At 71.9% G+C, this 44,216-nt stretch carries 37 protein-coding genes and 1 tRNA gene (1 of these 38 only partly in view); 21 read left to right on the top strand and 17 right to left on the bottom strand.

Annotated features, from left to right (window positions below; translation table 11 throughout):
• Positions 1–7: 7 nt before the first annotated feature.
• On the bottom strand, positions 8–1,516 hold the full coding sequence (locus PJ985_RS21185) for a SulP family inorganic anion transporter (protein ID WP_271685473.1): 1,509 nt from the start codon (positions 1,514–1,516) through the stop codon (positions 8–10).
• A 382-nt stretch (positions 1,517–1,898) separates the two neighbouring features.
• On the opposite strand from PJ985_RS21185, the gene PJ985_RS21180 reads away from it, so the two are divergent.
• Positions 1,899–2,279, top strand: a complete 381-nt coding sequence (locus tag PJ985_RS21180) for a MerR family transcriptional regulator (RefSeq protein WP_271685478.1) — start codon at positions 1,899–1,901, stop codon at positions 2,277–2,279.
• A gap of 67 nt (positions 2,280–2,346) precedes the next feature.
• Here the strand turns inward: PJ985_RS21180 and PJ985_RS21175 are convergent, their stop codons facing one another.
• From PJ985_RS21175 to PJ985_RS21165, 3 genes are all read right to left on the bottom strand, one after another.
• Positions 2,347–3,939, bottom strand: a complete 1,593-nt coding sequence (locus tag PJ985_RS21175) for a peptide chain release factor 3 (protein WP_271685472.1) — start codon at positions 3,937–3,939, stop codon at positions 2,347–2,349.
• Positions 3,940–4,206: 267 nt separating this feature from the next.
• Positions 4,207–4,854 (bottom strand): class I SAM-dependent methyltransferase, encoded by a 648-nt coding sequence (locus PJ985_RS21170; RefSeq protein WP_271685471.1) that lies wholly within the window; start codon positions 4,852–4,854, stop codon positions 4,207–4,209.
• Positions 4,855–4,990: 136 nt separating this feature from the next.
• Positions 4,991–5,536 carry a hypothetical protein gene (locus PJ985_RS21165; RefSeq protein ID WP_271685470.1) on the bottom strand — a complete coding sequence of 182 codons (546 nt, stop codon included), beginning with the start codon at positions 5,534–5,536 and terminating at the stop codon, positions 4,991–4,993.
• 532 nt (positions 5,537–6,068) lie between these two features.
• On the opposite strand from PJ985_RS21165, the gene PJ985_RS21160 reads away from it, so the two are divergent.
• Complete coding sequence (locus tag PJ985_RS21160) at positions 6,069–7,787, top strand: sigma-70 family RNA polymerase sigma factor (protein ID WP_271685469.1); 1,719 nt, start codon at positions 6,069–6,071, stop codon at positions 7,785–7,787.
• A 131-nt stretch (positions 7,788–7,918) separates the two neighbouring features.
• Complete coding sequence (locus PJ985_RS21155) at positions 7,919–9,193, top strand: FAD-binding protein (RefSeq protein WP_271685468.1); 1,275 nt, start codon at positions 7,919–7,921, stop codon at positions 9,191–9,193.
• Positions 9,194–9,253: 60 nt separating this feature from the next.
• On the opposite strand, the gene PJ985_RS21150 is transcribed toward PJ985_RS21155, so the two are convergent.
• Together PJ985_RS21150 and PJ985_RS21145 are read right to left on the bottom strand one after the other, a co-directional pair.
• The gene (locus tag PJ985_RS21150; protein ID WP_271685467.1) at positions 9,254–9,988 is read right to left on the bottom strand and encodes a VOC family protein; all 735 of its coding nucleotides are present in this window, start codon (positions 9,986–9,988) and stop codon (positions 9,254–9,256) included.
• 534 nt (positions 9,989–10,522) lie between these two features.
• Positions 10,523–11,140: a nucleoside/nucleotide kinase family protein gene (locus PJ985_RS21145; RefSeq protein ID WP_271685466.1), complete on the bottom strand. Its 618-nt coding sequence runs from the start codon at positions 11,138–11,140 to the stop codon at positions 10,523–10,525.
• Positions 11,141–11,255: 115 nt separating this feature from the next.
• Between PJ985_RS21145 and PJ985_RS21140 the strand changes: the two genes are divergently transcribed.
• Both PJ985_RS21140 and PJ985_RS21135 read left to right on the top strand, forming a co-directional pair.
• A complete protein-coding gene (locus tag PJ985_RS21140) occupies positions 11,256–12,464 on the top strand; it encodes a carboxylate-amine ligase (protein ID WP_271685465.1) in 1,209 nt (402 codons plus the stop codon).
• Positions 12,461–13,504, top strand: coding sequence for an iron-containing redox enzyme family protein (locus PJ985_RS21135; RefSeq protein ID WP_271685464.1), 1,044 nt, complete (start codon positions 12,461–12,463; stop codon positions 13,502–13,504). Before PJ985_RS21140 ends, PJ985_RS21135 begins: the two co-directional genes overlap by 4 nt.
• On the opposite strand, the gene PJ985_RS21130 is transcribed toward PJ985_RS21135, so the two are convergent.
• The 5 genes from PJ985_RS21130 to PJ985_RS21110 all read right to left on the bottom strand — a co-directional run bounded on the left by PJ985_RS21130 (position 13,479) and on the right by PJ985_RS21110 (position 18,084).
• Positions 13,479–13,826, bottom strand: a complete 348-nt coding sequence (locus PJ985_RS21130) for a CDGSH iron-sulfur domain-containing protein (RefSeq protein WP_443033551.1) — start codon at positions 13,824–13,826, stop codon at positions 13,479–13,481. The two genes, PJ985_RS21135 and PJ985_RS21130, sit on opposite strands and share 26 nt — an antisense overlap.
• Entirely contained in the window at positions 13,810–14,463 is a 654-nt protein-coding gene (locus tag PJ985_RS21125) for a HemK2/MTQ2 family protein methyltransferase (protein WP_271685463.1), read from the bottom strand. The genes PJ985_RS21130 and PJ985_RS21125 overlap by 17 nt, the downstream gene beginning before the upstream one ends.
• 388 nt (positions 14,464–14,851) lie before the next feature.
• Positions 14,852–15,700: a PmoA family protein gene (locus PJ985_RS21120; protein WP_271685462.1), complete on the bottom strand. Its 849-nt coding sequence runs from the start codon at positions 15,698–15,700 to the stop codon at positions 14,852–14,854.
• Positions 15,697–16,740: a Gfo/Idh/MocA family protein gene (locus PJ985_RS21115; protein WP_271685461.1), complete on the bottom strand. Its 1,044-nt coding sequence runs from the start codon at positions 16,738–16,740 to the stop codon at positions 15,697–15,699. The genes PJ985_RS21120 and PJ985_RS21115 overlap by 4 nt, the downstream gene beginning before the upstream one ends.
• A gap of 87 nt (positions 16,741–16,827) precedes the next feature.
• Entirely contained in the window at positions 16,828–18,084 is a 1,257-nt protein-coding gene (locus PJ985_RS21110; RefSeq protein WP_271685460.1) for a glycoside hydrolase family 30 protein, read from the bottom strand.
• Between the two features lie 426 nt (positions 18,085–18,510).
• Between PJ985_RS21110 and PJ985_RS21105 the strand changes: the two genes are divergently transcribed.
• The 5 genes from PJ985_RS21105 to PJ985_RS21085 are packed head-to-tail and all read left to right on the top strand — an operon-like array spanning position 18,511 to position 24,887.
• Entirely contained in the window at positions 18,511–20,490 is a 1,980-nt protein-coding gene (locus PJ985_RS21105) for an ABC transporter substrate-binding protein (protein WP_271685459.1), read from the top strand.
• A gap of 33 nt (positions 20,491–20,523) precedes the next feature.
• Complete coding sequence (locus PJ985_RS21100; protein WP_271685458.1) at positions 20,524–21,528, top strand: ABC transporter permease; 1,005 nt, start codon at positions 20,524–20,526, stop codon at positions 21,526–21,528.
• A gap of 43 nt (positions 21,529–21,571) precedes the next feature.
• Positions 21,572–22,696, top strand: a complete 1,125-nt coding sequence (locus tag PJ985_RS21095; protein WP_271685457.1) for an ABC transporter permease — start codon at positions 21,572–21,574, stop codon at positions 22,694–22,696.
• An 18-nt stretch (positions 22,697–22,714) separates the two neighbouring features.
• Positions 22,715–23,872 carry an ABC transporter ATP-binding protein gene (locus PJ985_RS21090; RefSeq protein ID WP_271685456.1) on the top strand — a complete coding sequence of 386 codons (1,158 nt, stop codon included), beginning with the start codon at positions 22,715–22,717 and terminating at the stop codon, positions 23,870–23,872.
• The gene (locus PJ985_RS21085) at positions 23,865–24,887 is read left to right on the top strand and encodes an ABC transporter ATP-binding protein (RefSeq protein WP_271685455.1); all 1,023 of its coding nucleotides are present in this window, start codon (positions 23,865–23,867) and stop codon (positions 24,885–24,887) included. Before PJ985_RS21090 ends, PJ985_RS21085 begins: the two co-directional genes overlap by 8 nt.
• A 60-nt stretch (positions 24,888–24,947) precedes the next feature.
• Here PJ985_RS21085 and PJ985_RS21080 read toward each other — a convergent pair whose 3' ends face one another.
• A complete protein-coding gene (locus tag PJ985_RS21080) occupies positions 24,948–25,961 on the bottom strand; it encodes a LacI family DNA-binding transcriptional regulator (protein ID WP_271685454.1) in 1,014 nt (337 codons plus the stop codon).
• 249 nt (positions 25,962–26,210) lie between these two features.
• Between PJ985_RS21080 and PJ985_RS21075 the strand changes: the two genes are divergently transcribed.
• On the top strand, positions 26,211–27,425 hold the full coding sequence (locus tag PJ985_RS21075) for a DUF4032 domain-containing protein (protein ID WP_271685453.1): 1,215 nt from the start codon (positions 26,211–26,213) through the stop codon (positions 27,423–27,425).
• Positions 27,426–27,458: 33 nt separating this feature from the next.
• Here the strand turns inward: PJ985_RS21075 and PJ985_RS21070 are convergent, their stop codons facing one another.
• Positions 27,459–27,956, bottom strand: coding sequence for a DUF5709 domain-containing protein (locus PJ985_RS21070; RefSeq protein WP_271685452.1), 498 nt, complete (start codon positions 27,954–27,956; stop codon positions 27,459–27,461).
• A 188-nt stretch (positions 27,957–28,144) separates the two neighbouring features.
• Between PJ985_RS21070 and PJ985_RS21065 the strand changes: the two genes are divergently transcribed.
• Complete coding sequence (locus tag PJ985_RS21065) at positions 28,145–28,573, top strand: YchJ family protein (protein WP_271685451.1); 429 nt, start codon at positions 28,145–28,147, stop codon at positions 28,571–28,573.
• Here the strand turns inward: PJ985_RS21065 and recQ are convergent, their stop codons facing one another.
• Positions 28,574–30,607, bottom strand: a complete 2,034-nt coding sequence (gene recQ, locus PJ985_RS21060) for a DNA helicase RecQ (protein ID WP_271685450.1) — start codon at positions 30,605–30,607, stop codon at positions 28,574–28,576.
• A 75-nt stretch (positions 30,608–30,682) separates the two neighbouring features.
• A complete protein-coding gene (selD, locus tag PJ985_RS21055) occupies positions 30,683–31,708 on the bottom strand; it encodes a selenide, water dikinase SelD (protein ID WP_271685449.1) in 1,026 nt (341 codons plus the stop codon).
• A 73-nt stretch (positions 31,709–31,781) separates the two neighbouring features.
• Between selD and PJ985_RS21050 the strand changes: the two genes are divergently transcribed.
• From PJ985_RS21050 to PJ985_RS21010, 9 genes are all read left to right on the top strand, one after another.
• A tRNA-Sec gene (locus PJ985_RS21050) sits at positions 31,782–31,876 on the top strand.
• Between the two features lie 61 nt (positions 31,877–31,937).
• Positions 31,938–33,317: an L-seryl-tRNA(Sec) selenium transferase gene (gene selA, locus PJ985_RS21045; RefSeq protein WP_271685448.1), complete on the top strand. Its 1,380-nt coding sequence runs from the start codon at positions 31,938–31,940 to the stop codon at positions 33,315–33,317.
• Positions 33,308–35,140, top strand: a complete 1,833-nt coding sequence (gene selB, locus PJ985_RS21040) for a selenocysteine-specific translation elongation factor (RefSeq protein WP_271685447.1) — start codon at positions 33,308–33,310, stop codon at positions 35,138–35,140. Before selA ends, selB begins: the two co-directional genes overlap by 10 nt.
• A gap of 26 nt (positions 35,141–35,166) precedes the next feature.
• The gene (fdh, locus tag PJ985_RS21035; protein WP_271685476.1) at positions 35,167–38,475 is read left to right on the top strand and encodes a formate dehydrogenase; all 3,309 of its coding nucleotides are present in this window, start codon (positions 35,167–35,169) and stop codon (positions 38,473–38,475) included.
• Positions 38,472–39,434 carry a 4Fe-4S dicluster domain-containing protein gene (locus PJ985_RS21030; RefSeq protein WP_271685446.1) on the top strand — a complete coding sequence of 321 codons (963 nt, stop codon included), beginning with the start codon at positions 38,472–38,474 and terminating at the stop codon, positions 39,432–39,434. The genes fdh and PJ985_RS21030 overlap by 4 nt, the downstream gene beginning before the upstream one ends.
• 104 nt (positions 39,435–39,538) lie before the next feature.
• Positions 39,539–40,471 carry an NrfD/PsrC family molybdoenzyme membrane anchor subunit gene (gene nrfD / locus PJ985_RS21025; RefSeq protein ID WP_271685445.1) on the top strand — a complete coding sequence of 311 codons (933 nt, stop codon included), beginning with the start codon at positions 39,539–39,541 and terminating at the stop codon, positions 40,469–40,471.
• A gap of 176 nt (positions 40,472–40,647) precedes the next feature.
• Positions 40,648–41,175 (top strand): snapalysin family zinc-dependent metalloprotease, encoded by a 528-nt coding sequence (locus PJ985_RS21020; RefSeq protein WP_271685475.1) that lies wholly within the window; start codon positions 40,648–40,650, stop codon positions 41,173–41,175.
• A 30-nt stretch (positions 41,176–41,205) separates the two neighbouring features.
• Entirely contained in the window at positions 41,206–41,586 is a 381-nt protein-coding gene (locus PJ985_RS21015) for a PPOX class F420-dependent oxidoreductase (protein ID WP_271685444.1), read from the top strand.
• Positions 41,587–41,612: 26 nt separating this feature from the next.
• Positions 41,613–42,116 (top strand): metallophosphoesterase family protein, encoded by a 504-nt coding sequence (locus tag PJ985_RS21010; protein ID WP_271685443.1) that lies wholly within the window; start codon positions 41,613–41,615, stop codon positions 42,114–42,116.
• A 138-nt stretch (positions 42,117–42,254) separates the two neighbouring features.
• Here PJ985_RS21010 and PJ985_RS21005 read toward each other — a convergent pair whose 3' ends face one another.
• Together PJ985_RS21005 and PJ985_RS21000 are read right to left on the bottom strand one after the other, a co-directional pair.
• A complete protein-coding gene (locus tag PJ985_RS21005; RefSeq protein WP_271685442.1) occupies positions 42,255–43,700 on the bottom strand; it encodes a glycoside hydrolase family 6 protein in 1,446 nt (481 codons plus the stop codon).
• 300 nt (positions 43,701–44,000) lie between these two features.
• Positions 44,001–44,216, bottom strand: the 3' end of a protein-coding gene (locus tag PJ985_RS21000; protein WP_271685441.1) for an MBL fold metallo-hydrolase. 393 nt of this gene lie beyond the right edge of the window; the window shows 216 of its 609 coding nt (coding positions 394–609); its start codon lies beyond the right edge, outside the window; it ends in the stop codon at positions 44,001–44,003.

Raw genomic sequence — 44,216 nt, 5'->3', positions numbered from 1 at the left:
GGCCGGGTCAAGTTGACTGGCTGGTGAGTTGGCCGCCGAGTCGTTCGCGGATGGCGGCGCTGTGGGTGTTGAGGCCGATGATGGTGACGCGTTTGCCGCGGGCGGCGTACTTGGTTTCGACGGCGTCGAGGGCGGCGACGGAGGAGGCGTCCCAGATGTGGGCGCTGGAGAGGTCGATGATGACGTCGTCGGGGTCGTCCTTGTAGTGGAACTGATAGACGAGGTCGTTGGAGGAGGCGAAGAAGAGTTCGCCGGTGACGGAGTAGACGACCTGGTTGCCGTCGGGGTCGATGACACCGGAGACGTTCGCGAGGTGGGCGACGCGGCGGGCGAAGGCGATGCAGGCGGTGATGACGCCGGCGATGACGCCGATGGCCAGGTTGTGGGAGAGGACGGTGACGGCCACGGTCACGGTCATGACCACGGTTTCGCTGATCGGCATCCGCTGCAGGGTGCGGGGGTTGACCGAGTGCCAGTCGAAGGTGGCGAAGGCGACCAGGATCATCACGGCGACCAGGGCGGCCATCGGGATCTGGGAGACCACGGGTCCGAAGGCGATGCACAGCACCATGAGGAAGACCCCGGACAGGAAGGTCGACAGCCTGGTGCGGGCTCCGGAGGTCTTCACATTGATCATGGTCTGGCCGATCATGGCGCAGCCGCCCATGCCGCCGAAGAAGCCGGTGACGACGTTGGCGACGCCCTGGCCCAGGGACTCGCGGGTCTTGTTGGAGTGGGTGTCGGTGATGTCGTCGACGAGCTTGGCGGTCATCAGCGATTCCATGAGCCCGACCAGGGCGAACGCGAAGGCGTAGGGGGCGATGATGCCCAGTGCCTCCATGGTGAGGGGCACATCGGGCAGGCCGGGCACCGGCAGGGCCGAGGGCAGCTCGCCCTTGTCGCCGACGGTGGGCACCACCAGGGCGGCGGCGATGGTGATCACGGTGAGGATCACGATCGACACCAGCGGGGCGGGCACCGCCTTGGTGATCCGGGGGAAGAACACCATCATCGCCAGACCGGCGATCACCAGCAGATACACGGTGACGGGGACGTTCTGCAGTTCCGGCACCTGGGCCAGGAAGATCAGGATGGCCAGCGCGTTGACGAAACCGACCATCACGCTGCGCGGGACGAACCGCATCAGCTTCGCCGCGCCCATGGCGCCCATGGCGATCTGCATCAGGCCGCCCAGGATGACGGCGCCGATCAGGTAGCCCAGGCCGTGCTGGTGGTTGAGGGGCGCGATGACCAGTGCTATGGCACCGGTGGCCGCGGAGATCATCGCCTTGCGCCCACCGACGACGGAGATGACGACCGCCATGGTGAAGGAGGCGAACAGGCCGACGCTGGGATCGACGCCGGCGATGATGGAGAAGGAGATCGCCTCGGGAATCAGCGCCAGCGCCACGACCAGACCCGCGAGGACCTCGGTACGGAAGACCTTCGGCGACAGCCAGTCAGGACGGGACAGACGCAGACGCGGCCGGGAGGCCGTCGGGGTTTCGGCGGACATGCATCCGATCTCTGTTCGGGCGCGCAGCACGGCTGCGCGCGTCGTGCGCGACGTGCGAGGAAAAGGAGGCCCGGCAGGAGCCGCCGATGTGCAACGGCGGCCGGTGACGGGGTGGACAGCCTGCGGCGGCTGTCAGTCGGGCATCATTGCCCGGAAGTCTGCGGGCGTCGGTTCCGCAGCGGCCCGTGGGGTGGGCGCTGCGGGTTCACCCGAGATCCAACTCTACCCTGACGTGAGAGGTGGGTAGGGTCCTGTTCTGTGAATACGAGGCAAAATTGGCCTCACGGCCTGTGATTCATCTCACGGGATACGCTTGACCTTGAGAAATGTGAAGACGACCTGACACCTAAGGGGTGTGCCTGTAGTGGCAGACGAGCGGCAGATGCAGATCGGGCAGGTCGCCGAGCGGACCGGACTGTCACTGCGCACCATCCGGCACTACGAGGAGATGGGCCTGGTCAGCCCATCGGCCCGGAGCAAGGGCGGATTCCGCCTCTACACCGATGCGGACGTCGACCGCCTGATGGTGGTGCGCCGGATGAAGCCGCTGGACTTCTCGCTGGACGAAATGCGGGAGTTGCTGGCGATCACCGACCGGCTCACTGCGGAGGATGCCGGAACGGAGGAGCAGGAGCAGCTCCGGGAGCAGCTGAGCGGTTTCCACCGGATTGCCGAGGCCCGCTGCGAGAAGCTGCGGGCGCAGCTGCGGTCGGCTGAGGACTTCGCTGCCACCCTGCGCCGCAGGCTCGACGGCGAGGGATGAATAACGGCGGCTGCGGCCGGGGCCCTGCCGGCACCGGCACGGTGCCGGCAGGGCCCCAGGAGGTTTCTCAGCCGGTGCCGTGGGCGGCGATCAGCGGCTCGAGGGGTGAATCGGGGAACTCGCGCTCGAAGGAATTGATGTGCCAGCGGCTGGGGAAGAGCGCCAGCACCACCTTGTCCTTCACCCGAAGCATCGACTCGCCGTGCACCAGCCGGGAGCGGTTCAGCGCCTCACCCCCCGCCGCGTCGGTGGCCCTGGCCACGCTGTAGCCCAGCGACTCCAGCCGCACGGGAGCCGAGAACTCGAATTCCATCCGGTGGCTCACCACGTCGAACTGCATGGGCCCCACCGCCGCGAGTACCGGTGCCTGTTCCCCGCGGATGTCGGAGACCAGCACCTGCACCACGCCTTCCTCGTCCAGCTGGGCGATGCCGCGCCGGAACTGTTTGGTCTTTCCGATATCCACCGGCCGCACCACCGCGAAGTGCTCGGGGGCGAACGTCGGCATGGGCGGAAACTCCACCCGCTTCCCGTCGTAGAGGGTGTCGCCGACCCGGAGGGCCGCCGCGTTGACCAGCCCCACCACATCTCCGGGATAGGCGGTGTCCACCGAGGAGCGGTCCTGTCCGAAGACGCTGTGGGCGTACTTGGTGGCGAAGGGCCGGCCGCTGGCGGCGCGGGTCACGGTCATGCCGCGCTCGAAGATGCCCGAGCACACCCGCACGAACGCGATCCGGTCCCGGTGGGACCGGTCCATATTGGCCTGCACCTTGAAAACCAGGCCGGAGAACGGTGCCTCGAGCGGACGGTGGCCACCGTCGGACTGCTCCCGGGGGCCGGGCGGCGGCGCGAGGTCGACCACCGCGTCCAGCAGCAGGCGCACGCCGATGTTGGACAGCGCGGCACCGAAGAAGACCGGCGTCGACTCACCCGCCAGGAACGTTTCGGGATCGTGCCGGGCACCGGTTTCCCCCAGCAGCTCCAGTTCGTCCGTGGCCCGCTGCCAGTCCTCGCCCTCCTCCTCGGCGGCTCGGTCGGCCGTGACGGCCTCCTCGATCGCTTCCTTCGCACCCCCGGGCGTGCGGGTGTAGCGCAGCATCCGGCCGGGCTCCCGGACGTCCACCAGGCCGCGGAGGTCGCTGGCGATGCCCACCGGCCAGGTCACCGGGGTGGGAAGGAGCCTGAACTCCTGCTCGATCTCGTCCAGCAGCTCCAGGGCCTCACGGCCGGGCCGGTCCCACTTGTTGATAAAGGTGATCACGGGGATGCCGCGGTGCCGGCACACGTCGAACAGCTTGCGGGTCTGCTCCTCCAGCCCCTTGGCCGCGTCGATCAGCATCACCGCGCAGTCCACCGCGGCCAGCACCCGGTAGGTGTCCTCCGAGAAGTCGGCGTGGCCGGGGGTGTCCAGCAGATTGAGCACCAGGTCCCGGTAGGTGAACTGGAGCACCGCGGAGGTCACCGAGATCCCGCGGGTCTTCTCCATCTCCATCCAGTCCGACGCCACTCCGCGCCGGTCACCTTTGCCGTGCACAGCCCCCGCCGAGGTGATGGCCCGGGCGTGCAGGGCCAGCGCCTCGGTCAGTGTCGACTTACCCGCGTCCGGGTGACTGATCACGGCGAACGTACGCCGCCGCGCCGCTTCCTCCGCCGCGTTCACCGCGCCCCCTCACATCGCACCGCTGTCTCCTGCCACACCTTGCACAAACCGGTCACCTGCTCCTCGTACTGCTGCGATCCCCCCTCGGCCGCACGACCATGTCACAGTGCGGCAGCGCAGCGGAACCGCGGCTGCGGCGCAGCCGCCGGAAGCCAGGAGGGAGCCGTCCCGCGGCGCGGCACCTCGGCGACGACCGTCCGGGAACCCATTCTCGCGCACCTCTCCGCCGTTCCCGCCCGGTCTGCGATTCCCCGTGAACCTCAGGTCTCAGGGGCGAACCGCCGTGCCGAGCACGTGGTCGGCGGCGGGAAGGAACAGCCCGCTGTCCGGGAAGCGGAACCGGTCGAGATCGTTGAGGACGAATCCGGCCGCGTCGACGGCAGCCGTGGTGTCCCGGCCGGTGTGGCAGCCGCCGCACAGCCGCGGCCAGAACGTCGCGTCCACGCAGCGCTGCACCCGCCGCTTGCCCTGGGTGCCCGCCTGCACGTGCTCGAAGAACCGGAGCTCTCCGCCGGCCCGCAGGACCCGGCGCATTTCGGTGAGCGCGGCCCGCTGATCCGTCACCGAGCACAGGACCAGGCAGGCCACCGCGGCGTCGAAAGCGCCGTCGGGAGCGGGTAGCGCTTCGGCCAGCCCACCCGTCACCGTCACCGGAACCGCGACGCGGTGGGCGGCCACCGCGGCGAGCGCGCGGAGCCGGGGTTCCGGCTCGACCGCCACCACCCGCGACACCTGTGGCGGGTAGTGCGGAAAGTTCAGGCCGTTTCCGGCGCCCACCTCGATCACCGTGCCGGACAGCCCAGCCAGCAGCCGACGGCGGTGCTTGTCGCCCCCCGCCCGTTCCAGGGCCGGCCCGGCCACCCGCGCGTAGAGGCGGGCGAACACCGGGTGGCCGCCCTTGGACCGCCGTGCCATGCCGTGCCCCCGTTCCTGTCGCTCTCGTACGCGTGGCTCCTGCCTCCCGGCTTCGCGCCGGGTGCGGCAAGGAAGCGCCCGAGCATGTCACGGAACGCCGGGCCGGGACGCCCCGGCGCTCCGCCCCGTTCCGCCGTCAGCCCGGGGCGAAGACCTGCATCGCGCGTGCGGTACGCAGCGCGTCCACGGTGTCGGCCTGCCTGTCCACCCGGTCCAGGAGCCAGTCGATCCGTTCGGGGTCCAGCCGCTCCTCGTGCGCCGCGACCCGCCGCAGAATCCGCCACAGCGACCTCTTGCCCTCCAGCCCCAGCCTGAGTGCCTCGAGCTCGACCACGGAACTCAGAGGAGAACGTCCGATGACCCGGCCGTTGAACTTCAGCCGGCTCAGCTTCTCCACGGCCCACCCCGCGTAGACCTTGGTGCGCCTGGCCGGCAGCTCGAGAGCTTCCATGATGTCCAGCAGATGGGCCCGGTCCTCCGCGATCTCGGAGGCGATCTGCTCGAGTTCCTTGCCGCCCTCCAGATGGCGCTGGGTGGCGACCACGCGCCGCGCGAGCTCCACACCTGTCGTGGATCCGGACAGGTGGTCGTTGAGATAGACACGGAGCAGCGCCAACGAATCGCGACCCTGCCGGGTCCCCGGGCCGGTCCGCACCTTGGTGTCACCGTCGCTGTGCGTCACTGATTCCTCCCATGTCCGGATTCCCGGGCAGCCTCACCCGGAAGCCAACGGGTACCCCCGGACACCCTGGCGAAAGCTCACCCGCTGATCGTGCGAATCGGGCACATTCCACCGGAGGGAGGGCCGTGTCGAGGTGGAAATGTGCCGCAAACGTGTCGCTGGCGGGCGCCCTCTGCCATCGGTCCGGAAGAAATGCGTCGCAGAGGGCTGTTCAATGGGCAGGTGACCGCGTAGACCGGAGCGAGTGCCGTACAGGATGCCTGCGCAGAAGGTCAGTTGGGCCCAGGACAGGCCCTGTACCGTGCATGGGCCGGGGCCGTTCCGGTGCGTGGCGAAGGGCCCGGGCATGGAGTGGGGCGTATCGGACTGATCCGCCCGGGTGACGGATCGGTGAGAGGCGAGCGGTGAACGCGGCACGAGGACGGGGACGCCGGACGGGGAGCGGGGGAACCAGGGAGGACCGTGGTGACGCCCGGTCGCTTCGGGTGCAGCGCGGGGGAAGCCCGTACGGGAGGCGGAGCCGGAGGTGTTCGTGACGGAGAATGCGGAACCGTTGTCCGACCTCGCCCTGATCACGCGCACACGTGACGGCGACGACAGCGGGTTCGAGGAGCTCTACCGGCGGCATGCGGAATCCGTACGGCGCTACGCCCGGCTGTGCTGCCGGGACGCGCAGACCGCGGAGGACCTGACCGCGGAGGTGTTCGCCCGCACGTTGCAGCGGCTCCGCTCAGGTGGTGGGCCGGAGGCGTCCGTGCGGGCCTACCTGCTGACGACCGTGCGCCGGGTGGCCGCTGCCTGGGGAGCGGGCGGACGGCGCGAGCAGCTGGTGGACGATTTCCCGGAAACCGCGGACCCGACGTCCGGCCCGGCCGAGTCCCCGTCCGAGGCGTCGGCGATGCGCAAGGCAGACAACGCCATGGTGGTACGGGCATATCACAGCCTGCCGGAACGCTGGCAGGCCGTCCTGTGGCACGTGGTGATCGAAGGGGAGCCGCCCCGGAAGGTCGCGCCCCTCCTCGGGCTGAGCTCCAACGCCACCGCGGTGCTCGCCCATCGCGCCCGGGAAGGGCTCAGGCAGGCCTACCTGCAGGCGCATGTGAGTGAGCGTCTGACGGATCAGGAGGAATGCCGGGGTTACGCCGGGCAGTTGGGGGAGTACACCCGTAAGACCCCGCGTTTGCGCGGATTCCGCCTGCTGCGACGACACTTGGGGGAGTGTGAACACTGCCGGGCCGCCCACCTGGAACTGGTGGACGTCAACGCGCGTCTGCGGGACCTGTTGCCGGTGGCCTTCCTGGGCTGGTTCGCCGCCCCCTACCTGACGGGAGCGGCGAAGGCCGGGGGAGCCGGGGCGAGCGGAGGGTACCTCGTCGGCACCGGCGCGGTCGCGGCCGAGGCCGCCCCGGCCGGCGCGGCGATCGCGGGGGCGGCCGGGGCGGGGGCGGCCGCAGCGTCCGGCGGCGTGTTCGGCAAGCTGGCCGTCACCGCCACCTTGGCCCTGGCGGCCGGGGTGGCGGTCAACGGCTCCCAATCGACTCTCGAGCGCGGCGTCCCGGGGGACCGCAGGGACACCGTCGTCGAGACCACCGACAGCCACCCGTCCGGGCTTCCGTCCGGGGAGAACGCCGAGGAGGCGCAGCGGGAGGGGCCCGGGGCGCACCCGGAGGAGGAGATACCCCAGGGCCGGGGGGACCGCCGCTCGGACTGTCCTCCGTTCCCCGCGGAGGCCTCGGCGGAGCGGGCTGCGGAGGACTGTCCCCCTGCCGGGAGCTCCGATTCCGGCAGGGCACCGGAACCACCCGAACAGGCGGGGAGCGGGACGCTTCCCGAGCAGGCCGAAGGGCGTCCCGAGGCCCCGGCTCCGATACAGCAGGACGCCGGGCAGGGCAATGCTCAGGGGACTGCTGCGCAGGGGGTGTCCGGTCCGGAAACCGCTGCGCAGGGCCGGCCCGCTCAGGGGGCGTCGTCCATCCCGGCGGGCGTTCCCGCCGCGCAGGGTGGGGCCGCGCAGGGTGGGGCCGCTGGGGGTCGGGCCGCTGGGGGTGGGGCCGCGCAGGGCTCCGCTGCGCAGGGCACCGCTGCGTCGCAGGGCTCCGCTGCGCAGGGCTCCGCTGCGCAGGGCTCCGCTGCGCAGGGCTCCGCTGCGCAGGGAAACCCGGGAGCGGCTACCGGTTCTCCGGGAGGGGGCAACCCCGGGCCGCCGTCCGGTGCGCCGGACGGCGGCGCCGGGGGCGAGCCAGGACGCTGAGCCGGACCTCCCACCGGCCTGTCGTCCGGGACGGCGTTCCGGTCAGGCAGACTGTCCGGGACGCTTCACCACGGCCCGGGGCGGAACGTGTCCCGCGTGCGCCCGGAACCCTCCGCAGATCAGGACCACAGATGCTCTCCACCGGGGCCCCGACGAACTGGGCCGGCAACATCGCCTTCGGACCCGCCCGTGTGCACGCTCCGGCCTCGGTCGCCGAGGTGCAGCGGACAGTGTCCGCCGCCGCACGGGTCCGGGTGCTGGGCACCGGCCACTCGTTCAACCGGATAGCCGACACCGCCGGGGACCTGATCCGGCTGGACGGCCTGCCCAAGAGGGTGGAGATCGACGCGACACGCGCCACGGTGACCGTCGCCGCCGGCATGCGCTACGCCGAGGTCGCCGAGCCGCTGCACGCCGCAGGCTACGCACTGGCAAATCTGGCGTCCCTGCCGCACATCTCTGTGGCGGGTGCCTGCGCCACCGGGACCCACGGCTCCGGTGACACCCAGCGCGGGCTGGCCGCCGCGGTCCGGGCGATGCAGCTGGTCGGCCCCGAGGGGGACCTCCACGAGGTGAGCCGGGACGCCGATCCCGAGCTGCTGAGCGGCTCGGTGGTCGCGCTCGGCGCGCTCGGCGCCGTTGTCGGTATGACCCTGGACATCGAGTCGGCGTTCGAGGTGGCTCAGCTGGTCTGGACCGGTCTCCTGCTGGACCGGGCGGCCGAGCACTTCGACCAGGTGTTCAGCGCCGCCTACAGCGTGAGCCTGTTCACCGACTGGCAGCACGAGGGCGTCGTGTGGCGGAAGCACCGCACCGACCGGGACCGCCACTCCTTCGCGCAGCCCGGGGAGTCGTGGCTGGGAGCCCGGGCCGCCGACCGGCCGCACCACCCGGTGCCCGGCATGCCGCCCGCGTACTGCACCGAACAGCTCGGTGTTCCGGGCCCCTGGCACGAACGCCTGCCGCACTTCCGGCCGGGCTTCACCCCCAGCCGTGGCGAGGAGCTCCAGTCCGAGCTGCTGCTTCCCCGCTCAGCCGCACCCGCGGCCTTCGCCGTCCTGCGACGGATGAGCGCCCGCATGGCTCCCGTCCTGCAGGTGTCCGAAGTGCGCACTGTCGCCGCCGACGATCTGTGGCTGAGCCCCGGATACGGCAGGGACTCCGTCGCCCTGCACTTCACCTGGGCCAGGGACCCGGCCGCGGTGCTCCCGGTGATCGCGGCGATGGAGGAGGAGCTGATGGTGCTCGGAGCGCGCCCGCACTGGGGAAAGCTGACCACGGTGGAGCCGGAACGGGTGACCGCCGGGTACGAGCGGGCCGCCGACTTCGCGCGCCTGCTGCGCGAACAGGACCCGGGCGGGAAGTTCCGCAACCCCTTCGTGGACCGGCTCTGGCCCGTCGGCTGACCGGCCGGCCGGGGAGCACGCCCCCCGGCGGTCGGGAGGAGACATGCGGCCCCGAGCGGGTCAGGGGATGTCCGCCACCACGGTGAAGCGGGCTCCGAAGGGGTCCTGCAGTTCAGCGACCCTGCCCAGCCAGGTGTCGTCCGGCGGCGCGATCACCCGCCCGCCCGCCCCGGTCGCCGATCCGGCGATGGCATCGGTGTCGGACACCCGGAAGTACACCTGCCAGAACGGCTGCCCCACGTCCCCTGCCCCCGGCACGTCGCCGGGCCGGGGACCGCGCAGTCCCGCGACGATGGACGACTCCGAGCGGACGAGGATCTCGTCGTTCTCGTAGGAGACGTCACAGGCCCCGGGCTCACCGGAGGCCCAGCCCAGCAGCCCTCCGTAGAACACCGCCGCGGTGAAGGGATCGGCGGTGTGCAGCTCCAGCCAGGCCGGCGCGCTGGCCCGTCCGATCTTCCAGCCCGGGGTCTCGGCTCCTTCCCAGAGGCCGAACACGGCACCGGTCAGGTCGGCGGCGAGCACCGCCCGACCGGGGCCGAACTTCAGCGGGCCCACCGCGAGCGTTCCCCCGCGTTCCTGCAGCCGGGACGCTGCCAGGTCCGCGCTGTCGACGTAGAAGTAGGGCGTCCAGGACACCGGCTGCCCCAGCCTGTGGGCAAGGGCTCCCAGGCCGGCCACCGGCGCCCCGTCGAGCATCGCCACCGAGAATTCCGGGCCGAGCGAACCCGGGCGGAAGGACCAGCCCAGTACGGAACCGTAGAAGTGCTGCGTCGCGTCCAGGTCGCGCGTCATCAGGTTGACCCAGCATGGTGCTCCGTGGACCGCAACCATGTGACCGGACCCTCGCTCTCGTCACCGGCTGAGCCGGTGACCGTCGCCCACCAGCTCTGTGATCACCACTGTGCCAGTCCGTACCCATGTGCACGGGTAGGCCCGCCCAGGTGCCCTTTCTGCTCTTTCGTGGCCACTTCTGCCCCGGAGAGGACCCGCGCCTGCCCGGGCGGGAGCGGAGGAGAACTCTCCGCCGTTCCCGCTCGCTGTGACACAGGTCTCAGCCCTGCTGCGGAACCCGGCGCTCCAGGGGCCCGTTGAGAGAGTCGGAGCAGGCGGTGAGCGAGCTGTGACTCCGGGCTGTGCCCGGGGTGCCCGGCCGGGAGCTGCCCGTCCTCCCCGTACCGGCCCCGGTCAGGTCTCCCCCGTCCTGGCCGGGGCCTTCTCCGCCGCCGTCCCCGGGCCCGCGCCCCCGGGAGCCGACTCGGCGCCCCCGCCGCCTTCTCCCGGACGCCCGTGGGCCGTCGGGCCGTCCGCCGCAGCGACCCGGGCGGGTCACAGCCCTGCGGCCAGGACCCGGTCGCAGCGGGAACGGCTGGCGGCCACCAGCGCGGCGTTGGGACGGTCGTTCATCTCCGCCCGGGCCCGGGCCGCAGCCGGGCCGAGGCCGGTGCCCGTGTGCCGGGCGAGCAGCCGGGCGTCCCGGAGGTCCTCGGGTGCGTCCACGTACCAGACCTCGGCCATCAGCGAGCGGGCCTCCCGCCAGCCGGGGGCGTCGAGAGCCAGATAGTTCCCCTCGGTGACCACCAGCCGGACAGCCGGGGCGACGTGATGCCGGGCGGCGACGGGTTCGTCGAGGCCGCGGTCGAAGTCCGGTACGTAGACCTCCCGGCCCGGCTCACTCGTGAGCCGGACCAGCAGCGCGGCGTACCCCCGGACGTCGAAGGTCGCTTCGGCTCCCTTCCGGGCCCGCAGACCCAGCCGGTCGAGCTGGACGTTGGAGAGGTGGAAACCGTCCAGGGGCACGTACGCGGCCAGGCCGTCGAGTGCGTCGACGAGAGCGCGGGCCAGCGTGGACTTGCCCGCTCCGGGAGGCCCGGCCAGCCCGAGGACCACGCGCTCCCCACGGCGCATCAGCATCCGGGCGTCGGAAACAAGGGCGGACAGGTCCATGCCCGAACTCTACGGAACGTCCCGGTGCGGGCCCCGGCTGCCCGGCGCACCACCGGCCCCGGCGGGCACCCGGCCGTACCGTTTCGGCATCCGCCGCGGGGGTACCCCGGCCGCTGTGTTCAGTGACGCACGGCCGGCGCCCGGAACCGCCACGTCAGGACTGACGATGGGGGTGGAGGAGGAGTTCCTCCTCCTCCACCCCCGCAGCGGGCTGCCCGCACCCGGCGCCACCGCCGTGCTGCGCCGGGCCCGCGAACAGGCCGGGCCCGCCGGCACCGGCCGGTTCCAGAGCGAGCTGTTCAGCACCCAGCTGGAGACCGCGACCGGTGTGTGCACCACGCTGGACGAGCTCGAGGCCCAGCTGACCGCTGCCCGGACACGGGCCGCGGCTGCCGCTGGGGCCGAGGGCCTCGCCCTGGTGGCGAGCGGCGGCCCCGCGGACACCGCCGGCCTTCCGGCCGTCAGTGACGAGGAGCGATTCGCGGCGATCACCGCGCTCTACGGCGGCGCGATGGCCGAGTACCAGATGTGCGGCTGTCACGTCCACGTCGGGGTACCGGACCGGGAGACCGCCGTGGCGGTGGTCAACCAGCTCGGCCGCTGGCTCCCGACGCTCCTCGCCCTCTCCGTCAACTCGCCCTTCCACCGGGGCCGTGACTCCGGCTACGGCAGCTGGCGGACACTGGAGCAGGCCCGCTTCCCGGGATCGGGCATCCCCCCGCACTTCGCCTCCGCTGCGGCCTACGACGCCACGGTGGACAGTCTGCAGGCATCCGGGGTGATCACCGACCCGGCGATGTCCTTCTGGCACGCCCGGCCCTCCCCGCACCTGCCGACCGTCGAGTTCCGCGCCGCGGACTCCGTGGGCACCGTGGGGGAGGCGGTGCTCCAGGCAGCGCTCGCACGGGCCCTGGTGCGCACCGCGCTCACCGAGCTCGCCGCCGGCCGGGAAGCGCCGCCCCTGGACGGTCAGGTGGCCGCCGCGGCGGTCTGGACGGCGGCCCGGGACGGTCTCACCGGCGTGGGGGTGGACCCGCTGACGCACGTGCGGATGCCCGCCCGGAGGCTGCTGCGCCTGCTGCTCAGCCATGTGGCCGACGCGCTGGAGGAGACCGGGGACACCCGCACGGTGCACGGGTTGCTCGGCACCGTCGCCCGCACCGGGACCGGGGCCGAGCGTCAGCGGGAATGGTGGCGCCGCGGCGGGCCGTGCGCGGTGGTGAAGCACCTCATCCGCCAGACCGATCCGGGCGGCGCGGCCGGCGCCCTCCCGGCCGCGCCGCCCGGTCAGCCGCTCGCCGCTCACAGGAGGAACAGCGCATGACAGCCGTGACTGCCGCGTCCACCGCACCGGGCCCCCCGGGGGCCGCCACGCTTCCGGAGCCCAGGGGACCGCTGAGCGCGGCGGTGTGCTCGGTGCTCGCCGGTGAGCTGTCCGCCACCGCCCTCCCGCCGGAAACGGCGGAGGGCGCCGACCCCTACGGCGAGGATCTCCAGCTGGCCCTCTACACCTGCTACGAGCTGCACTACCAGGGTTTTCGCGACGTCGATCCGGAATGGGAGTGGGACCTCGGGCTGCTGCGGCTGCGGGCCGGCATGGAACGCCGCTTCCTGGAGGCCCTGCGCGGGGACGTGCCCGGGGGGGACGACGTGACCGCCGAACTCGGGCAGCTGCTCACCGAGCCGGTGGACGGCGGTGGCCCCTCGCACCATCTGGCCGAGGGGGGCACGTGGTGGGAGATGCGCGAGTACCTGGCGCACCGTTCCGTGTACCACCTCAAGGAGGCCGACCCGCACGCATGGGTGATACCGCGACTGAGCGGGCAGGCCAAGGCTGCCCTGGTGGCGGTGGAGTTCGACGAGTTCGGCGGCGGCCGGGCCGAACGGGCACACTCCCGCCTGTTCGCCGACCTGCTCTCCGGAGCGGGACTCGACCCGGAGTATCTGACCTATCTGGACATCGTTCCGGCTCCGGCGCTGTCGCTGGTGAACCTCATGTCCCTGTGCGGGCTGCACCGCTCACTGCGCGGCGCGCTCGTCGGCCACTTCGCCGCGGCCGAAATCACCACCGCCCCCAGCGCCCGGCGCATGGCGAAGGCGCTGGAGCGGCTGGAGGCGCCGCCGCAGTGCGTGTTCTTCTACACCGAGCACATCGAGGCGGATGCCGTGCACGAGCAGGTGATGCGTCATGAGGTGCTCGGTGATCTGCTCCGTCGCGAACCCGGCCTCGCCCCCGACGTGGTGTTCGGGATCCAGGCCACCGAGCTGCTCGAGGCCCGGCTGGCCGACCGGCTGATGCACGCCTGGCAGCAGGGCGGAAGCAGCCTGCGCCGCCCGCTCAGCGGGCCGGCGGCCGGTCGCTGACCGTCCCCCCGGGCGGGGCGTCCGCCGTGCCGCTGGTCCCGTCGCCCGGCGCCCCGGTCTGCCGGGTGCGGCGCCGGTGGCTGGTGTCGCACCACGGGTGAAGGCGGCTGCGGCGGCAGGTGCAGAGCGCGACCATGAACCGTTCCGAGCGGACCGTCCGGCCGTCCTCCATCAGCACCTCCACGGGGCCCTGCACGAGAACCGGGCCCCCGGGCTCCAGCACGACGCGGCGGGCTTCGCCTCCGGCCGCAGGGCCGTCCTCGCGGGCGGCGTCCCCGGCCGGGGTGGGACGTCCGGCCCGCTCCTCACCCGGACCGGTCACCGCGGACCACCACCAGTTCCTCGGTGCGCTGCCCCGGGTCGATCAGACCCTGGGCCTCCAGCCAGTCCGCCCGCCCGCGGAGCACCGGGCCGAACGGCTGGAGGCGCCGCTGGGCCACCGACGCCTCCAGGCCCTGGCGGCGCAGCCGGTCCAGGGTGGCCTCCGTTCCGCACATCGCGGAGTGCACCAGGAGCATGGTGCCGCCCGGGGCCAGCAGCAGTCGCGCGCGGTCGCAGAGCGGGTCGAGCACCGCCCGTCCGTCCGGTCCGGCGTCCCAGGCCCGCGCCCTGCCACGGCGGGGCAGCTCAGGATCGGGGGAGGGGACATAGGGCGGGTTGGCCAGCACCACGTCGAAGGACCGGCCCAGCGCCTCGTCGACGCCGCCCCGGCGGGTACTGAGGGGCACCCGGCGCAGGAAGGCGTTGCAGCGGGTGGTGAGCACCGCCCAGGGGGAGGTGTCGTAGGCCCGTACCTCGTGCGCACCCATCCGCAGCGCCTCCAGGGCCAGCGCACCGCTGCCGGTGCACAGGTCCAGCACGCGTGCGCCAGGGGCCACCCCGGTCTCGGCGAGGGCGTCACTCAGAAGGGAGGTGTCACCCTGGGGTGCGTACACGCCCGGTGGTCTCAGCAGCAGCATGCGCTATGGGTCCCTCATCCGCCGCTGGTCAAACGTGGTGCCCGGGGGCCTTCACCGGTCCGGATGCGGGGTGACCACCGGTCTTGCCCGTCTGTCGGTGGGTATCCCGGGGCGACGGCACACCTGAGCGGGCAGGCAGCAGCGCGGCCATGGGAGGGACGGACGAGCCCCACGCCCGAACGGGATCCGAACGCTTCGCGGAGAGGGGCTCGGGCCGCCGGAGGTGATGTACCCGGCGACCCGAGTCGTTCCCGCCCCTCAGGAGCCCGCACCGACAGGCAGGACCGGCAGGTGGCGGTCATGTGCCGGGCGGGCGCCCGAAGGGCGGGCACCGGCCGTGGGGGGCCGCCGGGGGACAAGAAGTGAACCCCCGGCGGCGGCCGGTGGCTCAGGGGTGGTTCGCGATGTGCGCCTCCAGGCGTGCACGGTCCCAGGCGCCGTCCGCGACGACGAGCCGGTAGCTCCGCTCCAGGGTCTCCCCGGGGGCCAGCCGCACCGGTGTGAAGAACGCCAGCGAGGGGTTGACCGCGGCGAAGGGCTCGCTGCGCACGAACCAGCCGTCGGGGGAACTGCCGGCGGCGGGCCGGAACAGGAGGGTGGCGGAGCCGTCGACCTCGTCGTGCTTGCCGGTGAAGGCCAGCCACGACGCGGTGCGTCCCATCATCTCCGGGCCGCCCTGCTGGTCCGAGGCCAGCACGGTGCCGCCGGTGAAGGAACGCGGCCCGCGCCAGAAGAAGCCCGCGTAGCCGGCCATGTCCCGCCCGTTGGTGGTGGGGCTGCCGAACTCCAGTTCCTCGCCGCGCACGTTCCGCAGGGAACTGCGGAAGCCGAGAGTCCACCAGCCGTCACCGGGCTCCACGGTGAGCGTGCGGGTCTCATCGATCCAGTGCTCGCCGCCCTGCGTCCACCAGGTGAGCCGCTCGACGCCGGGTGAGAGCCATTCCTCGTGCCGCATCGTCCCGTTGTTGGGCAGATCCACGTACTCCTGGGTGGGATCGACGTACGTGCCGCCGCCCCAGAAGTTCTGGCCCGAGACCCAGGGCGCCGTCATCTGCACGCCCTTGTGCCAGGGGTGGTCGTGCGGGCGGTAGGCGCTGACAACGTCCCCGCGCAGCGTGCGCAGCGGGTGGATGTACGGCTTCGGGGCTTCGAAAACCGGTGTGTCGGGCCGGTAGACGTAGCGCATCACCTCCACCCCGTCGATGTCGGCGATCAGTTCGGTACCGGTGTCCTTCACAGCGTGAGGCCTCCGTTCATGCGGTCGTGGAAGGGGTGCTCGGAGGTCAGCTCGGAGCGCCGGACGGGCTGTCCGGTCAGCGCGGCGGCGTACAGGCCGGTGATCAGCTCAAGGGGGCGGCGGGCCTCCGTCCCGCTGACCGGCGGCCGCTCACCCCGCTCGTAGGCGTCCAGCAGGGCGCCGAGCTGGGCGGCGTGCGAGCTCGGGACGTCCTCCCCGGGCTGCCAGAGCGGGGAGGACGAGGTCCAGTCGGCGTTGCGGTAGCCGTACAGGTGGGACAGCTCCACGGTCGTGTCGGCGAAGTCGAACCGCAGGTAGCTCTCCTCCCGGGGGGAGAGCAGGCTGTTGACGACCGCCGCCATGGCTCCGTCGGCGAAGCGGACCATCGCCATGGAAACGTCTTCGGCCTCGACATCCCGGTCCAGGCGGCCGGCCATCGCCCGGATCTCGTCCCATTCGCCCAGCACCGACAGCAGGAGGTCGATCTGGTGGATGCCGTGGCCCATCGCCGGGCCGCCGCCCTCGGTGTCCCAGCGCCCCCGCCAGGGCACCTCGAAGTACTCCGGCGGCCGGTACCACATGGTGTGACACAGGGCCACCAGAGCGCGGCCCAGGGCACCCTTGTCCACGAGCTCCCGCAAGTGCCGGGCACCGGAGCCGAAACGGTGCTGGAAGACCACCGAGGCGTACGGTCCGCCCTCGCCCTCAGCCGCGGCGATGGCGTCGTACTCGGCCAGCGACAGGCACAGGGGCTTCTCGCACCACACCCACGCACCGGCCCGCAGGCAGGTGATCACCTGTTCGGCGTGCAGGAACGGGGGGGTGCAGACATGCACCAGGTCGGGCTGCTCGATGCGCAGCATCTCCTCCAGGTCGGTGTAGGAGGCGGGGACGCCGTGCTCGGAGCAGAACGCTTCGAGCCGGTCGGCGTCCACGTCGACCGCGGCCACCACCTGCGCCCGGTGCGCTTCGGCGGCCAGGGCGGGCAGGTGGCAGATTCCGGCGATGCCTCCGGTGCCGACGACGGCGACACGGATCATAAAGGGATGCTCCTTTTCGGGGGGCGGTTGCGGTGCTGTGGGCGGGAGCGGGCGGCGGGCCGCGCGCCCATGGGCCGGGGCGGTGGCCTAGGGCGGCGACACCAGGGTGGTGAGCGAGCGTGGAGCGAACCCGGCCTGGTCCCGCACTGCCTGACCGGGCGTCATGGCGCGCTCCTCGTCGGTGACGTACGCCTGCCCCTCGAACGGGAGCGTGGCGGTCACCGATTCGGTGGCGGAGTTGAGCACGACGACCGTCCGGCTGCCGTCGGCGTTGCGGAAGGCGGTGACCTTCAGCGCGGGATGGTCGCTGGAGGCGGCGGTCCGCACGGCACCGGGGCGGACGTGCCGGCTGTAGGAGGCCAGCGCCCACAGCCGCCGCGACACCCGGTAGGTGTCGCCCTCGATGCGTATCGGTGCCCTGGTCGGGCCGACCGAGGCGCCGAACCAGTAGAAGTAGCCGTTCACCTCGCCGAGCGTGAACGAGTCGTGGATCTGCTCGGCGACCGCGAAACCGTCGTAGCCGCTGCCGTCGTCCCAGCTCTCGTTCCATGTCTCGCCGTCCGGGGACCACTCCGACATCCAGGTGGGCCGGGACGTCGGGAGCGGTCCCCGGACGGGGGTGGCGTAGGGGTGGCCGGCATGCACGTCCACCAGTTCACGGGCCACCGCATGGGCTTCGATGGCCCGGGTGTACTCCTGGGCTCCGGACCAGCCGTAGGAGTCGCAGGCCACCAGCCGCAGTCCCTTGCTCCGGGCGTGCGGACCGATCACCGTGACGTAGTCGGCCGCCTCGGCCGGGGTGAAGCGCATGGACGCGTAGGAGATCGTCAGGTCCGGTTCGTTCGTGAAGGCCAGGTCGGTGACCGGAATCCCCGCCCTCCGGTAGTGGTCGGCATAGGCCAGCAGGTATCGGGCGTATGCCTCACGCCACTCCGGGAGCAGCGAGCCGCCGTCGGCGTCGCTCCCGTTGTCCTTCATGTAGCCCGGGGCGGACCATGCGTTGGCATAGAACCGCTCGATCCCGTAAGCCCGGGCCTCGTGGGCCAGCCACAGTTGCCCCCCGTCGTCGCCGTCCCACCGGTAGGCGGGAGGGGCGTCGGGGCCGCCCGGATTCTCCGGCTGATGGGATTTCATGTGGTCGTCCGAGTAGTCGGGTGAGGACCCGATTCCCAGCCGCAGCATGCTGAATCCCACGCCCTTGTCACGGCTCATCAGGAGATCGAGAACTTCACGGCGGGGCCCTTCCGGGAGTCCGCGCATGAGGCGCGCCCGCTGGAATGCCTCGCAGAATCCGAAGCCGTCGATCGACTGGAGACTCTCGTGCCCGAGGTCGATTCTGGTCACACGGCACCGCCCTGAAAGTCTTACGGAAAATCGTCGATAATTTTCGAACTGCAACCTAGGCCCCTTCAGGGGTCCGCGTCAACAGGTGGGTAAGCGCTTCCTGTCATGGGGGCACCGGCCGGACGTCAGTGAGTGTCAGGGAGCGAAGGTCCGGTCCGGTACAAATCGGCTGCGCATCGCACAGTGTGAGCGGCCGTCGGGTGCTGCCCTGTCAGGTTGGTTGCCTGTTGCGGTTGTCGCGGTGCCGCCAGGGCGCCACAAGGGCTCAGAAACTCTCTCGTGACGCAGGGGTTGACCCGCTATACGCGCCGTCGTAGCTTACCCCGGACCGAAATTGTTGGTGTTTCTTCGAAACTTTCAGCACTTCGGCAGGCGCTACCTGACCAGGCGAGAGGGGTCACCAGGATGACCGACACATCAGGTGGAATGACACGAAGAGTCCTGCTCCGCAACAGCGCCTTCCTGGCGCTCGTGACGACTTCGGCGAGCGGGTGCAGTCTGCTGTCCACCGATCCGGACCAGACGTCCGAAGGCGGCGGCGGAGGGGCGAAGGGCAAGGAAGCCCCGATGCTGGCCGAGCGGGTGAAGGCGGGCACGCTGCCCCCGGTCGAGGAACGGCTTCCGGCGGACCCGCTGGTCCTGGAGCCGACGGAGGGCATGGGCGCCTATGGAGGCACCTGGCGCTCCGCGGTCACGGGCGGTGCGGACGGGCCGTGGCTGCACCGGACCATCGGGTACGAGCCGCTGATGCGCTGGAGCAGGGACTGGACCACCCAGATACCCAACGTGGCGGAGTCGATCACGCCCAACGACGACGCCAGCGAGTACACCATCGCCCTGCGCCCCGGCATGCGGTGGTCCGACGGAGAGCCGCTGACCACCGCGGACGTCGAGTTCGGTTACCAGCACGTCACCCTCAACCGGGACTTGGTCCAGGGCCATCCCGAGACCCTGGCCCGCGGGGAGGACCCGGCGGAGCTCGAGATCGTCGACGAGCACACTTTCCTCATCCGCTTCACCGGGCCGAACGCCCTGTTCCTCCCCAACATGGCCCGCACCGTGGACGGTGACCGGCTGGTGGCCTACCCCCGGCACTACCTGGAGCAGTTCCACGCCGACTTCGCCGAGGACGCCGGCAGCAAGGCGCAGGCGGCGGGCTTCAACACCTGGGAGGAGTACTTCAACTCCCTGGGCAACGACTGGGGGGTGCTGTGGACCAACCCCGACCTGCCCAGCCTGAAGGCGTGGATCTGCACCGACCCGCTGGACCGGGGCAGCGTCGCCCGGTTCGAGCGCAATCCCTACTACTTCAAGACCGACCCCGAGGGCTCCCAGCTCCCGTACCTGGACGATGTCCGCTACGAGGTGGTCCCCGACCCGGAAACCATGCTCCTGCGGGCCCAGAACGGCGACTTCGATTTCCACAGCAGGCACTTCAACAGCCTGGAGAACCGCCCGGTACTGGCGGAGTCGCGGGAGAAGGGCGACTACCGCTTCATCGAGTTCGAGTCGACGTACAGCAACGAGATGGCCATCGCCCTCAACCTCAACCACGCGGACGAGGCCGTCCGCGAGGTCTACCAGCAGAAGGACTTCCGGGTCGCCCTGTCGCACGCCATCGACCGTCAGGAGCTCATCAACGCGGTCTGGCAGCGCCAGGGGGAGCCGTACCAGGTGGCACCCACACCGGAGTCGAGGTTCTACGACCAGGAGTTCGCCGAGCAGTACACGGAGCACGACCCCGAGCTGGCCGAAGACCTCCTGGACTCCCTGGGCTACGACAGCAGGGACAGCGACGGCTACCGGCTGCGCCCCGACGGCCAACGGATCTCCATCACCGTCGATGTTGCCGAGGACGCCCTGGTCACCGTCTGGGTGCAGGGCATGGAACAGGTCGCCCGGTACTGGGAGGCGGTCGGCATCCAGACCACCGTGAACCCCATGCCCCGGGAGAACTTCGAGGTACGGCTGGGCGACAACAAGCAGGACGCCAGCGTCTGGACGGGGGACGGCGGCCGGGGCGACGAGATCTCCTCGCCGCTGTGGTACTTCCCGCACTCCACGAACGCCGGTTCCGACTTCGCCCGGCACTGGGCGAACTGGTACCGCACCCGCGGCCAGGGACCCGACGCCGACACCGAGGAGCCGCCGGAGGTTCCTCGCCGGCAGATGGCGCTCTTCGACGAGCTGCTGTCCGAGCCCGACGAGGATGCCAGGGACGAGATCTTCCGCGAGATCCTCGCGCTCTCCAAGGAGCAGTTCTACGCCATCGGGACCGTCCGGGTGCCCGGCAGCTACGGCATCGTCAGCAACCGGCTGCAGAACGTCGGCGGTCCGCTGCCTGATTCCCCGACCTACAACACGCCCGCTCCGGCAGCCCCCGAGCAGTGGTACTTCGAAGGCTGACATGACAACGCGCACGTCAACGGGAGGCCGCCGTTGCTGAGCTATCTGGCACGGCGGCTCCTCTACACGATCCCCACCCTCCTCGCGGTGTCCGTGGTCATCTTCCTGATCATCAACCTGCCGCCCGGCGACTTCGTCACCTCCCTGGTGGCCTACCGCCGGCAACAGGGGCTGCAGGTCGGGGCAGAGGAGATAGCCCAGTACCGCGCCGCCTACGGACTGGACCAACCGATCTGGGTCCAGTACTGGTACTGGCTCTCCGGGATGCTCTTCCAGGGAGACCTGGGCATCTCCTTCGAGTACAACCGTCCGGTCACCGAACTGATCGGGGAGCGGCTGGCGGACACCGTCCTGCTCGCGACGGCCGCCCTGCTGTTCACGTGGGTGCTGGCCTTCCCCATCGGCATGTACGCCGCCGTCAAGCAGTACTCCGTCGGCGACTACGTGGCGACCACCATCGGATTCCTGGGCCTCGCCACCCCGAACTTCCTGCTCGCACTGGTCTTCATGTACCTGGGCTTCAAGTACTTCGACTACGTGCCCGCCGGGCTGTGCTCCGCGGAGTACTGCGACGCCGGATGGAACCTGGGCAAGCTCATCGACGCGCTCAAGCACCTCTGGCTGCCGGTCGTGGTCGTGGGCACCGCGGGCATGGCCGGCCTCATCCGCATCCTGCGCGCCAATCTGCTCGACGAACTGCGCAAGCCGTACGTGGTCGCGGCCAGGGCGCGCGGCGTCCCCGAACGCCGGCTGCTGGTGAAGTATCCGCTGCGGGTGGCGATGAACCCGTTCATCTCGACCGTCGGCTGGGTGCTGCCAGGGCTCTTCGCGGGCGACATCATCGTCGGCCAGCTCCTCGGCCTGCCCACCATCGGGCCGCTGCTGCTCAACGCCCTGCGGCAGCAGGACATGTACCTGGCCGGCTCGTTGATCATGGTGATCAGTGTGCTGACCGTGCTCGGCACGCTGGTGTCCGACCTCCTGCTCGCCTGGACCGACCCGAGGGTGCGCCTGAACCAGGGAGGGAACGCCACGTGACGACCAGCGAGCGCACCACCCGGTGCAAGACGGGGGAGACACCGTGACCCAGGTCCAACTGCCCGCGTCCGGTGAGCCGGACAGCGCGGAGGCCGGCAGCGGGCAGGCATCCGCCTCCCAGACCCGGCTGGTCTGGCGGAGCTTCCGCAGGCACAAGCTGGCCATGGCCGGCGCGGCGGCGACCCTGCTGTTCATCCTGGTCGTGGTCTTCGCCGAGTTCCTGGCTCCCTTCAGCACCGGGCGGCTGAACTCCGAGTACACCTACGCACCCCCGCAGACACCGCGCTTCAGTGTCTCCGACGGGCTCTACGTCTACGGGTACTCCTTCGAGCAGGACGAGGACCTCCGGATCCGCTACGAAGAGAACCGGGACGACAAGATCCCGCTGACCTTCTTCGCCAAGGGGGAGCCCTACAAGCTGCTCGGGGTCATCCCCAGTGAGCGTCATCTGATCGGCCCGAGCGACCCCGACGCGCCGATGTACCTCCTGGGCTCCGACCGGGTCGGGCGGGACCAGCTGTCCCGGCTGATCCATGCCACCCGGGTCTCCCTGTCGGTGGGGCTGGTCGGGGTGGCGTTCGCGTTCATGCTCGGCGTCGTGCTGGGCGGCATCTCCGGCTACTTCAGCGGCAGGGTGGACACGCTCATCCAGCGGTTCGTCGAGTTCGTGATGGCGGTGCCGACCCTGCCCCTCTGGCTGGGCATGACGGCCGCGATCCCGGTGGACATCGGGCCCGTCAAGAGATACTTCCTGATCAGTGTGATCCTCTCCCTCCTCGCCTGGACCAGTCTCGCCAGAGAAGTGCGCGGACGCTTCCTCATGCTGCGCCAGGAGGACTTCGTCACCTCGGCCTGGCTGGACGGAGCGAGCCGGAAACGGGTGATGTTCCGGCACATGCTTCCGTCGTTCACCAGCCATCTGATCGCGGCGCTGACCCTGTCCATCCCCGGCGTCATTCTGGCGGAGACCGCCCTGAGCTGGCTGGGCCTCGGCATGCGGCCACCGGTGGTCAGCCTGGGTGTCCTGCTGAACGACGCCACGTCGGTCCGGGTCATCGACCAGGCCCCCTGGCTGCTGCTGCCCGGTGCGCTCGTGGTGGTCGTGGTGCTGGCGCTCAACTTCGTCGGCGACGGACTGCGCGACGCCGCCGACCCCTATCGGACATGAGGAGCTGAGGTACCGGACATGCGGGACACCTCCCACGAAGAACAGGTGAGGGAGAGCGGCGGCCCGCCGCTCCTCGAAGTATCCGGCCTGCGCACGCACTTCACCACCAACGACGGAGTCGTCAAGGCGGTGGACGGCGTGGACCTGACCGTGCGCGCCGGCCGCACGGTCTGTGTGGTCGGCGAGTCGGGCTGCGGCAAGAGCGTCACCGCCCGCTCGGTCCTCGGGCTGGTGGACCGGCCCGGGGAGGTCGTCGGGGGCTCCGTCCTGTGGCGGGGCGGAGGGCGCGCGGAGCCGGTGGACCTGGCGAAGCTCGCACCGCACGGCGAGGCCGTCCGCCGGATCCGCGGGGCGGAGATCTCCATGGTCTTCCAGGAGCCGATGGCGTCGCTCTCACCGATGTACACCGTCGGTGACCAGCTGATGGAGACCATCAGGCTGCACATGCCGGTCAGCAAGGCCGAGGCACGCGAGCACGCGCTCGCGATGCTCCGCAAGGTGGGAATCCCCCAGCCGGAGCAGCGCATCGACTCCTACTCCTTCCAGCTGTCCGGCGGTATGTGCCAGCGCGTGATGATCGCCATCGCGCTCGCCTGCGGCCCCGACCTGCTGATCGCCGATGAGCCGACCACGGCTCTGGACGTGACGATCCAGGCGCGCATCCTCGACCTCCTCTCCGGCCTGCAGGAGAGCACCGGGATGTCGGTCGTGTTCATCACCCATGACCTGGGGGTGGTCGCCGAGATCGCCGACGAGGTGGTGGTGATGTACCTGGGGACGGTGGTCGAACGGGGCAGCGTCGACGAGATCTTCCACGACCCCAAGCATCCCTACACGCAGGCGCTGCTGGCCTCCGTACCCGCCATGGGGCACGGCCGGGGGCAGCGCCTGCACCAGATCCGGGGCCGCGTCCCGCACCCCTCGGAGCGGACCGCCGGCTGTCCCTTCAGCCCGCGGTGCGACAGCTCCGTCGCCGGGGTGTGCGACGTGTCCGAGCCACCGGAAGTGGCCTTCGGGGAAGGCCGCACCGTGCGGTGCGTACTGCACGGCAGCCACGGCCCCGGGGCAGACCTCCCGGAGGAACAGGCCCGGGAAGGGCTGCTGGCGGGCCAGGACACCGGCCACGACATGCCCCACGACGGGCCGGACGAGAGAGAGGTGGGATCCGGTGGCTGAGCAACCGGTACTGGACGTCCGCGGACTGCGCATGCAGTACCCCATCAGACGCGGCATGTTCGGCCGCACGGTCGGCCGGGTGCGGGCCGTCGACGGCGTCGACCTGTCCATCCGGCCGGGGGAGACCCTGGGACTGGTCGGCGAGTCCGGCTGCGGGAAGACCACCCTGGGCCGCTGCATCGTGCGCACCCTGACACCGACCTCCGGAGTGATCGACTACCGGGACGCAGCAGGCCGCACCGTGGACCTGGCAGCCCTGTCCACCCGTGACCTCCGCCCCTACCAGCAGGAGGTGCGGCTCGTCTTCCAGGACCCTTTCTCCTCGCTCAACCCCCGGATGACCCTGCTGGACATCATCGGCGACCCGCTGCGGAACAACCGGGTGGCGCAGGGCTCCGAACTGGAGCACCGGGTGGCCGAGATGCTTGACCTGGTCGGCCTGCCCCCGGGCTACATGCGCCGGTATCCGCACGCCTTCTCGGGAGGCGAACGGCAGCGGGTGAACATCGCCCGGGCGCTGATCATGCGGCCCCGCCTGGTCGTCGCCGACGAACCGGTCTCCGCCCTGGACGTATCGGTACGGGCCTCCATCCTCAACCTGCTGCGCGACCTGCAGGGGGAGCTTGACCTGACCTATCTGTTCATTTCGCACGACCTGTCGGTGGTGGAGAACATCTGCGACCGGGTCGCTGTCATGTACCTCGGCAGGATCGTGGAGATCGCGGAGACCGAGGAGCTGTACGGACGGCCCCGGCACCCCTACACCGAGGCGCTGCTGTCCGCCGTGCCCCGCCCCGATCCCCGGCTGCGCGGCGTGGGCCGGCGCCTGCGTCTCTCCGACGACCTGCCCGATCCGGCCGCCCCGCCCCCGGGCTGCACCTTCCACACCCGCTGCCACTACGTCAGAAAGGAGACCTGTGCCGTACCGGGAGGTGAACCGGAGCTGCTGAACATCTCCGGCACCCGCAGGTCGGCCTGCCACTTCGCCGGGGAACTGGACCTCGCGGGCGTCTAGCTTTCCCTTTTCGCCTCCGCTTCCGCCCGCACGGCCTCCCCGCCGAGCGGGCGGAAGCGGTCAGCCGCGCGGCGCGGCGGTGCTGTCCCGGACGACGAGCTCGGTGGCCAGTTCGACCCGGCTGGTCCCGGGCATCTCACCCCGGCCCAGGGCCAGCACGGTGCGGGTGGCGAGCGCGGCCATCTCCACCAGGGGCTGGCGGACGGTGGTCAGCGGCGGCCAGGCGGAGCGGGACAGCGGCAGATCGTCGAAGCCCACCACGCTGAGATCCTCCGGTACCCGCAGGCCGCGCTGCCGGGCCGCTTCGAACACGCCGAACGCCTGCAGATCGCTGCCCGCGAAGATGGCGGTCGGCGGGTCGTCCAGGGACAGCAGGGCGTGGCCGTGGTCGTGCCCGGAGTCCACCAGGAAGGTGCCGCGGCGGATGAGCTCGGGAGCCACCACCAGGCCCGTGGTCTCCAGGGCCGCGCGGTAGCCGTCGATGCGGGCCTGGCTGCAGAGCATGTCCGCCGGTCCGCTCACCATGCCGATCCGCCGGTGACCGAGCTCCAGCAGGTGGCGGGTGGCGGCCAGGCCGCCGTTCCAGTTCGTCGCGCCCACCGAGACCACCCCGGCCGCCGGCTCACCCTCGGGATCCACCACCACGAAGGGGAGCGACCGTGCGGCGAGCTGGGCCTGCACGGCACCCGACAACCGGGAGGCCACGATCACCACCCCGTCGGTGCGCCGGGCCGCGATCCGCTCCAGCCAGTCCCGGCCGGGGCCGGCGTGCGTGTGCAGCACGGAGATGACGACGCTGGCCCCCGCGTCGTGGGCAGCGCTCTCCGCGCCGCGGATGAGCTCCATGGCCCACGGGCTCTCGATCTCCGCGAACACGAGATCGATCAGGCCGGCCGGCTCGTCGTCCTGGCTGACCCGCCGCTGGTAGTTGTGTTTGTGCAGCATCTGCTCGACCCGTCGCCGGGTTTCGAGAGCCACTTCGGGACGACCGTTGATGACCTTGGAGACCGTCGGGATGGAAACCCCGGCCTCCTCGGCGATGAGGGCGATCGTCACCCGCCTCTTAGCTGCCATGGACGGGAGTTTAACCGAAAGGTTTCGGCCCGGATGCCTCGCGGCAGCATTGCGCCCCGGACTGTGTTCTCCACGCATCCGCGCACCTCTCCGAAGTGACACGGGCACCCTCCGTAGGACGAAAGCTTCGGTATTCAGCCGAAAATTTCAACCCATTCGGGCGGATGCGGGGGCGTTCCCGATCTTCCGCGCGGGGGCAGGACGGGGGGCAGCCGCTGGGCCGGGCAGCACCGGGCGCAGACTGGGCCCATGGAACTACAGATCACCGCGACGTCCCCGGAGCACCCGGCGACCCTCCTCGATCTGCCGTGGGACATCCCGCTGGTGGACTGGCCCGAGGAACACCTGGTCGCTCTCCCGCGCGGCATCTCCCGGCACGTCGTCCGCTTCGCTCGAGCGGGCGGCGAGGTGTTCGCCGTCAAGGAAGTCGCTGAATGGGCTGCCGTTCGGGAGTACGGGCTGCTGCGCGACCTCGACCGGCTCAGCGTGCCGGCCGTCGACCCGGTGGCAGTCGTCACCGGGCGGGCCGACTCCCGGGGCGAGCCGCTCGAACCGGTCCTGATCACCCGGCGGCTGAAAGGCTCGCAGCCGTACCGGTCGATGTTCGAGACGACGATGCGTCCCACCACGGTCAAGCGGTTGCTCGACGCACTCGCCGTGCTGCTGGTCCGCCTGCATCTGAGCGGTTTCGCCTGGGGTGACTGCTCGCTCTCCAACACCCTCTTCCGCCGCGACGCGGGCGCCTACGCGGCGTACCTGGTGGATGCCGAGACCGGCCAGATCCAGCCGACCCTCACGCGCGGGCAGCGTGAGTACGACCTCGAGGTCGCCCGGGTGAACATCGCCGGCGAGCTGATGGACCTGGAGGCCGGCGGCTCCCTGCACCCCTCCGTCAACCCGGTGCCCTTCGGTGAGGCAACGGTCGAACGGTACGGCGAGCTGTGGCACGAGCTGACCCGCACCTCCATCTATCCGCAGCAGAAGCGCCACTACATCGACCGGCGCATCCGGCGGCTGAACGATCTCGGCTTCGACGTCGCCGAGATGCAGATCCAGCGTTCCCCCGACGGCGACTCGGTCACCTTCCTCCCCAAGGTCGTCGACGCCGGTCACCACCAGCGTCAACTCCTGCGGCTCACCGGCCTGGACGCCGAGGAGAACCAGGCGCGCAGCCTGCTGAACGACCTCGAGCACTGGATGGCCACCCAGGACGACTACGCCCCGGGCGACCCCCTGGGGGCCCGCCCGGAGGTCCTGGCCCACCGCTGGGTCCGTGAGGTGTACCGGCCCGCGGTCCGGGCCCTGCCCAGGGAACTGATCGAGGCGGCCGACACCGCGCAGCTCTACCACGAATTGCTGGCACACCGCCTGCGCCTGTCCGAGCGGGCACACCACGACATAGGCATGGAGGCCACCATCGAGGACTACCTGCGCACCGCCCCCGCCCCGCCACCCGAGCCGTGAGCCCGGCCTCCGCGAAGGCCGGGCCCGTGGCTGTCACGGCCTGCGGCCCGGCGGGGGACCGGAGGTGAGGTCACTTTCGTCGTCCTCCGGGATCACGTGAACCGCTGCCTCCTCCGCCGACGCTGCCCCGCCGTCGATACCCACGTCCCGGGCGAACACGTCGTCGCCCCGGCCCGGAAACCCCTCGTCGGAGCCGACCAGCCGTCCCGACCGCTCGTCACCGGCTTCCTCGTCCACCGGCTCTCCGGCCATGCCCGGCTGGTCGCCGATCCCGTCGCCCTCGGTCTCCCCGACCTCGGGCATCTCCTCGGCCAGCCGCTGGTCGAGCGACTGGCCCTCCCGCTGCTCACGCGCCGTGGTGCCGTGACGGTTCACCGCGAGGGGCTTCTCGGGCGGTGAGTAGCCCTCGTCCAGCGTCCGGTCCATCCCCTGTCTGCCCAGCTCGTTCTCCAGGTCCGGGTCGTCGGGACGGTCCTGGCCGTCGGAGTCCATCGGCTGGTAGACCGCGTCACCCCTCGCCTCGTCGGACATGCTCGCCCACCTCCTTCGCGGTTACCGCAGGCCGCCCCGTTGTCGCCGGCGGCGCGGGCACCCGCGCCGGATGCGTCAGTGGCGCGCCCCGGGGGATTTCCCGCAGTTTCCTCCGTTTCGCTCACCGTACGGCTTCCCGGACCCGGCCGGGACAAACAACCGCCGGGGCGGGCGCGCACAATGTCGGGATGTCCCGTCGAAAGCCGCGCGCACGCGCACCGCGGAAGTTGCCCGACCCGAGCACCTGCATGTGCGGGCTCGCCGTCCCCTACGACGCCTGCTGCGGGCGGCTGCACCGGGGGCAGAGCACGGCCGCCACCCCGGAGCAACTGATGCGCTCCCGCTTCAGTGCCTTCGCCGTCCAGGACGAGGCCTACCTGCTCAGGAGCTGGCATCCCACGACCCGGCCGCCCGGCATCGACTTCGACCCCGCACTGCGCTGGCGGCGACTGGAGATCCTCGACAGCAGCGGCGGCAGCGCGTTCCACACCGAGGGGACAGTGGAGTTCCGGGCCCACTGGACCCGCCGCGGTCAGCCGGGCGCCCTGCACGAGAACAGCAGGTTCCTGCGTGCGGGCGCCGCCTGGCTGTACCTGGAGGGGAACGTCAGCGGCTGATCAGCCCTCCCCGGCCATCCACCGGGCGAACTCGGCATCCTGGCCGTCGTCCGGCCCGGGTCCGTCCTCCGGCCCGGGTCCTTCCCCTGGCTCGGGTCCTTCCCCCGGCTCCGGCACGGGCTCCGTTCCCGGTGTGGACCCCGCCGCCCCCGGGGCTGGGGCAGCCTCCGGCTCCGGGTGCGGCCCCGCTTCCCCGGCGAGCAGGTCGAGAATGCTCTGCCCGTACTTGGCGAGCTTGTTCTCACCCACCCCGTGCAGCGTGCCCAGCTCGGTCAGTGTCGCGGGCGTGGCGGTAGCGATCTCCCGCAGCGTCGCGTCGTGGAAGATGACATAGGCGGGCACGCCCTGCTCCGCCGCCGTCGCCGCGCGCCACGTCCGCAGCCGGTCGAACAGCGGAACCGCGGTCTCCGGAAGCTCTGCGGGGGCCGTCCGCCGTGCCCCGGAACCGGTCTTCGCACGCGCGGCCTTCACCGCCCGCTCGGGCTCCCGCCGCAGCGGCACCGGCAGCTCCCCCCGCAGCACCTCCGTGCTGCGGCCGGTGAGCACCAGAGTGCCGTACTCGCCCTCCACCGCCAGCAGCCCTTGGGCGAGCAACTGCCGCGCCACACCCCGCCATTCCAGCTCGCGCAGTTCCGCTCCGACGCCGAACACACTGAGCCCGTCGTGGTTGTGCTGGATGACCTTGGCGGACTTCTTGCCGACCAGGATGTCGATGATGTGGCCCGCGCCGAACTTCTGCCGCCGCTCCCGGTCCAGCCGCACCACGGTCGACAGCAGCTTCTGTGCGGCCACCGTGCCGTCCCACGTGGCCGGCGGTGTCAGACAGGTGTCGCAGTTTCCGCAGGCCGTGCCGGTCTGGCCGAAATAGGCCAGCAGCTGGGTCCTGCGGCATTCCACGGCCTCGCACAGGGCCAGCATCGCGTCCAGATGCGCGCCCAGCCGGCGCTGCTGCGCGGCATCCCCCGGCGAGCCGTCGATCAGTTTCCGCTGCTGCACCACGTCCTGGAGGCCGTAGGCCAGCCAGGCGGTGGAGGGCAGCCCGTCCCGCCCGGCGCGCCCCGTCTCCTGGTAGTAGCCCTCCACCGACTTGGGCAGGTCGAGATGGGCGACGAACCGCACGTCGGGTTTGTCGATGCCCATGCCGAAGGCGATGGTGGCCACCATCACCAGCCCGTCCTCGCGAAGGAACCGCGACTGGTGCCCGGCCCGGACCCGGCTGTCGAGCCCCGCGTGATACGGGAGCGCCGGAATGCCGTTGCGCACCAGGAACTCGGCAGTCTTCTCCACCGAGGAACGTGACAGGCAGTAGACGATGCCCGCATCCCCCGGGTGCTCCTCGCGCAGCAGCTCCAGCAGCTGCTTCTTCGGCTCCTGTTTGGGGACGATCCGGTACTGGATGTTCGGCCGGTCGAAGCTCGCCACGAAGTGCCGGGCGTCCTGCAGCCGAAGCCGGGAGGCGATCTCGGTGTGGGTCGCCTCGGTGGCAGTGGCCGTCAGCGCGATCCGCGGCACATCCGGCCAGCGCTCGTGCAGGGTGGACAGCATCAGATAGTCGGGCCGGAAGTCGTGGCCCCACTGGGCCACGCAGTGTGCCTCGTCGATCGCGAACAGCGCCAGGTCACCGCGCTCCAGCAGCCGCAGGGTCGCCTCCGAACGCAGCCGCTCCGGAGCCAGGTAGAGCAGATCCAGCTCCCCGGCGAGGAACTGCGCCTCCGTGACGCGCCGCTCGTCGAGGTCCTGCGAGGAGTTGAGGAATCCGGCGCGCACACCGAGTGTGCGCAGCGCCTCGACCTGGTCCTGCATCAGGGCGATCAGCGGGGAGACGACCACGCCGGTGCCCTTCCGGACCAGCGCGGGGATCTGGTAGCAGAGCGACTTGCCGCCTCCGGTGGGCATCAGGACCAGCGCGTCGCCCCCGTCCACCACGTGCTCCACGATGTCCTGCTGCTCACCGCGGAAAGTGCCGTAACCGAAGACTCGCTGCAGCACCTCCACGGCCTCGGTCGTCGCGGCACCGCTGTTCAGATCACCCATCGGGCCATCCTAGTGACGCGGCCGGACACCGCGGGACCGTTCCTCCGCGGCACCACGTTTCCGCGGGCCGGCAGGTCAGCGGATCAGCAGGGCATGCGGCCCGCGGGGGAGGATCCCGCCGATCACCGGGGCGCCGGGAACCTCGCCCGCCACCAGCAGACCACCGGAGGTCTGCGCGTCGGCCAGCAGCAGCGCCTCCTCCTCGGAAAGGCGCGACAGGTCGGCGTGCGGCCCCACCCACTCCAGGTTCCGTCGGGTGCCCCCGCTGATGTGGCCTTCCCGCAGCGCCTGCCGGGCCCCGTCCAGAACAGGCACGGCACCCGCGTCGATCGCCACCGTGACGCCGCCGGCCCGGGCGAGCTTCACAGCGTGGCCCAGCAGCCCGAAGCCCGTCACATCGGTCGCGCAGACAGCACCCGCGGCGACGGCGGCCTCCGCCGCCCCCCGGTTGAGCCGTGTCATCGCGTCCACGGCCTGCGGGAAGATCTCGCCCGTCGCCTTGTGCTTGCTGTTCAGCACCCCGATGCCCAGGGGCTTGGTCAGGGACAGGGGCACGCCGGGGATCCCGGCGTCGGCGCGCAGCATCCGGTCCGGGTCCACCAGTCCGGTGACCGCCATGCCGTACTTCGGCTCCGGATCGTCCACACTGTGGCCGCCCGCCACATGGCACCCGGCCGCCGCTGCCACCTCCGAGCCGCCACGCAACACCTCCCGGGCGAGCTCCAGGGGCAGCGCCCCCCGCGGCCAGGCCAGCAGATTGAGGGCCAGCAGCGGCTGCCCGCCCGTGGCGTAGACGTCCGAAAGGGCGTTGGCCGCCGCGATCCGACCCCAGTCGTAGGGATCGTCCACCATCGGGGTGAAGAAGTCGGTGGTGGCCAGGACCGCCAGACCGCGGTACGCGCCGCGGAGCCGGACGACGCCCGCGTCGTCACCCGGGTCGAGGCCGAGGAGCAGATCCCCGGCGGCGCCGGACACCGGAACCCCGGACCCCAGCCCCCGCAGCACCTCCTCCAGTTCGCCGGGCGGGAGCTTGCAGGCACAGCCACCGCCGTGCGCGTACTGGGTGAGCCGGACCGGTCCGGGCGAAGTGACGGTGTTCATGACGGGCATGATGCCCCGTCGTGGCGTATTCATCCTGTACAGACATGTTTGTCATGATGGGGCGCGAGCGCGGGGAGGCGTTTCCGGTCTGGTGACCGGCCCGGTCTTCAACACCGTGGAACGGCAGCAGCTGTCGTTGGCGGGTTCGATTCCCGTCCGCCTCCGCCATCCCGCCCGGTTCCGCTGCCCCGGCCGACGGGGCCGAAAGCCCAAGGACCGAAGAGGTGCCATGACGGATCCGCGCCGGCGCATCCCCCGTACCGACGCCGTGCTCGGTGAACCGCAGGTCGTCCACGCGGTCCGCACGCTGGGGCGCCCCCTTGTCAAGTCCGCCGTCAAGGAGGCCCAGCGGCGGTCCCGGGACGGCGAGATCGCCCCGGAGGAGGTGGTCGCTGCCGTGGTCGCCGGACTCCCGGAACGTGCGAGCAGCCTGCGGCCGGTGCTCAACGCCACCGGCGTTCTGGTGCACACCAACCTCGGCCGGGCACCGCTGTCCGCCGCCGCCCGGGACGCGGTGCTGGCCGCCACCGGCTGCACCGACGTCGAGCTCGACCTCGCCGAGGGCCGCCGGGGCCGCAGGGGGCGCGGGGCACTCGCCGCCCTCGCCGCGGCCGTCCCGGAGGCTGCCGCCGTGCACCTCGTCAACAACAACGCGGCCGCCCTGCTCCTCTGCGCACTTGCCCTGGCCGGCGGCCCCCGCCGGGAGATCGTCGTGAGCCGGGGCGAACTCGTCGAGATCGGGGACGGCTTCCGTATCCCCGAACTCCTGGCCGGCACCGGGGCGGTGCTGCGGGAGGTCGGCACCACCAATCGCACCGGAGTGCGGGACTACGCGGAGGCCATCGGCCCGCACACCGCCTTCCTGCTCCGGGTGCACCCCTCCAACTACCGGGTCACCGGCTTCACCGCGGCTCCCGGCCTGAGTGAACTGGCCGCCCTGGGACCCCCCGTGGTGGTGGACACCGGATCCGGCCTGTTGGCCCCGCACCCCCTCCTCCCGGAGGAGCCGGATGCCGCCACCGCCCTGCGCGACGGAGCCGCGCTGGTGACCGCCAGCGGCGACAAGCTGCTCGGCGGCCCGCAGGCGGGTCTGCTGCTCGGCGACGCGGAACTGATCGCCCTGCTGCGCAGACACCCGGCCGCCCGCGCCCTCCGGGTCGACAAACTGACCCTCGCCGCCCTGGAGGCAACCCTGCGCGGCCCCGGCACCCCCGTGGCCACCGCGCTGACCGCCGACCCCGCCGTCCTGCACGAACGGGCCGGCCGGCTCGCGGACCGGCTGTGCGCCGAGGGCGTACCGGCGGCCGCAACGGCCACCGAGGCGGTGGTGGGCGGTGGCGGAGCGCCGGGCGTCACACTTCCCAGCGCCGGGGTCGCGCTGCCCGCACGGTACGGCCCGCTGCTGCGCACCGGTACCCCCGCAGTGCTCGGCCGGATCGAACGGAACCGGTGTCTGCTGGACCTCCGGGCCCTTGCGGAGGACCAGGAGGACACGCTGCTGACGGCGGTCCTGGAAGCCCATCGTGCCCACCGCGCACGGGAGCAGCCCGGCCGTGGGGAAGCCGGGAAGGACGCCCCCGTCGGCGAAACGGACCGCCGATGCACGTGATCGCCACCGCCGGGCACGTCGACCACGGCAAGTCCACGCTGGTACGGCTGCTCACCGGGATGGAACCGGACCGCTGGGAGGAAGAGCGCCGCCGCGGCCTCACCATCGACCTCGGCTTCGGCTGGACCACCCTGCCCACCGGGGAGACGGTCGCCATCGTCGACGTCCCGGGTCATGAACGCTTCGTGCCCCACATGCTCGCCGGGGTCGGCCCCGCCCCGGCCGTGCTGTTCGTGGTGGCCGCCGACGAGGGGTGGATGCCGCAGTCCGAGGAGCACCTCGCGGCACTCGACGCGCTGGGCGTCCGCCACGGCCTGCTCGCGGTGACGCGCAGCGACCTGGCGGACCCGGCGCCCGCCGAGCGCGAGGCCCTGGCCCGGATCGCCGGCACCAGCCTCGGCCGGATCGGCTCGGTGGCGGTGAGCGGACGAACCGGCGACGGGCTCGGTCCTCTTCGGGCAGGGCTCTCCCGGCTGCTCGCCGAACTGCCGGCGACCGATCCGGAAGCCGATGTCCGGCTGTGGCTCGACCGCTCGTTCAGCATCGCCGGGGCAGGCACCGTGGTCACCGGCACCCTCACCGGCGGCACGCTGCGGGCCGGTGACGAACTGGAGGCGGCCTCCACCGGAACCGCCGTGCGGGTGCGCGGTCTGCAGATGCTCGGCCGGGAGGTCTCCACGGCCGGCCCGGTGGCCCGGGTGGCGGTCAACCTGCGCGGCGCCGGCCGGGACACACCGGTGCGCGGGGACGCCCTGCTGTCCCCCGGCCGGTGGCTGACCACCGAGGAGATCGACGTCGCCCTGCACGGCGGCGCCCTCGACGGGCCGGCGGACTCCCGGGACCTGCCGCCCGGTCCCGTGCTGCACATCGGCTCCGCCGCGGTCGCCGCCCGGCTCCGGCCGCTGGCCGGCCGCACCGCCCGCCTCCGGCTGTCCCGGCCGCTGCCGCTGCGCTTCGGCGACCGGGTGCTGCTGCGCGACCCGGGGCGGCACCGGATCGCAACCGGTGCCCTGGTGCTGGACATCCGGCCACCCCGGCTGCGCCGCCGCGGAGCGGCCCGCAGCCACGGAGCCGAGCTGGCCGCCCTGGCCGGGCCGGTACCGGATCCCGCGAGGGCCGCGGACGCGGTGCTGCGCCGGGAGCGGCTGATCACCGCCGCCGAACTGCGCGCCCGCGGGCTGCCGCCTTCCGGCGAAGCGGTGGGGGAGGGCTGGCTGGTGCACCCGTTCGCCTGGACGGAGCTGCAGGAGGAACTGCGGGCCGTGCTGGGCCGGTGGCAGGACGATCATCCGCTGGACCCGGGCGTCCCCGTCGAAGCAGTGCGCAAGCGCCTGCGGCTGCCCGCTCTGCGGGTGACGGAGCGACTTGCCGCGGACACCGGACTGGCCGTGGTGGCCGGAAGGGTGTGCGCCGCCGGGCGTACACCGGCGCTGCCCGCCCGTGTCGAGGCCGCGGTGGCAGAGCTGACCGCCGAGCTGTCCCGGAACCCGTTCGCGGCACCGGACGCGGACCGGCTGGCCCGGCTGAGACTGGGCCCGAAGGAGCTGGCGGCGGCGGTCCGCGCCGGCCGCCTGAGCAAGGTGGGCGACGGAGTCTTCCTGCTGCCGGGGGCCACGGAACGGGCCGCAGTGCGGCTCGCCGGGCTGCCCCAGCCGTTCACCCTCAGCCTGGCCAGGCAGGCGCTGGGTACCACCCGGCGGGTGGCTGTCCCGCTGATGGAGCTCCTGCACCGTGACGGGATCAGCGAACGGACGGCGGACGGCACCCACCGGATGCGGTCCGCAGGCCCCGACCGTACCGTGACGGAGGGGGACCGGCGGTGACGCGAGGCGTGAAGCGGGAGGTCGCCATGGGGGTACGGCAGTGGTTCGAGGGCTGGCCGGTGTACCGGCAGCTCACCGGCGACGACCCGCTGGGCAGGGGTACCGCCGCGCGTTCACGGCGCACCGAACAGCTCAGCGCCCGCACCGGCAGCGCCGACCGCGTGGTGCCTTCGGTGTGCCCGTACTGCGCCGTGGGGTGCGGGCAGCGGGTCTTCGTCGAGGACGAGCGGATCACCCAGATCGAGGGGGACCCCGACTCGCCGGTCTCGCGGGGGCGGCTCTGTCCCAAGGGAGCGGCGAGCAAACAGCTGGTCACCAGCCCCGGCCGGGTCTCCACCGTGCTGTACCGCCGCCCGCACAGCACCACGTGGGAGCGGATCCCGCTGGACCGGGCGATGGACATGATCGCCGACCGGGTGATCGGCACCCGTGCGCAGACCTGGCAGGAATCGGACGAGGGCGCCCGGGTCCGGCGGACGCTCGGCATCGCCTCGCTGGGCGGCGCGACCCTGGACAATGAGGAGAACTACCTGCTCAAGAAGTTGTACACGGCCCTGGGCGCCATCCAGGTGGAGAACCAGGCCCGTATTTGACACTCCTCCACCGTTCCCGGTCTGGGGACCTCGTTCGGTCGCGGCGGAGCGACCACCTTCCAGCAGGACCTGGCACGCGCGGACTGCATCCTGATCCAGGGCTCGAACATGGCCGAGTGCCATCCTGTCGGGTTCCAGTGGGTGATGGAGGCCAAGGCGCGGGGCGCGACCGTCATCCATGTCGACCCCCGCTTCACCCGCACCAGCGCGATGGCCGATCTGCACGTGCCGCTGCGGGCGGGCTCCGACATCGCGTTCCTCGGCGCGCTGATCAACCATGTGCTCAGCACCGGGAAGGACTTCCGGGAGTACGTGGTCGCCTACACGAATGCCTCCGCGATCCTGCGCGAGGACTTCGCCGGCCCCGAGGACCTGGACGGCCTGTTCTCCGGCTTCGACCCCGAGCAACGCTCCTACGACCCGCTGACCTGGATGTACGAGGGCACCGAGGCAGCCCCGGCCGCCGGGGAACGCGGCCGGTGGCGGTCCTCGCACGGGCAGCATGCGGCGGCGGAGCACGGCGGCGCCGGACACCGGGACACCGCCCGCGCGGAGGCCTACGGCGAAGGCGGGCCCGGCGTGGGCGAAGCAGCGGCCACCGACCCCACGCTCCAGCACCCACGATGCGTCTATCAGGTACTCAAGCGGCACTTCGCCCGGTACACACCGGAGCTGGTGGAGGACGTCTGCGGCATCCCGCCGGAGCAGTTCGCGCAGGTCGCCGAGGCGATCACCGCGAATTCCGGGCGCGAGCGCACCACGGCGCTGTGCTACTCGGTCGGCTGGACCCAGCACACGGTCGGTGTGCAGTACATCCGCAGCGCCTCGATTCTGCAGACCCTGCTGGGCAACATCGGCCGCCCGGGCGGCGGGATTCTCGCCCTGCGCGGGCACGCCAGCATCCAGGGCTCCACCGACGTGCCCACCCTGTTCGACCTGCTGCCCGGCTATCTCCCCATGCCGCACGCCGGCCGGCATCACGACCTCCACGCCTACGTGGACGCCACCACCGGCCCGACCGGCTACTGGGGCAACATGCGCGCCTACACGGTCAGCCTGCTGAAAGCCTGGTGGGGGCAGGCCGCCACGGAGGACAACGACTTCCGGTTCGACTGGCTGCCGCGGCTGACCGGCGACCACGGGAGCTACCGGACCGTGCTGAACCAGATCGCCGGGGAGTGCAAGGGCTACTTCCTGATCGGTGAGAATCCGGCAGTCGGGTCCGCCAACGCAAAACTCCAGCGCCTCGGCCTGGCCAACCTGGACTGGCTGGTGGTACGGGATCTGCAGCTGATCGAGAGCGCGACGTTCTGGCAGGACGGGCCGGAGATCGAGACCGGTGAGCTGCGCACCGAGGAGATCCCGACGGAGGTCTTCTTCGTGCCCGCGGCGGCGCACACGGAGAAGTCCGGCAGCTTCACGAACACCCAGCGGCTGGTGCAATGGCACCACCAGGCCGTCGACCCGCCGGGCGATGCCCGCAGCGATCTGTGGTTCGCCTACCACCTGGGCCGGATCATCCGGGAGAAGCTGGCCGGCTCACCGCAGAAACGGGACCGCCCGCTGCTCGAACTGACCTGGGACTACCCGACAGAGGGCCCGCACGCTGAACCGAGCGCCGAGGCGGTGCTCGCGGAGATGAACGGTGAGGGACCGGACGGACCGCTGGCCGCCTCCACGCAACTGCGGGACGACGGGTCGACCAGCTGCGGCGTCTGGATCTACTGCGGGATCCGGGCCGGTGGCCACAACCACGCCGCGAACCGCCGGCCGGGCAGCGAACAGAGCTGGGTGGCGCCCGACTGGGCGTGGGCCTGGCCGGCGAACCGCCGCATCCTGTACAACCGGGCCTCGGCCGACCCGGAGGGAAGGCCGTGGAGCGAGCGGAAGAAATACCTGTGGTGGGACGCCGGGGCAGGACGGTGGACCGGTGAGGACGTCCCGGACTTCGAACCGGACAAGCCGCCGGACTACCGGCCGCCCCCCGGGGCCCGGGCGCAGGACGCCCTCTCGGGGACGTCCCCGTTCATCATGCAGAGCGACGGCCTGGCCTGGCTCTTCGCGCCGGCCGGGCTGGCCGACGGGCCCCTGCCGGCTCACTACGAGCCCTACGAGTCGCCGGTGGACAACCCGCTCTACCGGCAGCAGACCAACCCCACGCTCCGGACGTACTCCCACCCCGCGAACCGCTACCACCCCAGCCCCAGTGAGGTCTTCCCTTACGTCTTCACCACCTACCGGCTGACCGAGCACCACACCGCCGGAGGCATGAGCCGCACCCTCCCGTACCTCTCCGAACTGCAGCCGGAGTTCTTCTGCGAGGTCTCTCCCGAGCTGGCCGCCGAGCGCGGTCTGGAGCACCTGGGCTGGGCGACCGTCGTGTCGGCCCGCGCCGCCATCGAGGCCCGGGTGCTGGTCACCGACCGCATCAGGCCGCTGCGGGCGCGGGGACGCACCATTCACCAGGTCGGGCTGCCCTACCACTGGGGTCCGAACGGCCTGTCCACCGGAGACGCGGCGAACGAGCTGCTCTCCGTCGTCCTGGACCCCAATGTGCACATCCAGGAAGCCAAGGCGGCGACCTGCGACATCCGGCCGGGCCGGCGCCCGCGCGGGGCCGGCCTGCCGGGCTACGTCGCGGAACACCGCAGGCGGGCCCGTATCCCCGACGGCCCCGGCGCCGACGGGGGAGACAGCGCGGCGGACCCGCCCGCGGACCGGAACGGAGACTCCCTGCCATGACGACTGCCGACGCCGGCCGGCCCGGCCCGTCCGACGACCCCGGAAGGAAGGCCGGCCCGGTGGCCCCGGACCCGCCCCGGGTGGGGTTCTTCACGGACACCTCCGTGTGCATCGGGTGCAAGGCCTGCCAGGTGGCGTGCAAGGAATGGAATCTCGTCCCACCCGGGGACGGAGGCCTCGAACTGCTGGGACAGTCCTTCGACAACGCGGGGGCGCTGAGCGCCAACACCTGGCGGCACGTGGCCTTCATCGAACAGCAGGTCCCGCCCGCATCCCCGCCCCGCGCTCCCGTGGACCTGGGGATGCCGGAGGCGGCCCTCCCCGGCCGGCCCCCCGCACCGCCCCGGGCTCCCGGATCCGCGGAGCCAGGGGCCGGGGAGGCCGGGCGCGAGGTGCGCTGGCTGATGTCCAGCGACGTGTGCAAGCACTGCACCCGTGCGGCCTGCCTGGACGTCTGCCCCACCGGTTCGCTCTTCCGCACCGAGTACGGGACGGTCGTGGTGCAGGACGACATCTGCAACGGCTGCGGCTACTGTGTGCCCGCCTGCCCCTACGGGGTGATCGACATCCGTGAGGGGGACGGCCGGGCGTTCAAGTGCACGCTCTGCTACGACCGTCTGGGGGCAGGCCAGGAACCGGCCTGTGCTCAGGCCTGTCCCACGGACTCCATCCAGTTCGGCCCGCTGGAGGAGCTCCGCGAGCGGGCGGCGGGGCGGCTGGGCGAGCTGCACGGGCGCGGGGTGGAGGAGGCGCGGCTGTACGGTCACGACCCGGAGGACGGGGTGGGCGGGGACGGCGCGTTCTTCCTGCTGCTCGACGAGCCGGAGGTGTACGGGCTGCCGCCGGACCCGGTGGTCACCACCCGTGACCTGCCGTCCATGTGGCGCCACGCACTGGTGGCGGCGCTCGGTGTGACGGTGAGTGTGGCCGTGTCCTTCCTCGGCCGCGGGCCCCGGTGAGGCAGGGTGAGGGGCCAGTTCCGGAGCACCCGGGCGCCGGCCGGGGCGCGGCACATGCGGCCGGGTCCGTCCGGGCCGGGCCGGAGAAAGCGAGACGTGGGCGCATGGTGAGGATCCGGGGCAGCCGACGGGAGGCGGAGCAGGTTCCGCCGGCCGACTTCCGTTCCTACTACGGGCGGCCGGTGCTGAAGCGCCCTACCTGGAAGGTGCCGGATGTGCCCGGTTACCTCTTCCTCGGAGGCATGGCGGGGGCGTCCGCGACCATGGCCGCCGTCGCTGACCGCACCGGCCGGCCGGAACTCGCCCGGACGGGCCGGTGGGTGGCCGCCGCCGGTTCGTCGGCCAGCGTGCTCGCGCTCATCCACGACCTGGGCCGCCCCGCCCGGTTTCTCTACATGCTCCGGGTCGTCAAGCCGACCTCCCCGTTGTCGGTGGGGACCTGGATCCTCGCTCCGTTCTCCACTCTGACCGCCGCCGCGCTCGCCGCTCAGGTGACCGGGCGGTTCCCGGGCGCGGGCCGGTGGGCCGGGGCCGGGGCGGCCGTGCTCGGGCCGCTGATGTGCACCTACACGGCGGTCCTGCTCGCCGACACCGCGGTCCCGTCCTGGCACGAGGCCCACCCGGAGCTGCCGTTCGTCTTCGCCGGCAGCGCGCTGGCCTCCGGCGCGGGGGCGGCGCTGCTGGCCGCTCCCGCCGCCGTGCACGGCCCCCCGGCCCGCATGGCGGTCATCGGTGCGGGGCTGGAGCTCGCCGCGCTGCACCGGATCGAGCACCGGCTCGGTCTGCTCGCCGAGCCCTACCGCCGGGGACGTCCCCGGCTGCTGCTGCGGGCGAGCCGGCTGCTGAACGCGGCCGGGGCGGGTCTGACGCTGCTGGGCCGTCGCAGCCGGACGGCCTCGGCCCTTGCCGGATCGGCTTTCCTGGCGGCGGGACTGTGCACCCGGTTCGGCGTGTTCGAAGCCGGGGTCGCCTCCGCCGAGGACCCGAAGTACACGGTGCTGCCGCAGCGGAGTCGTCAGGCGGCCGGGACCGGCTGAGACCGGCAGCCGGCCAGTCCTGGAAACCTACGGGGTTGAAAAGGAGTCGCTGTGGGCAGAGGGGGAATGGACGATGACCTGTCATGAGCATGGTCCTCGCCGTACCCCACAGGCCGTACCCCCACAGGAGGACGATCGTGAAGTTCGGCAGAGCAGCACGGCTGCTGGTGACGCTGATGGTGACCGCGCTGGCCTGGACCGGCGGACAGGCGTTCGCCGCGACCTCGGCCGAGGACGACCGGCCCTTCGCCGCCCGGGTCGTGACCTATGACGCGAGTGGCGCCGCCGAGTTCCGGCAGGCGGTCGACAGAGGAGCGGCAGCGTGGAACCAGAGCGTCGCCAACGTCCGTCTGGAGCCCGTCCGCGCGGGCCAGCGGGCCAACATCCGGGTGGTCGCGGACAACGGCTGGCCGCGCGCCCGGATGACCAGCCTGGGTAACGGCACCGTCTGGATGGGCCGTCAGGCCGTCGCCGAGGGGTACAACAGCGTACGGATCGCCTCCCACGAGTTCGGTCACATCCTCGGCCTGCCGGACGTGAAGCCCGGCCCGTGCTCCAGCCTGATGTCCGGCTCCTCCGCCGGCGTCTCCTGCACCAACCCCTACCCGGACTCGCGTGAGAGGGCTGCGGTCGAGCGGTACTTCGGCGGCTCCCTGGCCGCCCGCCCGGCCGCCCTCCAGCAGGCCCTGGCCCTCGCGGGCTGACGGGACGCGCTCCACCCGTAGAGTGGGCGCATGACGGAACCGCTGGAACGACTGAGCGCCGGAAAGTATGTGCTGGTCACGACGTTCCGGAAGGACGGCCGCGCGGTCGGCACACCGGTCTGGGCGGCCCGGGACGGGGATGCCCTGGCCGTGTGGACGGCCGCCGACTCGGGCAAGGTCAAGCGCCTCCGCAATCGTGCCGATGTGCGGCTCGCCCCCTGCGATGTCCGGGGGAGGCCCACCGGCGGGGAGGTGTCCGGGCGGGCCGAGATCCTGGACGCGGAGGGGAGCCGGCGCCACCGGCAGCTGATCGCGCGCAAGTACGGTCTGACGGGCCGGCTGGTCCTCCTGGGCAGCCGGCTCCGCCGGGGCAGTGGCGGCACGGTGGGGATCAGGATCACGCCCACCTGATGCCGGCGGCGCAGCAGGGTCGCGGTGTGCGACTGCTTCTGATGTCCGACACCCATCTGCCCCGGCGCGCCGCACGGCTGCCGGTGGAGCTGCTGGAGCAGGTCGCGGCCGCCGACGTGGTGATCCATGCGGGGGACTGGGTGGACACCGCCACCCTCGACCTGCTGGAGGACCGCTCCCGGCGGCTCATCGGGGTGTACGGCAACAACGACGGCCCCGGGCTGCGGGCCCGGCTGCCGGAAGTGGCCCGGGCGGAGCTGGGCGGGCTGCGGTTCGGCGTCGTGCACGAGACCGGACCGGCACCCGGCCGCGAACGCCGGTGCGCCGCGCGCTTTCCCGACCTGGACGTGCTGGTCTTCGGACACAGCCACATTCCCTGGGACAGCGTGGCCGGCGACCGGCTGCGGCTGCTCAATCCGGGCTCGCCGACCGACCGGCGCCGGCAGCCGCACTGCACGTACCTGACGGCCGAGGTGGCCGCAGGCCGGCTCAGTGGCGTCACCCTGCACCGGCTGCCGGCCCGCCGGTAGACGGACCCGCCTTACCGGTGCGGGACGCGTGCCTTACCGGTGCGGGACGCGCGGCCCGCACCGGCACAGCCAGAGCGCCGGCCCGCGGAAGTACTCCGCGGGCCGGCGCCGGCACGGTGCGGGACCGGCCGGACCCGGTCAGCTCAGGTTGACCCGGGCGGGTGCCGGGTTGCTGCCGGTGGAGGTGGCGTTGAAACCGATGGTCACGGAGCTGCCGTCCGCCACCACCGCGTTCCAGTCCGCGCTGCGGCAGGAAACCTGGCTGCCGCTCTGCGTGCAGGTGGCGTTCCACGCCTGGTCGAGCTGCTGGCCGCCGGTGAACTCCCAGTCCACGTTCCAGCCGTTCAGCGAGGCGCCGTCACAGGCGATGCGGACTTCACCCGAGAAGCCGCTGGACCACTCGTTGACCACCGCGTACGTGGCCGAGCAGCCGTCGCCGCTGCCGCCGGTCGTGCCGCCGGTGGTGGCCCCGCCGGCGGTCGTGCCCCCGGTCGATCCACCGTCCGTGGTGCCCTCACTGGAGCCGCCGGTGGTACCGCCCGAGCTTCCTCCGGCGGTGCCGCCGCCGGTGGTCCCGCTGCCGGGCTCCTGGGCGTTCTGCGCCAGCTCGTACGCGATGTCGGCGTTGAACTGGCCGGCCGGGCCCGCACAGCCGTCGACCTCACCCGGAGGCTTGATCCACAGGAAGGCGTCAATGTCCGGGTCACCGGTGTCGGCGGTCGGGGGCAGGCCGACACCGCGGCCGGACGGGTCGCACCACTCGCTGTCGGCGGTCGGCCCGCGGCCGTTGCGGCTGGTGTCGATCACCGCTCCGAGGCCGGGAGTCCCCAGCTCCGCGAGGACCGCCTTGGTGAAGGCGACCTCGTCGGGGGTGGCCCGGAAGTTGGAGGCGTTGCTGTAGATGCCGTCACCGTTCTGGGTGACCCCGGCCGAGCGCAGCCGGTCGGCCTGTACCGCAGGGCTGTTCCAGGAGGAGTGCCCGGCGTCGAAGTACACCTTGGCGGACGGGTTCGCGCTTCGGATGGCCGCTCCGGCACGGGACATGGAGGCATACCGGCTGGCCAGTTCCTGGCTGTCGAGGCAGGAGATCAGGGCCAGGGCGTCCGGCTCCAGGATGACCACCACCGGGTCGTTCCCGAGCCCGGCGGCGAAGCGGTCGATCCACTCGCCGTAGGCCTGGTGGCTGGGAGCGCCGCCGGAGGAGGCGCCGCCGCAGTCACGGTTGGGCATCTGGTAGGCCACCAGGACCGGGACCTGACCGGCCGCCGCGGCCGGGCCGGTCACCGCCCGCACGTCCTGCGTGACGGTTGACGGGGTGTAGTTGGCGAACCATATGCCCTGCGGGCGCTCACCGATCACCTGACTGATGAGCGGCTGCCGGTGATCGCCCTGATGGGCGGCCGTCCAGCGGGCGACCTGGGAGTCCGGGTCCTTGTAGAACTGGGTTCCGGAGGGCAGTTCGGCCGCGGCCTGCTGGGGCAGTGCCATCATCAGGCCGCCGGCCAGTGCCGCGACCACACCGCCGACCAGGACACCCAGTCGTCTGCGACGTGACCGGTAGTGCTTACGGCTCTCTTCACTCACTTCGCTACTCCGCATCATGCCGTGGGGGCACCGTGTGTCCGCGTGAGCGGGCACGGCGGCGGGAATGGGAGCGCTCCCAAGAACTGGCAGGCTACCGCCGGGAGTCGCCCCTGTAAACGCGTCGCGCACCGGAACGGCGACGCGGCCCCGGGCGGCCCGGCCCGGGGCGGTACTCCGCGGCCCGCCTGCCCGGCCCCCGCCGCCCTCGTGGCCCGGGGCGTCCGGTGGGCCGGGCCAGCGCAGCCGCGGGCGCGCGGAGGGGACGTGGGGTGGGCGGGTGACCGCCGAGCGGACGCGGCGTCAGTCGAGTGCGGCACGCTCCGCGGCGATCGTCGTGCTGTCGCCGTGTCCGGTGTGCACCACGGTCTCCGCCGGGAGTACGAACAGCCGTTCCCGGATGGACCGGAGGATGAGCCCGGAATCGGAGAACGACCGACCGGTGGCTCCCGGTCCGCCCTGGAACAGGGTGTCCCCGGTGAAGACGACGCCGAGCCCGTCCGCGTGGAAGCAGCAGGA

This window comes from Streptomyces sp. ACA25 (genome assembly GCF_028200735.1).
Taxonomy (GTDB): Bacteria; Actinomycetota; Actinomycetes; order Streptomycetales; family Streptomycetaceae; genus Streptomyces.
This window is presented reverse-complemented; position numbering and strand designations above follow the sequence as displayed.

What these genes read in the sequence shown, in the direction of transcription:
- PJ985_RS21185 (WP_271685473.1), bottom strand. Translation starts at nt 1,516, where the DNA reads ATGTCCGCCGAAACCCCGACGGCCTCCCGGCCGCGTCTGCGTCTGTCC.
- PJ985_RS21070 (WP_271685452.1), bottom strand. Translation starts at nt 27,956, where the DNA reads ATGTCCGACGAGGCGAGGGGTGACGCGGTCTACCAGCCGATGGACTCC.
- PJ985_RS21030 (WP_271685446.1), top strand. Translation starts at nt 38,472, where the DNA reads ATGACGACTGCCGACGCCGGCCGGCCCGGCCCGTCCGACGACCCCGGA.
- PJ985_RS21125 (WP_271685463.1), bottom strand. Translation starts at nt 14,463, where the DNA reads ATGCTGCTGCTGAGACCACCGGGCGTGTACGCACCCCAGGGTGACACC.
- PJ985_RS21015 (WP_271685444.1), top strand. Translation starts at nt 41,206, where the DNA reads ATGACGGAACCGCTGGAACGACTGAGCGCCGGAAAGTATGTGCTGGTC.
- PJ985_RS21115 (WP_271685461.1), bottom strand. Translation starts at nt 16,740, where the DNA reads ATGATCCGTGTCGCCGTCGTCGGCACCGGAGGCATCGCCGGAATCTGC.
- recQ (WP_271685450.1), bottom strand. Translation starts at nt 30,607, where the DNA reads ATGGGTGATCTGAACAGCGGTGCCGCGACGACCGAGGCCGTGGAGGTG.
- nrfD (WP_271685445.1), top strand. Translation starts at nt 39,539, where the DNA reads ATGGTGAGGATCCGGGGCAGCCGACGGGAGGCGGAGCAGGTTCCGCCG.
- PJ985_RS21075 (WP_271685453.1), top strand. Translation starts at nt 26,211, where the DNA reads ATGGAACTACAGATCACCGCGACGTCCCCGGAGCACCCGGCGACCCTC.
- PJ985_RS21090 (WP_271685456.1), top strand. Translation starts at nt 22,715, where the DNA reads ATGCGGGACACCTCCCACGAAGAACAGGTGAGGGAGAGCGGCGGCCCG.
- PJ985_RS21020 (WP_271685475.1), top strand. Translation starts at nt 40,648, where the DNA reads ATGGTGACCGCGCTGGCCTGGACCGGCGGACAGGCGTTCGCCGCGACC.
- PJ985_RS21170 (WP_271685471.1), bottom strand. Translation starts at nt 4,854, where the DNA reads ATGGCACGGCGGTCCAAGGGCGGCCACCCGGTGTTCGCCCGCCTCTAC.
- PJ985_RS21080 (WP_271685454.1), bottom strand. Translation starts at nt 25,961, where the DNA reads ATGGCAGCTAAGAGGCGGGTGACGATCGCCCTCATCGCCGAGGAGGCC.
- PJ985_RS21150 (WP_271685467.1), bottom strand. Translation starts at nt 9,988, where the DNA reads ATGACGCGCGACCTGGACGCGACGCAGCACTTCTACGGTTCCGTACTG.
- PJ985_RS21065 (WP_271685451.1), top strand. Translation starts at nt 28,145, where the DNA reads ATGTCCCGTCGAAAGCCGCGCGCACGCGCACCGCGGAAGTTGCCCGAC.
- PJ985_RS21155 (WP_271685468.1), top strand. Translation starts at nt 7,919, where the DNA reads ATGCTCTCCACCGGGGCCCCGACGAACTGGGCCGGCAACATCGCCTTC.
- selA (WP_271685448.1), top strand. Translation starts at nt 31,938, where the DNA reads ATGACGGATCCGCGCCGGCGCATCCCCCGTACCGACGCCGTGCTCGGT.
- selD (WP_271685449.1), bottom strand. Translation starts at nt 31,708, where the DNA reads ATGAACACCGTCACTTCGCCCGGACCGGTCCGGCTCACCCAGTACGCG.
- PJ985_RS21105 (WP_271685459.1), top strand. Translation starts at nt 18,511, where the DNA reads ATGACACGAAGAGTCCTGCTCCGCAACAGCGCCTTCCTGGCGCTCGTG.
- PJ985_RS21180 (WP_271685478.1), top strand. Translation starts at nt 1,899, where the DNA reads ATGCAGATCGGGCAGGTCGCCGAGCGGACCGGACTGTCACTGCGCACC.
- PJ985_RS21135 (WP_271685464.1), top strand. Translation starts at nt 12,461, where the DNA reads ATGACAGCCGTGACTGCCGCGTCCACCGCACCGGGCCCCCCGGGGGCC.
- selB (WP_271685447.1), top strand. Translation starts at nt 33,308, where the DNA reads ATGCACGTGATCGCCACCGCCGGGCACGTCGACCACGGCAAGTCCACG.
- PJ985_RS21145 (WP_271685466.1), bottom strand. Translation starts at nt 11,140, where the DNA reads ATGGACCTGTCCGCCCTTGTTTCCGACGCCCGGATGCTGATGCGCCGT.